Source organism: Paenibacillus helianthi (genome assembly GCF_001909055.1).
In the GTDB taxonomy this organism is placed as follows: domain Bacteria; phylum Bacillota; class Bacilli; order Paenibacillales; family Paenibacillaceae; genus Paenibacillus_AQ; species Paenibacillus_AQ helianthi.
The window spans coordinates 1-57671 of sequence record NZ_LVWI01000050.1; the positions used below are offsets into that span (position 1 = coordinate 1).

Sequence of the window (57671 nt, forward strand, 5' to 3'; positions counted from 1 at the left end):
GTTTGAACGTCTGGATCAATGGACGCGAATGAGGGTGCGAGCCTTTATGCGCAAAAAGAGATCTACGGTGTCAAACCGGCTGATACCAAACAAAGTACTGGAATCAGCCGGAATGGTATTTCTAACAAGCTTACTCACCACACGTTCCTAATTCAGGAGTGAAATAAGCAATCCGGCGACGGATGAAGGAAACTCACTCCTGAAGATGGGGAACTGACGAAGGAAAGCCGTGTGCGGGAAATCCGCATGCACGGTTTGACGGGGAGTCCGAGGGAGTAATCCCTCGTCTTACCCTACTGTGAAAAAAGGTCTTTCCTGCTTGGTATTGCCTTGCCGGTGCCATCATTACCTTCATGTCGGGCTGGAATAACTATCTCTGGCCGCTGATTGTACGGCAGCCCCCGGAGACGAAGACTATGCCACTTCTGATCTCTACCCTGGGCTCCGGTTATGCTCCGGACTTTGGCATGATCATGATTGCAATTGTGATCGGTGAAATAAATAGCTGTGTAGGCTGTAAAGTCGGCTATATGTATTTTTTACATCCCGTATCCCTGCTCTGATGTGATAAACTGGAAACAAATGTGATCTATTTAACAATTGTTTGCCGTTCTCATATCTTTTTATTGGAGGGATTTCATGCAGACGTTTTTCCGCTATAACTGGATGGTTCGGGAGGAGTGGTACAAGTGGTGTGAAGACCTGACGGAGGAGGAACTGCTCAAGCCGCGGGTTGGCGGGGTTGGCGGAATTCTGAAGACATTGTTTCATATTGCCGATGTGGAGTGGAGCTGGACCATGGGAATGGTAGGCAAGCCTGATTTCCAGGAGGATTTTGCCGAGTTCAGCAGTCTGGAGAAGGTGAGAGAGCTTGATGCACGCTTCCGGCTGGAGGTGGAGCCTTTTGTATTGAGCTGGAATGAAGGGATGGAGCGGAATGTCTTTACGGAACAGCAGCCAGACGGATCGATGGCAGCCAATGCCTGGGGGGAGATCATGCGCCATATGATTGCCCACGAAATTCATCATATCGGTCAGCTCTCCGTGTGGGCCAGAGAGGTCGGTAAGAAACCGCCTTCCGCCAATGTAATCGGCAAAGGGCTTGTGGACAATCTCCCGGGCAAGGTATAGAGGCCTTACTCAAGCGGGAAGTTGTCCCGGAAGCTGACCCCAACAGTCACACGAACGAACAGCTCCGGCGGAACCTCCGCCGGGGCTGTTTTACATGCCGCGAGGAAACCAGAGATGGCGAAGGTCTACCCAGCCCTGGCTGTTGAAGGTCACACCGCGTACGGAAGGGAGATATGCAGTCTGCACCGGCTTTTCGTACAGAATGTACAGCTGATGATCCCTTGTCAGCTTGTCCTCAATCCGTGTGAAGCTGCCAGTTCTTGATGCGGGATCGGGCTCCCTTGAGATGAGGTTCAGTGTGCCTTCAATATCCGCCCTTGTCCCGGGATCCACATGCTGAGACAGCGTCGTATACAGATCGAATAGCCGAAGCTGCTCGTCCTGATCCCGGAGCAGGGAGAAGACAATGAGATCGGCCTGCAGGCGCACGGGACCTTTGAATTCCTCCGGCGAGACCGCCAAAACGTTGCAGGCATACCCGTGCCGTAACAGCCGGGAAGCAATATGCTCGGCATCCCCGAGATATTGCGGAATAGTGGCAATTTGCAAAACCCCTGGCTGCGTGACTTGGAAATCGGGGACAGGTGCTGGTGTTGTTTCATTCAGGCAAGACAGAATATCTGCACGGAGCAGGGGATCGCTTAAGGGTCCGTTTTTCTTTGTGTTGCAGGTGACAAACTTGCGCACACAGGATTCGGAATGAATCTGGCTCCACGAAGAGGAGTCCCCTGCCGAAGGATTGTGAATAATATGAAAGGCGGAAACCGTATCCGGCTGTATCTGCCCGTTGCCGATCGGGACATGAAGAATTTCCACACGGTCTATATGTGCCCGGCCTTGATAGTAATAAGGGAATACCTCCAGCACGCAGAGATCCTCATTCAGCTCTACCAGCTTGAAGGGTCCGGTACCGACCGGTCTGCGGCCAAAGGCGCTCCCTGTTGCAGTCACCAACTCACGCGGAACCACCGCCGCCCGGCTGGTGCAGAGGAACGGGAGAAACAGCTCATTTGGATTCCGCAGCACAATGCGCACCGTGGTGGTATTCAATGCTTCGACCCCGGTGATCTCCTTGAAAATAGAACTGTAAAGCGTCCGCTGTGGGGTCTGCATCAGCCGCTGCAGCGAATAGACCACATCTTCGGCGGACAGTACTTTTCCGTGATGGAACAGGACCTCTTTCCGCAGATGAAACGTCCATTCAGTGCGGTTGTCATTCACATCCCAGGCGTGGGCCAGGCCCGGAACAATGCCCCGTTCCCCGCTTCTTCCAACTAATCCGTCAAATACATGGCTGGAGACGAAGGACTCGGCCAGCAGATTCATATACAGCGGGTCCAGGGTGTGAAGCTTCTGGGTGACCGGAAGCCGCAGTGTATCAATGACCTTATTGCTGCGGATTTCCGAATGATGTCCGAAATAGGTTAGCAGCCAGCCCTGCAGCGTATCCTGAAGCGAGGAGGACCTTGCATGTCCGCGTATACCCTCAATCGCACTTCCAATGTCTTTGCTGCTGATGGCCTGCTTCATAGACTGCAGGGCAATGTCCTCTGCTTCCACAAGAAACACCAGCTTTGAACGTTTTCCCCGGCCGCGGCTGGGGGTCCAGGTGATCCAATCCTGCCCCGCCATTTTATGAACAATATGGAGCGCATTGCGGTGAGTGCAGTTAAAGGTTGCGGCCAGCTCATCCAGAGTAATAGAGATTTCAGCGGGTCCTCCATGGTGCGAGTGGAGCATCAGAAATTGGCTGTGCAGCTTCATGAGTCGGGTCTCCTTTTTAAAATAGGAAATAAACCGTATATTCTTTCTCTTTTTCTTCTTATTTTATCAGCTAAAATCAGGATATGAAAGTAAGAAGATGGAGGTATTTACCATGAATGATCCATCCGCAATGAAACAGGAACGGGCTCTCCAGGCTCTGGGGGCGGCTTTTCTGCTGGCGGTCCTGAACCAGTATCTGTTTTACGGTACAGTGCCAGGGGTATCCTATCCGATCTTTGTGTGTTTGTTTTACGGGTTTGTGTTCTATTTTGCCAAAGACAAGCTGCGCAAGCCTTCTGTGGTCAGCTATATCTGGCTCGGAGCAATTGTGCTTCTTTCCTTGACCTATGCGTTATTTGCAAATTGGGTTTTCTTCGGACTGAATCTGCTGGTTATTCCGGCGCTGATTTTATTACATATGACCTATATGCTGAGCTATAAGCAGCCCTCCTGGAGCAGGATCGGGATTATAGGGGCGGCTGCTGAGCATTTTTTTGCCCAAAGTCTGCGGCACTGGGGAACAGCTCCACAGATCATCCGCAGAATCTTCGGCGGGGAGAAAATTAAAGACGAACGGAAGCAAGTGCTGATCAAGGTGTTAATCGGACTGGGAATCTCTTTACCGCTGCTGCTGATTGTAACCTCACTGCTCTCCTCGGCAGACGGGGTATTCCATGAAATGCTGGCGAAATTCCCGCAGATGCTGGCCCGGATTTCTTTTGGCGAAGGGATTGCGCGTCTGCTGTGGGTGATCCTGCTGGGACTGGGCATGTTCGGCCTCCTCTGGGGCTTTGTCGATCACAAGGTGTATATATGGAATCCTAAGCCGGAGCTGAATATGGAAATCTTGCCTGTCCCGGATTCTGCCTTGGAGCTGCTTCCTGAGCCTTTGGCGCTGAAAGTGGACCCGGTGATCCTTACTACCATTCTCACCGTCATCAATACGGTGTATGTGCTGTTCGTCAGCGTACAATTTTCCTACCTCTTCGGTGCCTGGGATGGCATCTTGCCGCAGGGCAGCACGTATGCCGATTATGCGCGGAGCGGTTTTTTGGAGCTGATTCTAGTGACTTCGATCAACTTCGTTCTGCTGCTGCTGTCCCTGCATTCGGATCGCCCGGAGAGAAGCCTGCTGCGTACAACTGTTCATATTCTGCTCTATATCCTCGTACTCTGTTCTGTAATCATGCTGTATTCTGCCTATTCCCGGCTGATGCTGTATGAAGAGGCTTATGGCTACACGTATATCCGGTTTCTGGTGCATGCGTTTATGATCTTCCTCGGACTGTTACTGGTGTTAGCAGCGGTGCGGATCAGCCGGGTGCAGTTCCCGCTCGCGCAGTGCTGTCTCGCCTTAGGTTTGCTATCCTATGTACTGGTGAACTATATCGGCATGGATCATATTATCGCCAAGCAGAATATCCAGCGCTATCAGAAGAGCGGCGTCCTTGACACCAGCTATCTATCCCGGCTGTCACCGGACGTCCTGCCGCTGCTGATCAGCTTCAATAAGCAGGAGAATGGCAAGCTGGATGCGGTCCTCCGCGAAAAGTGGGAAGGTCAGCAGACAACCAAGCGGAAATGGCCAGCCTTCAATGTGGCGAAGTTCCGTGCCGAGCGGGCCCTGGAGCATTACTTTGACAAGTAGAATGATCCGCCAAGATGCAAAGATACCTTCATTATGTTGTGAGCCGGGTGTTGGCTGATTCTCCGCTGCTGTGTTACATTTAGTTCATTCGTGACAGAGGTGGGGAGGAAGCGGCTGATGCAGTGGATTGCAGACCGTGATCAGGTCAGTGCTCTGGCCGGGCAAAATGGTCTGAAAGATATATTCAGCAGCGGGGCGATTTCCGGAATGGAGCTGCGGCGGTACAGTGACGGGGAGGCTATTTGTTCAGTGGGTGACCACCTGGAGCATCTGTATATTCTGGTGCAGGGCAGGCTCAAGATTCATACACTGCTGCCCAACGGAAAATCGCTGCTGGTGCGTTTTGCGAGACCGATGTCGCTGATCGGGGATGTGGAGCTGCTGCGGCAATATCCGGTCAAGAATGAAGTGGTGTCGGTGGACGAAAGCCTGCTGCTGGTTGCCGGACGCGAGCTGGTTCTTAAGGAGTTTGAGCAAAATACCGTACTTCTGCGTTATCTGGTAGGAGAGCTTAGCCACAAAATGTATACGCTTGGCCAGACTACGGCGCTGAATTTGCTATATCCGCTGGAAAACCGCTTTGCCAGCTATCTGCTGTCCCTGTTTGCAGACAGCGGCGGCCAGCGCGTGGAAGAGATCCGTACAGCTACACTTGCTGAAACCGCGGATTTACTCGGAACCAGCTACCGGCATCTGAACCGGATCGTGCGCCGTTTTGTAGAGGAAGGTATCATTGAGCGCAGAAAAGGAAGCCTCAGTGTGCTGGATCAGAACAAGCTGGCTCTGCTGGCGAACGGCAATCTGTATGAATAATCCAAACCGTCAATTCCTGCGCTAGGGCAGGAGGGGCGGTTTTTTGTTGTAAAGGAAACTAAGACAACTCTTAGCCTTACTTCAGTTTCATTTAAGCTTGGAGAAGTAGGATGGACGTATCAGGAAATACTTAACTTCAGCAAAAGGAAGGAGAGCAGAGAGACCGTCATAACGATTAAGCTCTACATAACGGATCACCATTGCAGCCAACCCAAAAGTACATACAGATACGGAGGAATACTTATGTTCACCAAGATACGCGCCAAAATATTATTCGGCTTTGCCGCAGTCATTATTGTGTTTCTTGTCGCTATTGCCGGCAATACCTTCTTTCAAAGCAAGGTCAGCATGCTGACGGATCAGATTAACCGCAATTACAGCAAGCTGTCACTGGTACAGGGGCTGACGGACAAGATCCGCACAGCCGACGGGCTGGCAGCAAGGTATGTGATGAGCAACACGGATGAGGAACGGAAGACATACCTTAGCAGCTATGAAGCTCAGATTCCTGAAATTACAGCGGCGGTTAAGGAACTCCAGGCCACCGGGCTTAGCGAAGCAGAGCAATCCGGAATTACCAATTTGCAGAATGAATGGACTAATTATCTGACGGTGCTGGATAGTGCCTTCGCACAAGCGAAGGAGGGGAATTTCCCTGTAGCCCAAAAAGCGTTCACAACGCTCTCCCTGGATAAAGTTATTGATTCCCAGCTGGTGCTTCAGAATGTGCTGACCGAAGAAATCCAGAAGAAACAGAGTGAAGCCGACAATCACCGCGGCTTCGCGATGGATGTCAGCCTGAGCGTGACAGGATTGTCCGTGCTGCTGGCCGCAGTAATTGCACTGCTCTTGTCGGCGCGGATCCTCAAGCCGCTCCGCAGTGTCAACGTGCAGCTGCAGGAAATTGCTGAAGGCGATGCTGACTTGACCCGTAAGCTCTCGGTGCGGAGTAAGGATGAAATTGGGGAGCTGGCGATGAACTTCAACAAGATGACGGATAATCTGGCAGTAATGATTGGGCAGGTGTCAGAATCGGCAAGCGGATTAGCAGCTTCCTCCATAAAACTTACCTCCGACAGTGGAATGACTGCCGAGACTACAGAGAAGATCGCAGGTATTATGGGTGAGGTAGCCTCCGGCAATGAACGCCAGATGAATGATCTGCAGACCAATATGACCACGATTGTAGAGATGTCCATTGGCATTCAGCAGATCGCCTCCAGTGTGCAGGATATTTCTGAAGCTTCGATCCGTTCAAGCGAATACGCTGTTGCCGGTGATAAATCCCTGCAGGCGGCAGTTCAGCAAATGGCTTCAATTAATCATTCCATCCAGACGTTGTCCGGGCAGGTGCTGAGCTTTGTGGGCCGTTCGCGTGAGATCGCCAGCATTGTCGATGTTATCAAAGGCATTGCCTCGCAGACCAATATGCTGGCACTGAACGCAACGATTGAAGCGGCACGGGCCGGAGAGCAGGGGCGCGGTTTCGCTGTGGTCGCGGATCAGGTCCGCAAGCTGGCTGAGCAGTCCGGTGAATCAGCCAATCTCATTGCCGTGATGGCAGCCGGCATTCAATCCGATGCCGACGATGCGGTGAAGATCATGAAGAACAGCATGAGCGAGGTGCAGGGAGGGACGGCGGTTATTGAAGAAGCCGGCAGATCCTTTGGCGAAATCCGCATTTCTATCGATTCCCTGGCGGGCCAGGTGCAGGAAGTTTCCGGAGCGGTGGAAGAAATTACAGCAGCTACTGAAGAAATTGTGGAGTCTATCCGCACTGTAGTGCAAATTTCTGAGACTACTGCGGCTAGTACCCAGCAGGTGTCTGCCGCTTCGCAGGAACAGATGGCATCGGTAGAGCAAATCGCGTCCTCCGCAAGTGTCCTGAACTCAATGGCTCAAGGGCTGCAAGGATTGGTCGCCCGGTTCAATGTATAACATCTATGTATCACAGTAGGACACCTTTTTCAGCAAAGCTTTATCTCCTGTTCATATAGATTTAAGCTTCAGAGGTTATAGTCATCCTATGACCCCCCTTATAATAGACCTTGGCCCTGTCGGAGACGGCGGGGCTCTTTTTTTGTCTGGAAAGTACCGAATGAACCATTCCCATATAGCCATTGTCAGTACATTTGCAGAACTCCGTGAGCTGCTGGGGCTGTAATAATATCATCAGAATACCCACGAATCGTACTATTGCACATATTATTCATAGAATAAGCCCTCGATCAAAATCTAGCGATATCTTATATTATTACCATAATTAGTTAGTTATTAGGGGGAGTCTCCAGGCTCGGTCAATATGTCTTGTGCTTGCGGTTTGTGGTCTGCAGGGTTCCCAGGGAGCAGGAGAACAGATAACTGGCTAATTAACAGATTATCTACAACAGGGGAGGGACGTGAAATCCAGGAAGAAGGCCAAGCCTAAAAGGAATTTTTGTAAGCGCATACTTTTTTGACGGGTCCTATAATTATGGGAGGTGGTTGTCCATGTTAACAGGAAATAAAGCATCTGCCAGAAAAACATTTCTCGTGTACTGCCTGGTCGCAGTTCTGTTCGTAGGCCAGCTGGCGCTGTTTCCGGCTGTCAGCTCGGCGGCGGGGAATCTGGCAGCAGGCAAGACGGTTACGGCAAGTTCAGTCGGAGATGTGTACATTGCATCAAACGCAAATGACGGCAATCAGGGAACGTATTGGGAGAGCGCCAGTAATGCTTTTCCCGAATGGATCAAAGTGGATCTTGGCGCAAACAGCAGTGTGAATCAGGTGGTACTAAAGCTCCCGGCCTCCTGGGAGGCAAGAACGCAAACGCTTTCGGTTCAGGGCAGCACCGATGACTCCATTTACAGCGATCTTGCGGCCTCAGCCAGCTACACATTCAATCCTTCCAGCAGCTCGAACACGGTAACCATTCATTTCACGACTGCCACAGCCCGCTATCTTAAAGTGAATTTCACCGCGAATACAGGCTGGCCGGCGGCACAAGTATCAGAATTCGAGGTGTACGGCGCGTCGGCTTCCCCTAACGGGACTTATGAAGCGGAAGCAGCAGTATTATCCGGCGGAGCCAAAACCAATACCGACCACAGCGGCTATACCGGATCAGCTTTTGTTGATGGATATCTTACACAGGGAGCATCCACAGCCTTTACGGTTACAGCCGCTTCTGCAGGCAGCTACGACGCCGCCCTGAGATACGCCAATGCCTCGGGCAGCACCAAGTCGCTCAGTGTGTACGTTAACGGCACAAAGGTCAAGCAGACTTCGCTCAATAATCTGGCGAATTGGGATACCTGGTCAACCAAAGTGGAAACACTCAGCTTAGCTGCCGGAACCAATACGATTGCTTACAAATATGATCCTACGGATTCCGGCAACGTAAATCTGGACCAACTGATCCTTACGCCGGGAATCACACCCACCACAACGCCAACAGCGACTCCTACAGCAACGCCAGTGGTGACTCCTACAGCAACGCCAACAGCGACTCCTACGGCAACGCCAGCGGTGACACCAACACCAACGCCAACGCCATCTGCTTCGCCAACAGCCACACCAAGCACAGGCCCGGGGTCCAATCTGGCTGTTGGTAAAAGCATTAATGCGTCTTCCTCCATTTATACGTTCGTGCCAACAAATGCCAATGACGGCGATGTGGCAACTTACTGGGAAGGTGCGGGCGGAAGCTATCCCAATACTCTGAGCGTCAATCTTGGTGCTAATGCCAGTGTGACCTCGGTTATCGTAAAGCTGAATCCCGCTTCCACCTGGTCTACACGTACCCAAACGATTGAGGTGCTCGGGCATAATCAGGCAGCCTCCACCTTCACGAGTCTGGTTCAAGCAGCTATGTATACATTTAATCCGGCTAATGGTAATTCCGTGACCATTCCGGTTACTGCCACGGTGAGTGAGCTTCAGCTGAAAATCACTACCAATTCCGGTTCAAGTGCCGGACAGGTGGCTGAACTACAGATTATCGGTACTCCGGCAGCCAATCCGGATCTGACTGTAACATCAATGTCATGGTCGCCGTCTGCTCCGGTTGAGACAGACTCCATTACATTAACTGCCGCTGTCAAAAACGCCGGAAGCGCTGCTTCCGCCGCGACAAATGTCAGCTTCTACCTGGGCACAACCCTGGTAGGAACCGCGCCGGTCGGTTCTCTGGCCGCCGGCGCTTCAAGCAATGTGTCATTGAACATTGGTGCTAAGGATGCAGGAACGTATGCGCTGAGCGCCAAGGTTGATGAGAGCAATGCGGTCATCGAGCTCAATGAGGGGAATAACAGCTACACGAATCCTTCTTCCCTTACAGTGAATCCGGTATCCAGCTCGGATCTGATCGCTGCTCCGGTAAGCTGGACGCCGGGCAATCCGGCCGGAGGCAATACCGTAACCTTCCAGATCGCTATCAAAAACCAGGGAACAGCCGCTTCCTCCAGTGGGGCGCATAACCTTACGCTAACCGTGACGGATACTGCAACGAATACCGTCGTCAAAACACTGACCGGCTCTTACAGCGGGGCCATTGCCAGCGGAGCTACGACAACACCGGTTACACTTGGCACCTGGACGGCTGCAAACGGTAAATACACAGTGAAGAGTGAAATTGCCGCAGATGCCAATGAGCTTGCAGTAAAAAGAGCGAACAATATCCAGACTCAACCGCTGTACATCGGCCGCGGGGCTAACATGCCTTACGACATGTATGAGGCAGAGGACGGAGTGACTGGTGGTGGAGCTGTCAAGCTTGCACCGAACCGTAATATCGGCGATCTGGCAGGTGAAGCCTCGGGCAGAAGAGCTGTTACGTTGAACTCGACAGGCAGCTATGTGGAATTCACCACCAAAGCCAGCACGAACACGCTCGTCACCCGTTTTTCCATTCCCGATTCGGCCAGTGGCGATGGAACCAATGCTACGCTGAACGTGTATGTCAACGGGGCGTTCACGAAGGCCATCAGTCTGACCTCTAAATACGCCTGGCTGTATGGTTCGGAGACCAGCCCCGGCAATTCGCCAAGCGCCGGCTCGCCGCGCCACATCTATGACGAAGCCAATATGATGTTCGACAGCACGATTCCGGCCGGAAGCACGATCCGCCTGCAAAAGGATGCTGCGAACACCTCACAGTATGCGATTGACTTCATCAGTCTGGAGCAGGTATCGCCGGTTGCCAACCCGGACCCGGCCAGATACACTGTTCCGGCCGGGTTCACGCACCAGGATGTGCAGAATGCGCTCGACAAAGTCCGGATGGACACTACCGGCAGCCTTATAGGGGTATATCTCCCTGCCGGAACATATCAGACAGCGAGCAAATTTCAGGTGTATGGCAAGGCTGTGAAGGTGATTGGCGCAGGACCCTGGTATACCCGTTTCATGGCACCGGCTAACCAGGATAACACAGATGTCGGCTTCCGGGCGGAAGCTTCTGCGAACGGGTCCACTTTTGCCAACTTTGCCTATTTCGGCAACTATACCTCACGGATCGACGGTCCCGGCAAAGTGTTCGACTTCTCCAATGTATCGAACATTACGATCGACAACATCTGGACCGAACATCAGGTATGTATGTATTGGGGCGCGAACACCGACTACATGGTGATCCGAAACTCGCGCATCCGCAACACCTTTGCCGACGGCATCAATATGACTAACGGCAGTACGAACAATCTTGTCTCCAACAATGAAGCCCGGGCTACGGGCGACGACAGCTTTGCGCTATTCTCGGCGATTGATTCCGGCGGTTCTGATATGAGGGATAATGTGTATGAGAATCTGACCTCAATCCTGACCTGGCGTGCAGCCGGGGTGGCGGTCTATGGCGGCTATGCCAACACCTTCCGCAACATTTACATTGCCGACACACTCTGCTATTCCGGGATTACGATCAGCTCGCTAGACTTCGGATATCCGATGAACGGGTTTGGGGCTTCACCGACAACGGATTTCCAGAATATTTCGATTGTCCGGGCAGGCGGACATTTCTGGGGCTCCCAGACCTTCCCGGCCATTTGGGTCTTCTCAGCCTCAAAGATCTTCCAGGGTATAAGGGTAAGCGATGTCGATATTATTGATCCGACCTACCATGGCATCATGTTCCAAACCAACTATGTCGGTTCTTCGCCGCAATTCCCGGTAGCCGATACGATCTTCACGAACATTACCATTTCCGGCGCGCAAAAGAGCGGAGACGCTTTTGACGCCAAGTCGGGTGTAGGCATCTGGGCCAACGAATCGGCTGAGCCCGGCCAAGGCCCGGCTGTGGGCTCGGTAGTCTTCAATAATCTAAAGATCACGAACACCGTGACGCCAATTAAAAATACGACGTCTACCTTTACGATCACCGTTAATCCGTAGTCCGGTTTATAGAGGTGCTTTAGTTCCAGACACAACCGTCTCTTCTTTTATGAAAGAGGCGGTTGTTGCCTGCCAACTAAAAACATCCTATCTCCAGACCCCCAGCTTGAAAGTAAGAGATTGCTATGCTACAATTCGAATGAATATATTTATATTCATTCAAGATCTTGGGGGTTTACATCCATGGAAGACAAAAAAACGGAGATTTTTAATCGCGGAAAAGAGCTGTTCAGCTCCAAAGGCTTCAAGGATACCAATGTGTCCGATATTACGAAGCTGGCCGGGGTGGCAGTAGGCACCTTTTACAATTATTACGCCTCGAAAGAGAAGCTGTTCATAGAGATCTATCTGAAAGAAAATGAGAAGCTGAAGCAGAGCATCATGGAGACGGTGAACCCGGACGATGAGCCTGTGAAATTGCTGAAGGAAGTTATGGCTCTGAATTACAGCGGCATGATTTCGAATCCGATTTTGAAGGAATGGTACAACCGGGAGCTTTTCAGCAAGCTGGAGAAGGAATTTTATGAAAAAGGCGGCATCGAGAGCATTGATGAATTCACGAACAGTGGTACGCTCGAGCTGATTAGGAAGTGGAAGGCAGAAGGCAAAATAAGAGCTGATCTGGACGATGATCTGATACACGCGCTGCTCAGTGCCATTCCTTATATCGATATCCACAAAGAGGAGATTGGCATACAGCATTTTCCGCATATCCTGGATTACTTTGTCGAGTTTGTGATGAAAGGTCTGACAGAGGTACCGGAATAAATGAAATGAACACGGGTGAGAAGATGAACCATGCGGGTGAATGCAGCTTAAGCTTCATGCGCATTATTTTTTTCTATAAATGAATGAATAATTTTAAGTTCATTCATATTATATAATATAGGTTTGAAGAGAGAGGTGCACTTATGAAAACATTGATTATCTACAAGTCGGTCCACAGAAAGAATACGGAAAAGCTGGCCAAGGTGATGGCAGAGGTTATGAACGCAGATGTGGCGAAGGTGGAGGATGTCCGGCCGGAGGTGCTGGAAGGTTATGATCTGATCGGTTTTGGTTCAGGGATTTATGCATCCAAACTTCATAACAAGCTATTCAAATTCATCCGGAAAATGCCTGCCACAGACAAGAAAGTATTTATTTTTTGCACATCCGGGTCCGGAGAATTTAAAAAGAAACAGCTGATCACAGAAAAGCTTGAGTTGAAGGGCTGCACCATTGTAGCAGAGTTCAACTGCTCCGGTGAGTTCAGTCCCCTCGGATTCAATCTGGATAAAAAAGGACATCCCGATGAGAACGATTTGAAACGTGCGCGGCAGTTTGCACAGGGTCTTGTGGACTTGCAGCAATGAAGCGGTGACTTCTAGCGGATGGGTGCAGTCTGACTTCGCAGTGCATACGGGCGGGAAGCCTGATGCAGGCTATAATATATCTATCCGTACCTCACAAGCGGGAGTATACAAATATTCCGTTCCTCTGAAGCCTTGCTCCAGGCAATCGACAAGAGCCGCCTTAGAGCGCTACAATGGGGTGATAAATAGCACAAGTAATGAGGAGGCTTATCCATGTCATCCCGAGTAGTCAACAATATTACGGAACTGATCGGCGATACGCCGGTGGTCCGCTTGAACCGTCTGACCGGGCCTCAGGATGCCGAGCTGTACGTGAAGCTGGAAATGTTCAACCCGAGCGGCAGCGTGAAAGACCGCGCAGCTTATAATCTGATTCTCCAGGCCGAGCTTGCCGGAAGCTTGAAACCGGGCGGTACGATTATCGAGCCGACGAGCGGAAATACCGGCATCGGACTAGCCATGAATGCCGCGGCCAAAGGCTACAAAGCCATACTGGTAATGCCGGATAATATGACGAAGGAACGGATCAATATTCTAAAAGCATATGGAGCGGAAGTTGTTCTGACTCCTGCAGCGGAACGGATGCCGGGAGCCATTGCCAAGGCACTGGAGCTGGGTAAGGAAATCGCGGATAGCTTCATTCCGCAGCAGTTCGAGAACAAAGCGAATCCCGATATTCACCGGACCACAACGGCCCCGGAGATTATGGCCCAAATGGATGGACGGCTCGATGTGTTCGTAGCCACCTCAGGGACGGGAGGCACGATTACGGGCACCGGAGAGGTGCTGCGCCAGCAGCTGCCGGATATCCGCATTGTTGTAGTGGAGCCGCAGGGCTCGCCGGTGCTCTCCGGCGGAACGCCCGGACCGCATAAGCTGGTGGGAACCAGCCCGGGGTTCGTACCTGCGATTCTGAATACCGGGGTATATGATGAAATTGTCCAGGTCTCCGATGAGGATGCACTGGAAATGGTTAGAAGCCTGGCCAGCACAGAGGGAATCCTGATTGGGCCTTCCGGTGGAGCGGCGGTATGGACGGCGCTGCAGGAAGCACGGCGGCTGGGGACCGGCAAACGGGTGTTGTGCATCGCTCCCGACACAGGTGAACGTTACCTGAGCATGGGTATATTTTAAATGATAATGACTGGTCTGGGAGGTACTTCAATGCTGAAGCGGCTTGGGATTGCTGTAATGGTCTTTCTGCTGATCACCGGATGCTCTTTGCAGGAAGCGGACTCTACGGACGGGCGTAACCCGGGGACGTCACCAGCAGCCTCGGCAAAACAGAGCGATCCGCCAGTGCAGCCGTCACCAACGGCAACACTAGATCCCGCGAGTCTGAACGCAGGATTCGGGTTTGCAGACCTTACAGGCAAGCGCATCCTGGCGGCATCGGAAGATGACAGCAAGCTGGCGGAAATGAAATCGCTAAATATGGCTGTTGGTCAAGGCGGTCAGTTACTCACCGTGAGATTTGAGAAGTGGCAGCGTGGCACCGCAAACAGCAACGGCAGAGATCTGGCGAATAATTTTGCCAATCTGTCCGGATATGTTTTTACTGTTGAGGAAGGCAGTGCCTCATCAGATGAAACCTACTACTTGGCAGATTCTGCAGTATTTGCTCCCGGGTCGCTGCTTAAGGTAGAGCCGGCAGCAGACAAGCCGCAGCAGCTGGAAGCCGATCATCCGGTGCGGAAGGAAATCTTGGCGCGTAAGCAGCGGAAGATTCAATCGATCTGGAAATTGGCAGACCTGTCGGCTTCGTCAGACCCGTCCGGAGAGCTGCATTTGTATCTGGTTCAGTTCGCTAGACAGGATAAGAATATGCTCTTTAGTCTGGTTCTGCAAAAGAATGCAGAGCTCAGCTTCGCGGACTATCCTGCTGTCATTCAGGAAGATGATTATTCAGTCTGGCGCGTCGATGACGGAGGCGAAATCCTCCCGGAGATGTTCTCACTGCTTTTTGCGGCAAGGACAGCAACCGGTGTGGCACTGGGTATCAACTGGTGGGGAGCGGAAGGTGTGAATTCGTTTTTCCTTCTTCAGCAGGGCACAGACCTGAAGGAAATGGATGTGCGGTATAGCCGGTACACTTCGCCTTTGTAGACCGCTCAATAGCAGTGAACGGCGGATTGAATGGATAATATACGGAATGAACGGATGTGGCGCGAGCCGCATCTGTTTTTATGGAATTTTAAATACTTATTTTTGTAACATTTACAGCCTAGTCATAGCCCTAAAGAGTCATGCCCGGGTTAGCGGGAGAATGCTAATGTAATCCTTAAGAAAGGGGAGGGGACAGCAACGTATACAAGAATTAAGCTGCTTATTCTGCTGCTGCCAACCGTCATGGTCGGCATTTGGGAGATTGTACGCCATCAGTTCCTGATGCCTTATCTCTCCATGAACATGGGCAATTACTTAACCCCTGTACTGGTGTTCCTGTTCAGTATAGTCCTGCTGTTACCGCTGTTCTCCCTCATGGAAAAGAATGTACAGGAGCTGGAACAGGAACGTATGCTTAAGACGGCAATGGAGGCCCGGGAGGCGCTGGCGAAAGAGCTGCATGACGGGATGGCGCAGTCTTTATTCTTGCTGTCGGTACGGATTGACCGCCTGGAACAGAAGCACGAGCGGGGCGAGATGAACGGGGAAATGATTGGACAGCTGAAAAAAACCGTGCATGAGGTCAACCGCTATGTCCGGCAGGCTATATCCAATCTGAAGGTTCCGGTTACGGGTCCGCAGTCGTCTCTACTTAAGCTGTCGGTACAGGAGCAGCTCGCGCAGATTGCCCGTGAGGTTTCAATTGACGTAGCCTTGGACTGGGATCTGCGGGAGGAAATCTTCAGTCCTTCTGAACAAGCGGAGCTGCTCTCCTGTATCCGTGAGGCGATGATTAACGTACGCAAGCATACCCGGGCGGGCAAGGTTGCGATTTCCGGCCGGGCGGATGAGCAGGGCTGGCGGGTTGCAGTCTCCGATGACGGTGCCGGAATCCGGCATGAGGACCCTTTTGCCGTAAGCGGCAGCTATGGGCTGCAGATCATGAAGGAACGTACGGAAGGCATGGGCTGGACGCTTACGCTGAAATCCGGGGATTCCGGGACCATTGTAGAAATTGCCAAAAGGGGGACCTCCGTATGAACCGCTGCAGGGTGCTTGTAGTGGATGATCACGCCCATGCCCGTGAGGCGATGTGTGAGATTCTGGCGATGGATGAGCGCTTTGAGGTCATCGGTGCCGTGGGGAGCGGTGCTGAGGCGATAGAGTGGACCGGACAGTGGATGCCCGATCTGATTCTGATCGATATTCAGATGCCGGAGATGGATGGCTTGGAGACCACACGGCGGATCAAACAGGAATATCCCTATGTCAAAATCGTAATCGTAACCGTTTCCGACGAAATCTCCTATTTATTCGAAGCGCTGAAGCAGGGGGCACAAGGGTATCTGCTGAAAAATCTGGCCCCGTCCACCTGGATCGAATACCTGCTGGCGATTGTCAGTGAGGAGGTTCCGCTGAGCCGGGAGCTGGCTTTTCAGATTCTGAAGGAATTTGCTGTCACTTCCGTCAAGGAAGAGCGGGAGGCATTAACGGCGCGGGAGAAGGAAATACTGGGCTGTGTCTCCTCCGGCTCCACGAATAAGGAAATTGCGGCAACACTTGGCATTTCGGAGCATACGGTCAAAAACCATCTCAAAAACATCCTCCAGAAGCTGCAGCTGCAGAACCGCACACAGCTGACGCGGTATGCCCTGGAACAGGGGCTGGCTTCCCGGGAAAGGGATTTCCCCAAGAAAAAATAGAACGAACCGGAAGATTCAGTGATTCATGAAAAGGGGGACATGTAATTTGAATAAACTTTTCCGTAAAATCGCAGTTTTAGCCGCACCCTCTGCCGCAGCCCTGATGTTGTTCGCTGCGGCTGCCAGTGCGCATGTGACCGTGGCTCCGGCAGAATCAACCACAGGTGCATGGGAGACATATACTCTGAAAGTGCCTTCAGAAAAAGAGGCTGCCACTGTGCAGATCGACCTGCGCATTCCCAAAGGGGCGGAATTCAAACAGTACGAGGCTGTACCGGGTTGGAAAGTGACGATTGACGGCAATAAAATCAGCTGGACATCGACCGGAGCAGGGATAGAGGCCGGGCAGTTCCAGCGCTTTTACTTCACGGCCAAGAACCCGGATACCGCAGGCGAAATCGCCTGGGATGCCTACCAGCATTATGCCGACGGCAGTCTGGTCCAGTGGTCCGGTGATGAAGGTACGGATACTCCTCATGCCATCACCGAGATTGTGCAAGCAGCCTCAGGGAGCAGCAGCCATTCTCACGGTTCGGCGAATATGGACACGGGTGCCAAGGATTCAATGAGCATGGATGAGCACAATGCGATTATGGAGAATCAGAATTCAACGTCCAGTGTTTCCCCGCTGCTGTACATTGCACTGGGCATTTCTCTGCTGTCTTTTTTGCTGGCGGCAATTGGGCTGCTGCGGGGACGGGCATAGCGCTAAGCGGGTACACACGACAAGAGACCGGGCAACGTTGATCCTAAAGCTATTCCTTTGCTGTAGAGCTATATTGCAGCAAGGAATAGCTTTTTTTAATACATAAGAATGTATATGTTTCACGAATAAAATCATCTTTCTCTTTCTCGCTGAAACGGATGCCTGAAAGCGATACGCAGTATGCTGTTTCGGAAGCATAACGAAACGGGATGACTTGAGGCGCCCAGGGCGGAACTGTTTTATCCTTATATACTTAATATGTAATTATTAGCGAGAAAATGGTACAAAAACAGACGACGATTTTCCCGCAAAATCAACCATTTTCCATATCATATTATAATATTTACCAATTATAATGTAAGCGTTATCAGATGTACATGCTGCTGTTTGCCGGATCAGATCGGGGATCAGGAAGGAGGGCAAGGAAACGGGAAAAGCCCAAGAACCACAAGGAATGGACTGGGAAAAATCAAATCATAGGAGGCGTAAATTGTGACACGTAAACGTATCCGGAAACTGGGCCTGGTTGTGCTTCTGGCCGCTATGACAAGCTCGTTATTCACCGCCTTTCCAGCGATTACCCGTGCAGCGGCAAGTGAAGCCTACAGCTGGAAAAGTGTTGTCACCGGCGCGGGCGGAGGTTTTGTGCCCGGCATTATTTTTAATCAGAGTGAACCGAATTTAATCTATGCACGCACCGATATCGGCGGCGCATACCGCTGGAATCAGGCTACTGGCAGCTGGGTATCCATCAGTGATGCAGTAGGCTGGGTAGACTGGAACAAGAACGGTGTGGATGCGCTCGCCACGGACCCCATCAATCCGGACAAGGTATATATGGCTACAGGCACCTATACCAACAGCTGGGATGATAACGGGCAGATTATGCGCTCCAGCGACCGGGGGAATACCTGGCAGTCTACTCCGCTGCCGTTTAAGGTTGGGGGCAATATGCCCGGCCGGTCCGCAGGGGAGCGACTGGTTATCGACCCCAACAAGAACAGCATTCTCTTTTTTGGAGCACGCAGCGGCAACGGATTATGGAAGAGTATAGACTCGGGGGTAACCTGGTCGAAGGTAAGCTCCTTCCCGAATGTGGGCACCTATATTCAGAATCCGACACTGGATTACGGTAATGATCTGGTCGGATTATCCTGGATTACTTTTGATAAAAGCACCAGCACACTAGGCAGCCCGACTCAAACAATCTATGTCGGTGTTGCCGATACTGCTAGCAGCGTCTACCGCAGTACCGACGGGGGAGCAACGTGGACGGCAGTTCCCGGACAGCCAACCGGCTTCCTGCCCCATCATGGGGTGCTGTCATCCACAGGAGACCTTTACATCACCTACAGTAACGGTGTCGGCCCTTATGATGGAAGCAAGGGCGAAGTGTGGAAGCTGAATACCGCCAGCGGAGCCTGGACCAATATCAGCCCAAGCACCGGAACGGATAACTGGTATGGCTTCGGCGGATTGGCTGTAGACGCCCAGCACCCGAACACCGTTATGGTTTCAAGTCTGAATGCATGGTGGCCGGACGAGGTGATTTTCCGCAGTACGAACGGCGGTGCGACCTGGAGCCGGATCTGGGACTGGGGCAGCTATCCTGAGCGTACGTATAAATTCGCTATGGACATTACCGCAGCACCTTGGCTTGATCATGGCGTCACCAACCCTACTTCCATAGATCCATCACCGAAGCTAGGCTGGATGATGGGGGATCTGGAGATTGACCCTTTCAACTCGAATCGTATGATGTACGGGACCGGAGCCACCATCTACGGAACGAACAATTTGGGCTCCTGGGATACCGGGGGCAAAGTTAATATTTCAGTGATGGCCAAAGGAGTGGAAGAAACGGCAGTCCTTGGCCTGATCAGCCCTCCATCGGGAACCGCCCACCTGATTACGGCGCTTGGCGACGTTTCCGGATTCCGCTATGAAGATGTAACCCTGGCACCCGTCAAGTTCCAGACGAGCCCGTCCTGGGCAACAACAACAGGTATCGATTATGCGGAGCTGAGTCCTGCCTATGTTGTGCGTGTAGGAGGTGCAGATAAGGAGAAGTCTCCGAGCATGAAGTCAATCGGAATCTCCAATGACGGCGGTGTCAACTGGTATATGCCGAATGGCGAGCCTTCGAACGGAACCAAGACGACTGCAGGACAAGGACAGGTTGCGGTATCGGCTAACGGCAATTCCATCCTGTGGAGCACTTCGGATATCGGAGTCTACTATTCCAAAACTACAGGCAACTCCTGGACCGCAAGCACAGGCGTTCCGGCAGGCGCCAAAGTGGCATCTGATCGGGTGAACCCGAACAAATTCTATGCGTTCTATGCCGGAACCTTCTATATCAGTACAGATGGCGGAGCTACCTTCAGCGCTACTGCGGCAACGGGGTTCCCAACAAATAACGTAGCTGGTCTACAGCCAAATCAGGCACAGATCAGTATGAAAGCCGTGCCCGGCATCGAAGGCGATATCTGGTTTGCAGGCGGCAATGCGGTTGAGGGCAAATATGGCATATGGCACTCTACTAATTCAGGTACAAGCTTCACCAAGCTGACGAACGTTGAGGAAGGCGATCTGATCGGCTTTGGCATGGCCGCTCCGGGCCAGAGCTACATGGCCCTCTATACGGTAGCCAAAATCGATGGCGTCAGAGGTGTCTTCCGTTCCGATGATGCCGGTGCATCATGGGTACGGATTAATGATGACGCCCATCAATATGCCAAAATCAACATGGCAATTACCGGTGACCCTAGAGTATACGGCCGTGTCTATCTTGGGACGAACGGTAGAGGCACACTTTATGCGGATCCGGTAAATCCTCCAGTTACCAGCGCGTCGATTACACCAACGAGCGCCAGTTTTGATAAGAAGACTGCAAACCAGGCCGATATCCCAGTCACATTGACACTGAACGGCACTACATTTAGCTCCATTAAGAACGGTGCGGCAACCCTAACAGCTGGAACGGATTACAGTGTAAGCGGGACAACGGTAACGATTAAGAAGGCTTATCTGGCTGCCCAGGCAGTGGGCACTACCCAGCTAACGTTCAATTTCAGTGCGGGTGCTGCAAAAATGCTGACCGTAGCCGTCGTTGATACAACTGGAACGGCCAATTCGGTGATTACACCGGTCACCGCGGGCTTTGACAAGAAGACAGCGAATCAGGCAGATGTTCCAGTCACACTGACATTGAATGGCAACAGCCTTAGCTCGATCAAGAACGGTGCTGCCACCCTGGTGTCCGGAACGGATTATACACTGGGCGGGACAACCGTAACGATCAAGAAGGAGTATCTGGCAGCACAGGCGGTGGGCACGACTACGCTCAGCTTCAATTTCAGTGCCGGAGCTGCGCAATCCCTGGCCGTAAGTGTCGTGGATACAACAGCCCCACCTGCCGGAGCACTTAAAGTACAGATGTATAATGGTGCAACAGCAGCGTCGGTGCAATCCCTCAATCCAAAGTTTAAGCTGGTCAATACAGGGACTAGCAGTATTTCGCTGTCAGATGTGAAATTAAGATACTACTACACCATTGACGGTGAGCAGACACAGAACTTCTTCTGTGACTGGTCCCAGGTCGGCAGTGCGAATGTGACAGGCAGCTTTGTCAAAATGCCGTCTGCCAAGACAGGCGCAGACTACTACCTGGAAATTGGATTTACCAGCGCAGCAGGATCTCTGGCGGCTGGGGCAAGCATTGACATCCAGATGCAGGCTGTAAAATCGAACTGGAGCACCTATACGCAGACAGGGGACTACTCCTTCAATGGGGCGGGGACCAATTATGCAGACTGGACCAAAGCTCCAGCCTATCTTTCCGGCAATCTGGTGTGGGGAAATGAACCTTCGTAACTCACCCGCATACCTGAATTAGAAGGGGTTTATCTGAGGGTTATAGCTAGAAAAATAGCAGAGCAGTGATCATCCCGTTATCGGAGGATCACTGCTCTGCGTTTTTGATCATTGACGGCTTTTGCTCACAGCTTTACTTCACACGAAGTACTCATGCTGACTCTGCTTCGTATTTATAATGTCTGTCCGCTGTCCACCGTAATGATCTGCCCGGTCATGGCTTCCTGCTCCAGAGCGGCGCAGATGAACCGTGCGATATCCTCCGGTTCGGCTATCCGCTGGAGCAGCAGATTCGGCGCGAGCTGGCGCATTTGTTCTTCCCGCCCAGTCCACCATCGGGTAGCGACTGCCCCCGGCGCTACACAGTTGACCTGAATGTACGGAGAAAGCGCGCGGGCCAGGGATCGGGTTAAACCATGAATGGCCGCTTTGGATACAGCATAGGGAAGAGAGGAGCCGGCTCCTGTATTCCCCGCAATGCTGCCGAGGTTGACAATAGCTCCCTGCTTGCGCTTTTTCATATATACCGCCGCTGCTCTAGCGCAGAAAAACATACCCTTGACGTTGACATCGTACAGTTCATCCCACACCTCCTCCGTGGCCGCTTCCAGATCGTCTATAGGGATGTGTCTGGTGATACTCGCGTTATTCACGAGCAAATCGATGGTTCCGAAGGTTCCGGCGATCTGCTGAGCCATATTCCGTACCTCTGCATCCCGGGCTACATTTGCTTGAACCGCAAGGGCCCGTCCGCCTTTTTCAATGATCCGCTGAACCGTTTCCAGCGCTTCCGCTTCCGAGCGGGAGTAATTGACGGCGACTGTGGCTCCGCGTGCAGCCAGTTCGAGGCTTGTCGCTCGGCCAATCCCCGTCCCTCCACCTGTGACCAGCGCGACTTTTCCTGACAATTCCATTCGTATTCACTCCTTGATTGTGTTTTTATCCTAACAACAGTTTATATAACACGTTCGATTTTGTATAATTGAATGAATTGAAGGATGAGTTCAATTTGGTTGAATTAAGTATGCGTAGGCTTGAGTTGAGGGGAGGGAATGAAGCTGGATCTGAAAACTCTAAAAACCTTTCAAGCAATCGTCCAGAGCGGTAGCTTCAACCGGGCAGCGGAAGAGTTGAATTATGCCCAATCTACGGTCACGATGCAAATTCAGAAGCTGGAGTCGGATCTGGGTGTTCAATTGCTGGAACGGGGCAAAGGTATTACACTCACCGAAGCGGGACGGTTGTTTCATGAACAGAGCCTCAGAATTGTAAAGGATATGGAACGGCTCCAGAGCAGCATTACGGATTTAAAATCAGGTGAAGCAGGGAATGTCCGTATCGGCGCTGCTGATCCCACAGCGAGCTACCGTTTGCCTGTCATCCTGAAGAAATTCTTGATACGGTTTCCCAAAATGGAGCTGTCCGTGGATATCTCCGGTTCAGGTGCGCTTTGTGACCGGCTCCTGCGCGGGGAGCTGGATGTTGTGCTCTGTTCCGCTCCGGAGCTGGGGAAGGAGCTGCATTTTGAACCGCTGTTTACAGAGGCATTTGTGCTGTTAATGCCCGAAGGCCATCCGCTGGCTTCCGCGCCCGTCATTACAGCGGATCATCTGCGAGGCAACCGCCTGCTGATTACAGCACCTACTTGCCCCTACCGCAAAAAACTGGAGAGCGTGCTGAGGGAATCTGCCGGACCGCCGCTGAATACGATGGAAATCGGCAGCATGTCTGCACTGAAGTTCTATGTGCAGAGCGGCCTTGGAATTGCGCTTGTACCTGAGGTTACTCTCGACCCCGTCCCTCCCGGAACTGTATTCCGAAGGCTGGAGGGCAAAGCTGTGGACATGACCTGCGGCATCATTTGCCGAATCGGTGATTACCCCTTGAAACCGGCCATCCGCAGCTTGTATGATTTCATCAGGCAGGAACTGGCGGTGCTGCCGGTCATTTAGCCGAGAATAGGAACCAGGAAAGGTGAGCTGAGCGGAGATGAGCAGAAACAAACTGGATTTGGAGCGTATTGTTTTTATTGGCCGCACGTTTGAGGAGTATTTACGGATGTTCGATCTTCAGCGTGAGGAGCTGATGGGACGGAGTATTTTGGACTGCCCGGCGGGAGCCTGCTCTTTTACTGCCGAGGCAAACAAGCTTGGTGCGGCATCAGTTGCCGCAGATATTGCGTATGATTATTCCGCTGAAGTGCTGAGGGACAAAGGGCTGAGAGATATCGATCACACCGTGCAGCAGGTGGGTAAGGTCAAGGACAGCTTTGTGTGGGAAGAGTTCGCTTCAGTGCAGGAATTACAGCAGGCAAGGACGTCAGCCTTAACGATCAGCACCCTGGACCGGCAACAATTTGGTGAACGGTATGTTCCGGTAGAGCTGCCGATGCTTCCGTTTGCCGACCAGACCTTTGATCTCACATTGTCCGCACATTTTCTGTTTATGTACGGGGACCGGCTGGACTATGATTTCCATCTCAGGACCATTGAGGAATTGATGAGAGTTACGAAGTCGGAGATTCGGATCTTTCCGCTGGTGGACTTATCCTGCCAAAGATACAAGGAGCTGGAGAGACTGCTCTGTGCGGTTAAGGACCAAGGCTGGACTGCTGAAGAGAGGTTGGTCCCTTATGAATTTCAGAGGGGAGCGGACTCTATGCTACGGCTGCTGCGTGCTTAAGCGGACCTGCACAGTACCCATGGATTTATTAGGCTGAACCTAAGACTGGAACACACATAAACCCCTATTATTGATTTGCATCAATAATAGGGGTTTATGGTGTAGATACTATACCCATGTTATTCTCAGACTCCTTATCCTATCCTTGTTCTCAGCCGGGTAGAAATCGTCCGAGGCGGCATTCAATTTGCCTATCCTGCTTATGATTCTTCTCTAATTCATCCGCTGGCTAACGATTGGTTTCATGGTTCAATGTTTGAGCTTTAAGAAGCTCATACCCTTTCGTCCCGGGATGGATTGAAAGTTTCAGCAACAGGATCAAAGATATAGTCTCAATCTCAGGGAGTACATCTGCCAAAGATTATTTTCGGAGAGAATGTTTCTGCCCGCCGGCTTCCTTTCAGCAGTGTATGGTTCCTTGAGTTGATACCTGAATTATACCGTCATTTCCCGGATTCGTAAAAAGGCGAAACCCTTAAATTTGGGGCTGTTTTGAAAAACAATCTAATGTAAGCGCTATTATACTCCGGTATCCTTAGTTTCTTGAGGTATAATTACTTATACATAAGCTTGCGGAGATTCAAGGGAAGGATGACCAATGATGAAGCTGTTTCAGGTCAAAACGGAGCCGCTGGGTGTGGAGCGGGTTCAGGAGTTTTTAGAGGACAATTATGTATGCATCGGTTATACCGGTGTGGGGGATCTGGAGTATGCAGGTAAGGAGGAAATGCGTAAGCGTCTGATTCTTGCCGGGACTGGGGAAGGAGCTGAGCTGGATGCCGCGCTGGATCATCTTCAAATCTTCGTTCACGACATGCAGGATGGGGATTATGTGCTGATAGCGGATGAAGAGTGGGCTTATCTGGGCGATCTGGGCGATTATTTTTATGCGGGTACATTCGATTCGGCTGAAGATGGGCGATGCCACAGACGGGGAGTAACCTGGCTAAAAAGCGTACCTCTTGCGATGCTTCATCACACGCTGAGAGAGTGGTTAACAGAGGCGGAGGTTATTTCGCAATACACAGGGACGCTGCCCGGCGCCAGGCTTGATTTATGGATCACAGAGTCAACAACAGAAAGTCTAGTCAGCGCAAAAACAGCAGGAAAAGTTGACGATGAGATGGTTGCCGAGGCTCTCGCTGTATTGAAGGCTGCTTTGCAGAGTGAGGACGCGGAGCGGAGGGAACGGGCGGCAATCGCCATCCTGCAGTATGCAAAATGATTGCTGGCACTAATGAATTTAAAAAGATTTCATAGTATACTAAGATAGCGCTAACAAAATTTAGTCTATGCTTGCAGGACAAGCCAGTTTCATTGAGGATTCATAGGTATTTTGCTAACAAACATGAAATGCATGCTGTTGAATTGAGTTTTTCGCGAAAATAGAATGCTAACAAATTCAGGCCGATGCTTCCGGTGCCAGTTAGAATAATTACTGCGAAGCCTCGCCCGCCAATTTTAGGAGGATCAGATGGGAATTCAATTTCATTCGGGGGAACGTATATTTCATATTCAGAGCCGTGCAACCAGCTATGTTCTCCAGCTCCTGCCCACAGGAGTCCCGGTTCATATCTATTGGGGGAGAGCCATCCGGGCAACCGCGCTATCTTCTATCCTGCAGCGGACGGAGCGCTGCTCCTTCTCGCCAAGTCCCTATCCTGAAGATATGTCAATCTCCTTTGACACGATTTCGCAGGAATATCCATCGTATGGTGTTGGGGATTTCAGGCATCCCGCCTACCAGATTCAGGCACCTGACGGGACGACAGCCTCCGAGGCTGTGTACGATACCCATCGGATTTATCGCGGTAAACCTGCACTTCAAGGCCTCCCAGCGACTTATGCCGAGCATGAGGATGAAGCGGAGACTCTGGAGCTGGAGCTGCTAGATGCGGTAGCCGGGTTGCGGATCATCCTTAGTTACACTGTGTTTAATGAATTGAATGCGATTACGCGTTCAGTGCGTTTCATAAATGAAGGAGCAGGGGATCTGAAGCTGCTGCGCGGACTCAGCATGAGCGTAGACCTGCGCGATTCCAGCTACGATCTGCTGCACTTGTCAGGCTCATGGGCAAGAGAACGCTATGTAGAACGCCGGCCGCTCGCTTCCGGAATGCAAGGAGTGGAGAGCCGCAGAGGGGCAAGCAGCCATGCCCATAACCCGTTTATAGCCCTTCTTTCCAAGGGGGCAGATGAAGATCATGGGGAGGTATATGGAGTCAGTCTGGTCTACAGCGGCAGTTTTACCGCTCAGGCAGAGGTTGAGCCGTATAAGACAACCCGTGTATCCATGGGCATCAATCCCTTTGATTTCAACTGGCTGCTTGAGCCGGGAGAATCCTTCCAGACTCCTGAGGCAGTCCTTGTCTTCTCTGCGGCTGGCCTTGGCGCAATGTCCAGAACCTATCACAAGCTGTATCGTACGCGGCTGGCCCGCGGCACCTTCCGTGACCGTACGCGTCCTGTCCTTGTCAATAACTGGGAGGCTACATATTTCGATTTCACTGCCGATAAGATTGAAGATATCGCCCGGGCGGGCAGTGAGCTGGGCATGGAGCTGTTCGTCCTGGATGACGGCTGGTTCGGCCACCGGGACAATGACCGCAGCTCGCTTGGGGACTGGGTGGTTGATCCGAACAAGCTGCCCGAGGGTTTGGAGGATCTGGCGCGGCGGGTGAATAAGCTCGACATGCAGTTTGGCCTGTGGTTTGAACCGGAGATGATCTCGCCGGACAGTGAGCTGTACCGGCAGCATCCCGACTGGTGTCTGCATGTACAGGAACGCCGCAGAACGCTGGCCCGTACACAGCTGGTGCTGGACTTCTCACGCGAGGATGTCTGCCAGGCGATCGGTGACCGCATTGCTGCTGTGCTGCGGTCAGCGCCAATCACCTATGTCAAATGGGATATGAACCGCAATATGACTGAAATCGGATCTGCACAGCTGCTGCCGGAAAGACAACGCGAAACGGCGCACCGTTATATGCTTGGTCTATATAGTGTGCTTGAACGGATCACTTCGGAATTCCCGGATGTGCTGTTCGAGAGCTGCTCCGGAGGCGGGGGACGTTTCGATCCCGGGATGCTGTTTTATATGCCGCAGACCTGGACGAGTGACAATACCGATGCCGTCAGCCGGCTCAAAATCCAGTATGGCACAAGTATCGTCTATCCGCTGAGCGCTATGGGCAGTCATGTATCTGCGGTTCCGAACCATCAGGTTCAGCGCAATACATCCCTGGAACTCCGTGGCCATGTGGCCATGTCAGGCAATTTTGGCTATGAGCTGGATTTGACGAAGTTCACGGAAGAAGAAAAGGCGGCGGTAAAAGCACAGGTAGCGCTGTACAAAGAACTGCGTCCGCTGGTTCAGTTTGGGGAGCAATACCGGCTCCTTAGCCCCTTTGAAGGAAATGAGACGGCGTGGCTGATTGCGGCAGAAGATCAGTCAGAGGCTGTAGTGGTCTATGTCCGTACACTGGCTGAGCCTAATGATAAGCTGTATTACCTGCGACTTAAGGGTCTTAATCCGGATGCGGATTATGAATGGCTGGAAGGCGGCGGTGTATACGGAGGCGATCATCTGATGTATGCGGGATTGCCGCTGCCTGCATTGCATGGTGATTTTCAAAGTATCCTGTGGCGTTTCCGCAGAGTGTAGAGCGTAGAAATTACTACTGTTTAAGCAAAAAAAAGAGCCATCCGGGCTGCGGGACTGATGGCTCTTTTTGCTGCGTGCATCACTCAAAAGAACTCAACAAACTCATTCACCGGCTTGCGGTAGCCGCGGGGTCTGATCTTGTGCTTGTTGTCCTTGCCGATGGTAATAAGCATGACCGGTACCAAATTCTCAGGCAGGCTCAGGGTCGCCTTGAGGGCTTCAGAATCGAAACCGATCATCGGGCAGGTATCCCAGCCCTTGTCCTTGGCAATCAACATGAACTGCATCGCGGACAGGGAGGCATTGCGGATCGCTTCATCGCGCTGAAAAGCGTCATTTCCAATGTAGGCGCCATTGATGGCATCAATAGTGCCGTCAAATTCTTCCTCACTCATGGCTCCTAGCATTTTCAGGCCGCTATAGATTTCTGATGCCTGCAGATACGCATGCTTGTCTCCAAGCACGACGATAACGGCTGAAGCTGTGTGGATTTTATATTGGCCATAGGCTGCTTCACGGACTTTCTCTTTCAGCTCTTCATTGGCAACCACCTTATAATGCGCATGCTGCAAATTATAGGCTGAAGGGGCAAGACGGGCCAGCGAGAACATTTCCTCCAGCTCGCCCTGGGGAATCTCGATGCCCTCTACGAAGTTATTTGCGGATCTCCGTGCTTGAACCAATTCTGAAAAAGTACTCATGTTCGTTCCTCCATTGTGTATGTAGTGGTTAATAATTATTAATAGCTGACATTAATAAATGAACTTACTATTTGTTACTTGCTAAACATATCACGGCATTTTACCTTCGTCAATGACTAAATGTAACGCTGCACTAAATTTTTTTACAAAAATGAGGGATATATCGAAATCCGAAGAAAAGAAGTGATTTTAATCACAAAATAAGGGTATAGAGGCAAAAAGATTGTGACATTTTTTACATAGAGAATGTTATAATAATCACATTGATTTAGAGATTAATTATTTCGTTCATCTGTAGTCCATCTTCTATATGAAATAAAGCTATTGTAAAGGAGCGCTCATTATGTCAGAAACCATTACTCAAACCAAAGCTTTTACCAAAGAAGATCTCCTGGATCAGCTCTTGAAGCCTGAGGTGCAGGAATCCCTAACAACACTGGTGGAGCAGCTTCCCCAGATTACACAGCTGGTTGGTGCATTAACCAAATCACTTGATTTTGTGCAGGCTGTTGCATCGGATGAAGTGCTGAAAAGTGATACAGTGGGTGCTATCAAGGAGCTTGCGGAGCCTGTAGTAGATTCCGTTAAAACGATGGCGGCTACAGTGATCGAAGCCAAAGATCGTGCCAATGAGAGCAGTGAAACGATCAGCCTGTTCGGCATGATGCGAATGATCAAGGACCCCCAGGTGCAAAAAATGCTCCGTTTCATGAATGCATACCTGCAGGTCAGCGGCGAACGTAATCCACAAAAATAAGGACGGAGGAACATTATCATGTCAAAACATATCGTGATTCTCGGAGCTGGCTATGGCGGCCTTCTGAGTGCTATTAACTTGCGCAAATATATGAGTAAGGCTGAAGCTAAAATCACAGTCATCAATCAGTATCCGACGCATCAGATTATTACCGAGCTTCATCGTCTGGCCGCAGGGAGTGCTTCGGAACAAGCTGTTACTATGCCTCTTACCAAGCTATTTGCCGGAAAAGACATTGATCTGAAAATTGCCAAGGTGAAGTCATTCTCCGTTGACAACAAGCAGGTGCAGCTATCCGACGGTACGGCGCTCACGTATGATGCCCTTGTGGTTGCGCTTGGCAGCACTACGGCATACTTCGGCATCCCGGGGCTGGAAGAGTATAGCATGGTGCTGAAATCCGCTGCGGACGCGAAAAAAATCCATGCCCATATTGAAGAACGCATTCGTGAATATTCCAAGACGCACAATCCTGCCGATGCGGCCATTCTGATTGGCGGCGGCGGGCTGACCGGTGTGGAACTGGTAGGCGAGATTGCTGATGTGCTGCCGAAGCTGACCAAACGGTATGGTGTGAATGCTCAAGATATCAAGCTGATGCTGGTAGAAGCTGGGCCCAAAATTCTTCCAGTGCTGCCGGATCACTTGATTGAACGAGCGGTAACCAGCCTGACTGCCCGCGGGGTAACTTTCCTGACTGGTCTTCCTGTAACCAATGTAGCCGGCAATGTGATCGATCTGAAGGATGGCCAGCAGATTGTGGCTAATACCTTCGTGTGGACCGGTGGGGTTCAAGGCAATCCTCTTGTTGGTGAATCGGGTCTTGAAGTGAACCGCGGCCGTGCCACAGTCAATGATTTTCTGCAGTCGACCTCGCACCCGGATGTTTTTGTGGCAGGTGACAGCGCCGTTGTCTTCGCAGCAGATGGACGTCCATACCCGCCGACCGCACAAATCGCCTGGCAGATGGGCGAGCTGATCGGCTACAATCTGTATGCTTATCTGAATAACTCTGCGTCTGAAGCCTTCAGTCCGATCAACTCCGGTACGCTTGCCAGCCTGGGACGCAAAGACGGAGTGGCGATTATCGGCGCCAGCAATACTCCACTCAAAGGCTTGCCTGCAACCCTTATGAAGGAAGCGAGCAATATCCGTTATTTGTCCCACATCAAAGGCCTGTTCAGCCTGGCGTACTAATTATCATATTTTACAAAGTCCTATATGACCTTCAAGCCTATCCGATCCTTATGCTGTAAGGAGCGTTTAGGCTTGGAGGTTTTTTTGATCTGGAAAGGGTTACGGTATTGTGTTAATTTACATAGTAAATCAATGGATGGAGTGAAACCATGAATAGTGTCAGAATTCAGTTAATGACCGATTTGCAAAGAATAGAAACGGAGCACTACAGGCTTCGTGAAGGCGAAGAGCATCAGCGTTTCATCTCCCTGATGCTGGAGTATATCGGAGATCCTCAGCCGGAGCTAAGGGACGAGCTGATCTATCCGGCATTCTATGAATGGATTCTGGAGCAGCGGCTGTTCTCTTCTGACGAGCTTCGCGGGATAACGGCGGTCCTGCTGGATGAGCAGCATTTGTTCCATGGCATAGGGGGCCAAGGGGAGGATACAGTGTTTACCAGAACCTTTACTACACTGGTTATTGGACTTATTATCCAGCGGCACAGAGAACGGCCTTTTCTGGATGCTGCTGGTTTTCTGAAGGTGAAGACAGCGCTTCTTCGCTATTACATTGAAGAGAAGGACCTGCGCGGCTATGTTGAAGAAGGCGGCTGGGCCCACTCGGCGGCCCATGGGGCGGATGCCTTGGATGAACTGGTGCAATGTCCGGAATGTGATGAGCCGTTACAACTTGAGGTCCTGGAAGTGGTTCGGAGGAAGCTCCACAACGGAGTATACATCTTCAGAGACGAAGAGGATGAACGGATGGCTACGATTGTGGACACCATGATCCGCGGCAATCTGCTTGCGCGCAAACGTATAGCTGAATGGATTGGTAGTCTTGCGGCCTCCGGCAGCCAGCCAGGCAGCCGCAGCCAATACATCAACCGGGTCAACAGCAAGAATTTCGTGAGAGCTCTATATTTCAGAAGAGAAAGGGAGGGGCTCGGTCAGGAGCTACATGAGGCCTTGCTCACCGCTGAACTGAACGTGAACAAATTCACCACCGGAACTATTAATTCTGTTCATTAGGTGCTCACCCGAAATCTATTTGCTATAATAGATTTGTTTATACTATAACTGTTGTTTTATAGGAGGCTTTTCAGTATGGAATTTCAAGAAAACGATATCATTTTGTTCCAGGGCGACAGTATTACCGATTGGGGCCGAAACTATGAAGACCCGTCCTCGCTGGGTGTGGGCTATGCACTGATGATAGCGGCGCGCCTTGGGTTGCTATATCCCGAAAAGAAACTGAGCTTTTTCAACCGCGGAATCAGCGGCAACCGTGCGGCAGACCTGCAGAAGCGCTGGGACAAGGATTGCCTGGAGCTGAAGCCGACTGTGGTTTCGATCTATATCGGCATCAACGACACCTGGCGCCGGTTTGATTCCGGTGAGGAGACTACGGCTGCACAGTTCGAAGCTTCCTATCGCGATCTGATCGAACGCACCCTGGCAGCAACAAGCGCCAAGCTGGTTCTGGTTGAGCCTTTTGTGCTGCCGGTTCCTGAGGACCGCAAAGGCTGGCGCCAGGATCTGGACCCGAAAATCCATGTGGTGCGTGAGCTGGCCCGTGAGTATGGTGCTGTGCTGGTACCGCTCGATGGATTGTTTGCTGCGGCATCTGTGAAGGCGGAGTCTGCGTTCTGGGCACCGGATGGGGTTCATCCTTCACCGGCTGGACATGCTCTCATTACCGATGCCTGGCTGAGAGCGGTAGGGGCCATTAGCTAAATGTAATAGTCAGCCTGCATTGAATACATATTTGTCTGCCATTCCGTAAGGCCGATCCGTTGAGATATAACGGATCGGCCTTTTGTTTAGATGCATCAAAAGGACAAGTTTCACATACGCGAGGGATAACATGACTATCGAAGCCACTATGAGTATAGAAAATACAATTTTTTCAGTTACTCAACTACGTTGTCATATACTTTACGAACGGCTGGATGTTCAAGGAGGTTGAAGCTAATTCACTCTTGACAGTGATTCACTTAAGGAGTAATTTGAATATATAAAAAGATTGTGCAAAATACAATTATAACAAATTTAGTTTTATAAAAAATAGTATATGAGGAGAAATTCATTATGGCTAAAAATGAAAAGACTATCGAGTTATTCCAGATGTTAGTAACCATGCTTTCGCAGCAGTCTGTCGGACACAGAATAGAGTCCAGAATTTTTGCCAGCCAGGGTTTGTCAAAACTTGGGGAGAAATATGCAGAACACGCAGAGGAAGAGATGCAGTTTGTCGGGAAATTCATTGACCGTATTATTGATCTTGGCGGTGTCGTCAAGAACGGTGTAGCGAAGGAAGTTCCGGTATACGAAGATATCGAAGAATGGCTTACATATGATGTGGAGCTTTCAAAAAGCGGCTTAGGCCAAGTTGGCGAGATCCTTGAAACCATGATTGGCGATCCGATTTCCTATGATCTATTTAAGGATTATGTTAAGGACGAGGAAGAGGATATGCTGTGGGGGGAGCAACAGCTTGCGCTTATGAAATTGATAGGCAAACAGAATTGGTTGATGAAACAGATATAAAATGGCGTATCAACCAGAACTTAATGGGAAGGATCTGCAGACATTGCAGGTTCTTTTTTTTGCAAAAGTGATAGAATGTTATTTGGTTCACAAGACTGATATAATTGGAGAATACATAAGAATTTGGAGGTGGAACCCATGAAAAGGCTGCTGCTGATCGTGCCGGTTCCGCTGGCTGTTCTGCTGAGCGGCTGCTAGAATGCTTTCGGATTCATCAATGCGAAATGGATTTCATGCAGAGTGATCTGTTTCCGGTGACAGGATTACCCTGAACTCCGATCACTCTATACAGGAATTAGTATAAGAACAAATTCAGATTTGCCAGTGAAGTGATATGAACCGAGAGGAATGTGGGCAGATGACTAGTGATACAGCACAGGATTTGCAAGGTCTTAAGGCAGCAGGCCAAGTAGTAGGTTACACTATAGCGGAAATGAGAAAAAGTGTAGTTCCAGGTATGACAACCGCTGAGCTGGATAGGGTGGGAGCAGCGATTCTGGAGCGGTTCGGCGCGAAGTCTGCTCCCAAGGTCACCTATAATTTTCCGGGAAGCACCTGCATCAGTATCAATGAAGAGGTAGCTCACGGAATTCCGGGCTCCAGGGTTATTCAGGCGGGTGATCTGATTAACATTGATGTTTCCGCCGAGCTTAACGGGTATTACGGGGACGCTGGGGTGTCTTTTCAACTGCCGCCGTTCAATGAAGAGATTGTCCATCTATGCCGCAGCACCGAAGAGACCATGATGAGTGTTATCAATCACCTGAGAGCGGGGATGAAGGTTAACGAGATCGGCCGCATGATGGAGCTGGAAGCCCGCAAACGCGGGTACAAAGTAGTGCGGAATCTCTGCAGCCACGGCATAGGCAGATCGCTGCATGAGAAGCCTTTTGAGATCCTTCCGTTCTATAACCCGCGTGTAACCACTGTGCTGCAAGAAGGGCAGGTCATCACGGTTGAGCCGTTCCTCTCAACAGGAACGGATTTCGTGGAGCAGCAGTCGGATGGATGGACACTGAGTGTGAAGGACAGCAGCCGGGTAGCCCAGTATGAACATACGATCGTAGTCACCAAGGGTAAGCCGATTATCCTGACAAGTGCCTGAAAGGCTCATTATACGAAATGGAGGCTATCAAATGGACAATACACCGCAAGTAAGTAATGCCTTTGCGACTTTTATGAAGGAAGCTCCACAGCAGCAGCAAGCCTGGATGGAGACGGTTCAGAAATTGGATGCTGCAAGCCATCTGGATCCGAAGACAGAAGAAATTGCCTATATTTCGGTGTTGGCGGCGATGCGTCTTGAAAGCGGTCTGCCTTTTCATGTGAAGCATGCCAAGGCGCTTGGAGCCACGAGAGAAGAGGTTATCAGTGCAGTCCTGCTGGGCTTGCCGGCTGCTGGTAACGGGGTTATTCAAGCCTTACCTGTGGCTTTGCAGGCGTATGACAGCGAATAATTCGTGGAATTGCCGGAAGGAGAAGGATAAGATGCGTATAGCTTTTGTACTTTTTGATGGTATCACTTTTCTGGATTTTGCCGGCTTTTATGATGTGATTCGCCGTTTGGGGGCCTATGAAGCAGGCCAAGGGCTGGAGATGGACATCTGCGGTTTCACCGGACAGGTGGAGGATGAGCAGGGACTGGTTGTTCAGATCGGCAAGGTTCAGCCGGATCTGGGGCAATATGACCTGGTCTTTGTACCGGGCGGAATGGGGACGAGAAAGCTGCTGGACGATGAACCCTTCATCTCCTGGCTTCGGGGAGCCGAAGAGGTCCCCTATAAGGTGTCCGTGTGCACGGGTTCATTGCTGCTGGGAGCGGCCGGATTTTTGCAGGACCGCTGGGCTACGACTCACCCTTCCGCTTATGAACTGCTGGAGCCGTATTGCGAACAGACAGTGAAGACGCGGATTGTACAGGACGGCAAGGTCATTACAGGAGGCGGAGTTTCTGCCTCCATTGATCTGGGACTATATATAATGTCGCTTCTGGCAGGAGAAGCTGCCATGCTTGCTGTCAAGAAGCAAATAGATTACCCCTATGATGTGCAGGGAATCATTTGCAGACAGTAGAAGCGCAGGGAAACGGGGCAATGAGATGAAAGAAAGTCCAAACCTACCGGCAACACTACAGCAGCAGATGAACAACCGTGATCAATGGCCGGTGCTTACCCATGATATGCTTCAGAAGAGCGGCCTGCCCGGACCGAGGGCCAACCTCGCACTGGCGGGCAGCTTTGCCAGCCTTTGTGCCAAACCTGATGTGACGGAGGATGCCTGGGAGCTAATCACTGCCTGGGCGCAGATCCCTGAGTCTGAAGCTGCTGCAGGTGATCCGCAGGAATTCCTGGTGTTCTGTGCAGTCTGGGCCTGCGGAGCCCATTATGCCCATGGGGCTGCCGGACGGCGGAGCCAGGCGGAAGGATTCCTGCGAGCGGCGATGAATGACGCCAGATGGAGGATTCGTGAGGCCGCAGCAATGGGGCTGCAATCCATTGGCGAGTATGATTTTGTGCTGCTTAAGCAGTTGCTAGAAGGATGGCGTGCGGGGTCTACACTGCTTGAGCAGCGCGCTTTTGTTGCAGCACTGGCACATCCGCCGCTGCTGAAGCCTGAGCCCAATGTTCTGTATTGTCTGGAGGTGGCAGACGGGATTATGGAGGGAATCGGCAGAGAGACTTCAAGGTCCGCCGACCCGGAGCATTTTCGCGTGTTGTCCAAGGGTCTGGAATATAGTCTGAGTGTATTTGCCGCCAGACTGCCGGAGCCTGGATTTGCCATGCTGCGTAAATATGCGGAGAGCAGAGATGCCCGGCTGATGAAGATTGTGAAGAGCAACCTGGGCAAATCAAGGCTGACCAAGAAGTACCCTGTTGAGGTTGCCGAGCTACTGCAGGTATTGACAACCGGATAGAATGTAACTATTATAGTTGCATCTATGGGGTAACGCACTAAGGAGAGATTTCCATGAACATCAGCACCCGGTTTGCGGTGGCTATTCATATTTTGACGCTGATCGATAGCAACAAGGAAGGCAAAAGCACCTCGGAATGGATCGCAGTCAGTGTCAACACCAACCCGGTGGTGATCCGGCGGATTACAGGCATGCTGCATAAGGCAGGGCTGGTTGAGGTCCGTCCCGGTGTAGCGGGAGCGAAGCTTACGCGAAGCCCGGCCGAAATAACATTACTGCAAATTTATAGAGCTGTGAATGCGGTAGAGGCGGATTCGTTGTTCTCTATTCACGAGCATCCGAATCCCAGCTGCCCGGTTGGCCAGAATATTGCCGGAGCCATAATCCCTGTCTTTTCTCTCGCTCAGCAAGCGATGGAAAATGTGCTGCAGGAGGTTACACTGGGTCAGATTGTGAATCAGATTCCGGTGTCTTGAAGTGTAATGGGTTTAGCGTCTCAGTAAAGGTATCCCCATCATCATATTGATGACTGCGGGATACCTTATTTTGTGCTTAGACGTGCGAGCCTAAAGCCATTATGGTAAAATCAGCCTGATCACAAGCACAGGAGGAACTCCACCGCCCGGAGCTTGCTGTCAGAAAAAGCCTGCTCCTCAAGCATCCGGTACTTGCTTTTACTGGAGAAGTATCTGAAGGCCGAATTCAAAACAATCCGCGCTACGGGAATTTATATGTTGTACCAAAGGCAGATTTGCCGTATGTATATGTGAAAAAGAACAGGCTTGGGTGGACAGCCGCTTCGGGTGGAAGCGGGCCATAAGAGTATCCGGCTGCTAAATTTAACGCGAATGGGTAAATAAAATTTAAGAAAACATTTAGCGGGAATTTATGTAATTTTAAGGTTCGGGGAGTATAGTTGAGTTCTCCACCCCCCAGTGGATAGATTTTTGCTTAGATCCTGCTGTGCCTCGGCAGGATCTTTTTATTGTGCGTAGCACCGGATTCGACAATTTCAGCAAACCTTTATTTGTTCTTCATACGCTTTTAAGCTTCAGGGCTTATAGTAATCCCATGACCCCCTTATAAATAGACCTTGGCCCTGCCGGACGTTGGCGGGGTCACTTTTTTTGTATCGGGGACATGTACGGCAAGCTGTCTAAGGCTGTCTATTGCTTTACACAATATTCCAAGTGCAGTAGACTAACACCATGCATTCGCCGAAGGGAGAGGATTGATGTTGATTTTTGCACTAGGTTTATGGTTCATGGGTCTGGTGGTGCTTTTGATCGTAATCAGAAAGGCTGTAGACGGATCCCGGACTTCAGACAAACTGGATATACTGATTGACGAAATCCGGCTGCTGCGCAAAGAGATCAGAGAGAACAAGCATATTATTGATAAGCGGATGTAACGCGGATTGCAAACATATATGGAAAGGAGTGTTATGCCCTGATCCTTTATCATAAGAAAGACCTCAGTGTTAGAAATCTGGAACCGGAGGACGCGAAGCTGCTGGTGAAATGGCTGTCGGATCCGGTTGTCCTGGAGTATTATGAAGGCCGTGACCGTCCGCATGATCTGGCAATGGTGCAGGAGCATTTTTACGAAGATACCCCGGAGGGGATGATCCGCGCTATTGTCCGTTACGGGTCGGAGGATATAGGCTACGTTCAGTTCTATCCCATTGATGACGATGAGCGGGCAGAGTATGGATATACGGATTCTGCAGGTTCGATTTACGGAATGGACCAGTTTATCGGTGAACCAAGACTCTGGAATAAGGGCATTGGCTCGCTGCTGGTGCGGGAGACGGTTATCTTCCTGCTGGAAAAGCGGGTGGATAAAATTGTCATGGACCCGCAATGCTGGAACCACCGGGCGCTGCGGGTGTATGAGAAAAACGGGTTTGTGCGTAAAAAGCTGCTTCCGGAGCATGAATGGCATGAAGGGGAATATAAGGACTGCTGGCTTATAGAATACTGCGGTACCTGAACCAAGGAGATGCTTATGAAAAATCAATTATCGCTTCTAGCGGCTAGCCTGATTCTGGGATTATCTATTATTATCGGCTGTGTGGTTATCAGCAATGATCGGCAGGCAAGCAGCGGGCAGGCAGCCGAAGCACAAGCTTTGGAGAATAAGCCCATGCTCACACTTCAAGAGACTGCTATCTTACTGGGAATCAGCGAAGATCAGGTGATGAACCTTATGAAGGCGGAAAATTCCCCTTTAAGAAATGAGGGTTCCTTTGGGGGCACAAGGATTCCATTCATCAAGGTCGATGACCAGTTTCTATTCAGTAAGGTAGATTTAATGGAATGGATTCAAGCCGCAACGTCTGAAAGAAGAGTCTATAGCGGTGATAAAAGGCTTAATTGAACGAAGAGATACTACATATCAGTACAGCATCGGAGGGTACATACGTGGAGAAAATCGCTATTATTTCTGATATTCATGGCAATGTAACCGCTCTGGAGGCCGTTTTGGCGGATATCCGGCAGCGCAAGATCAACAGGATCTTCTGTCTGGGGGACCTTGTAGGCAAGGGACCCAATTCGGATCTGGCGGTTGACCTGATTCGGCAGCATTGTGAGAAAGTGGTCAGGGGCAATTGGGATGAATACATCGCAAATGAAAGTGAGTTTGAGGCGATACAATGGCACCAGGCCCTCCTCGGACCCGGGCGAATAGCGTATTTGAGCAAGCTGCCATTCTCCATCGAGTTCTGGATGAGCGGAAAATACATCCGCCTGTTCCATGCTTCACCGCGGAGCGTAAATGAGCGTATCCAGCCCTGGGACGATCTGGCGCTGCGTTTATCGCTGTTTGAACCTTCAGAGCTGTGTGGTGAACAGCTGCCGGCGGATGTGGCCGGATACGGGGACATCCACGGGGCATATCTTCAGCATCCGGGAGGAAAAACTTTATTTAATGCAGGGAGTGTCGGCAATCCGCTGGATATCACACAGGCCTCGTATACCGTTCTGGAGGGAGATTACGGCAGCCGTGATCAGGCATCGCTGAATCTGCAGTTCGTAAGGGTTCCATATGATATTGAGCGGGCTGTGCAACAGGCCATAGACTCACAAATGCCCCAATTGGAGCCGTATATTCGGGAGCTTAGAACAGCAGAATACCGGGGCAAGGACGCATGAATACAAGCTGTAGCTGGCTGGAATGGCATCCAGTTCAATTCGGATCAAGCCTGACCGCGATGGGGTCGGCTTTTTTTTATGAGAAGGTAATTGACAAACTTATGGAATGCTACTAAACTAAAGTTAGTTAATATGTAACTGAAACTGTTACAATCATGAATGGTAATATTGGAACTTGTTAAGACTAACCGCAATCGCAGGAATTGGATATCTTAGTTAAATCCAGGAGGGGTTTATATGACAACAGCAGCAACACTGCCGCAAACTTTGGAAATTGGACTTGTGCAGATTCGGGTAAGCGATTTGGAGCGTTCGCTTGATTTTTATCAGAATGTAGTTGGACTGAAGGTGCTCCGCCAGACTGGGCGTGAAGTGGAAATGACGGCGGACGGCCAGCATGTACTCCTGGTCCTGCGGGAGATTGAGAATGCGCGGGTGCTCCGACGCAATTCTGCCGCAGGACTGTATCACTTCGCCATTCTTGTACCGGACCGTCCGAGCCTTGGACTGGTGCTGCGCAATCTGATTGATTCGGGAATTCATGTCGGCCAGGGCGATCATCTCGTCAGTGAGGCATTGTATATTCAGGACCCGGATAATAACGGAATTGAGATCTATCGCGACCGTCCGCGGGATACCTGGAAGTATGAGGCCAACGGGAACGTTGTGATGACAACAGATCCGGTGGATGTGGATGGTCTGCTGGCCGCTTCAGAAGGTCTGGCATGGACCGGACTGTCTGCAGGTACCGTGATCGGGCACGTTCATTTCCATGTGGGCGATCTTGGCGAGGCCAAGAGATTCTACGTCGATACGCTGGGCTTCGAGCAGACGGCTGCGTACGGTGATGCGGCGATGTTCATCTCGGCCGGCGGGTATCACCATCATATGGGACTGAACGTTTGGGCAGGACAAGGTGCTCCGGCAGCACCGGCCGATGCGGCGGGCATTGACTATTTTACCCTGCTGCTGCCAAGTGTTCCGGAACGTGATGCCGTAGCTGAACGGGTGCGTTCCGCCGGATACAGAGTGGATGTGGCGGATGGCATAGTAACGGTTATCGACCCATGGAATATAGGTGTTAAGCTGCTGGTGAAGCCGTAAAGAACAGCAAAACTTGTTCATCTTCGCGGATTCCCCTATAATATGTGGAAATAAATGAGCGAAAGGATGGATGTTTTGAATCATTTCAAAATGGCATATGTTGTCCTTTGTCATAAGAACCCGGAGCAGATCAACCTGCTGCTGGAATCGTTAACGGATGAGCATGTGGAATTCTTTCTCCATGTGGACCGCAAAAGCGGGATCGAGGCGCAGATTATCCACCGGGAAGACATTCATTTTGTGAAGCAGCCTGTGGATGTACAGTGGGGCCATTACGGTCAAATTGAGTGCATCCTCAAATCCTTTGAGCTGATAAGTGAGCAGGGGCACTTCGATTATATTCATATTATAAGCGGGCAGGATCTGCCGCTGGTTCCGAACCGGACGATCGTTGACTTTTTCAAGGACAATCAGGGTAAAGAGTTCGTCAAACATCTACAGCTGCCGAATGATGCGGAAATGTGGGGGTGTATGTACAGAGTGTCTGTGTATTATCCGAGATTCCTCGTCTCGCGGGCCAAAACGGTCTCGGAGATCCGCAACCGGTACATTAACCTGGTGATGTCGGTGCCGGTGCTGAAGCGCAGCCTGAAGAATCTGCCGGATGCCCTGTACAAGGGTTCGAACTGGATGTCGGTTACCGGAGAGTGTATGGAGTACATTTTAGAGTATATCCGTAGTAATCCCGGTTACGTCCGTTTGTTTAAAAACTCTTTTTGCGGAGACGAAATCTTTTTTCATTCGATTATCTTGAACAGCAGCTTTAAACATAGGGTTGTTAATGAAATCAAACGCTATACCGATTGGGACACCGGACCGGAATTCCCGAGAACACTCCGGGCTGAGGATTACGAACGAATCCGGCAAAAGGGAACGGAATGCTTTTGGGGCCGCAAGTTTGATCTGGATGTGGACCGGGAGATTGTTCAGGATATCCTGCAGCTGGCCTGATGCACTACTATACTAAGGAGGTACTTATCATGAAAATTGCAGTTATTGGAGCAAGCGGCAAGGCAGGAAACGAAATCACCAAGGAAGCGCTGGACAGGGGGCATGAAGTTACGGCATTCGTCCGGGATGCGTCCAAAGTAGCGGGCAGCAAGGCCGCAGTCGTGGAGAAAGATGTTTTTGCTTTGACAGGAGAGGATTTGAAGGGTTTTGATGCTGTGGTTAATGCCTTTGGCGCCCCATTTGGGGAAGAGCATCTGCATGTGGATGCCGGAAATGTGCTGATTGAAGCGCTGAAGGCTGCGCCGGATACACGCCTGATCGTTGTGGGCGGAGCGGGAAGCCTGTATGTGGATGAAGCCAAAACCGTGAGAGTGGTGGATACCCCGGGATTCCCTGATTTTGTGAAGCCAACGGCCTTGAACCAGGGCAAGAATCTAGAGATTCTCAAAGGCACTAAGGACTTGAAGTGGACCTTTGTCAGTCCATCTGCGAACTTTGCCGTAGGGTCCAGAACGGGTGCCTATGAGAAAGGCAAGGATCATTTGCTCTCCAATTCCAAAGGCGAAAGCTATGTCAGCTATGCGGATTATGCTATTGCCATTGTGGATGAGCTCGAACAGCCGCAGCATATCGGTGAGCGGTTTACGGTAGTTTCGGAGTCCTGAGTAAATGACCGCAAACCTTAAGCTGGATCGTTATTAAAATAACAAGCAGGAGTCAGACCGGTGTACACGGTCCCGCTCCTGCTTATTATGTTTACCGGGGCATCCCTCCCGTAGTACGGAATTAATGGTCTCCCTGGGCCAGTTCGGCAATCCGCCGGTTCACATCACCACGGAAGAGGCCGCCGTGATAGCAAATCACCTGATCGATTTCAAACTCAGCAAATTTGTGCAGAGACTGGAGCGCTGTAGCCATGTCGGGTGTAGCTGCCGCATCGGGACCGCTGAGCTGGCCGCCGCGCACGGTCAGTGCATCGGCTGCGATCAGCGTACGGCTGGCGTGATGATATAAGCTCAGATGACCAGGGCTGTGGCCCGGAGTATGAATGATGGTAATTCCCCCTCCGATGGGCAGATACTCCCCTCCGGTGAGTGTCTGATCTACTCTTCCTTTGGGCGGATGGGCCAGTACATGGAGAAAAGCACGCTTCCACTCCTCTGGTACTGACGGCGGAATCATGGCTTCGGCGGCAGCCACTGCGTCAGGAGTAAGCTTCAGCAGCATCTTGTCGCCTTCGATATAAGGCCGCTCGATTTCATGTGCGAATACGGTGATCTTGGATTGGCTCTGTTCCAGGAGAGCCTGGAGGCTGCCGATATGATCGATATCCTGGTGTGTGATCAGGATGGTCCGCACAAGGTCCCAAGGTACAGAAGCTTCGGCGGCCGCTTCCTTGAACTTCTGTGCAGCCCCCGGTACTCCGGTATCGATTAGTACAGCTCCTGCTTCGTCCCAGATCAAGGCAGGGCAGAACGTGTCTGTTCCGCCCATCACCGGCACGGTAATCTCCAGCATTTCAATTCCTTTGGCGATATGCATAATATCCCTCCATTACAATAGATAAGAATGTGCCGTCAGGCTAATGCATATCATACATAAACTTTGAAGTGGTTTCAAATCCAAAATATTATATTATAACACAAATAAATATTTTTGTCAACTATCTAAACGATGAACAATTTCGTTTTTTTGTAAAGCATGCTTTACATTTAGCGGTGAAAATGATATTGTTCTATGTAAAGCTAGCTTTACATGACCTGGAGGAACAGCGATGAAGAACAAGCTTGAGGCAATCCGAAAGCAGCAGGGCATTAAGCAGGAAGAGCTAGCGGAGGCCTTGGAGGTGTCGAGACAGACGATCTGCTCATTGGAGAATGGGAGATACAACCCGTCGATCATTCTGGCTTTTAAGCTGGCAAGATACTTCAAGCTCAGCATTGAGGATATTTTTGAATATGAAGAGGAGGGAAGCAACGGTCATCCCGAGAAAGGTGGGTTAACCCATTAGCAATGGTAAAGCCGATTACATGATTTTACATCAGGGGAGTTGAGGGTTTGGAGACGTTTCTTGCTGTACTGTTAATGCTGGGACTGATCGCGGTCTCCAATATTGTGAACCGGTTCATCCCGTTTGTGCCGATTCCCCTGATTCAGATTGGACTGGGTGTTATTGCGGCTGCATTCCCGACGGGAATCCATATGTCGTTTGAGCCAGAGCTATTTTTTGTGCTGTTTATTGCTCCGCTGCTGTTCAATGACGGGCGGCGGACGCCCCGCGACGAGCTCTGGAATCTCAGGGCACCTATCCTGCTGCTGTCGCTTGGGCTGGTCTTTGCGACGGTATTTGTCGCCGGATATGCCATCCACTGGATGATTCCGTCCATACCGCTCGCTGCTTCCTTTGCGCTGGCTGCCATTCTCTCACCTACCGATGCTGTTGCAGTCAGTGCGCTGGCCGGGAAGGTGCATCTGCCAAAGAGTATCCACCGCATCCTTGAAGGAGAGTCGCTGATGAATGACGCATCGGGGCTGGTCGCTTTCAAGTTTGCCATTGCTGCGGCGGTTACGGGGATGTTCTCGCTTCCCAAGGCGACGATAAGCTTTGTGTGTATCGCGGCTGGAGGATTGCTGCTTGGAGCGCTGCTGTCATTTGTGCTGATCCGGCTCAGTGTGTTTATCCGCCGCTTCGGTATGGAGGATGTTACCATTCACGTGCTTCTGCAGATCCTTACGCCCTTTATTATTTATCTGGTCAGTGAAGAGATTGGCGTGTCGGGCATCCTTGCTGTAGTGGCAGGGGGCGTAATGTATGCCATCGAGAAGGATAGGGCTGTATCGCCGCAATACAAGCTTCAGCTTGTCTCTGCAAGCACATGGTCGGTGCTGCTGCTGGTTCTGAATGGTCTGGTCTTCCTGATGCTGGGGGTATCGGTTCCGGACGTCGTTCAAGTGATTTACAACGATAGTTCCTTGAACAACTTCATGGTGGCCGGTTATGTGCTGGCGATCTCAGCGCTGCTGATTGTGCTGCGGTTTCTGTGGGTGTATGCATACTCTTTGTTTGAGAGCCGGAGGCTCAAGACACCGCGATCTCCGCTAAAGTCGCAGCTCATTACATCGATTTCGGGTGTACGGGGAGCGGTTACACTGGCAGGGGCCTTCTCGATTCCGCTGGTTTTGGGTGATGGTTCACCTTTCCCGCAGCGGGACCTGATTATCGCTCTTGCGGCAGGTGTCATTCTAGTGTCACTGTTGATTGCAAGCATATTTTTGCCGCTCCTTGCGGAAGAGGAAGACACGGTTGTGGTGGAGAGTGTTACGGTCAATTCGGAGCTGTCGGCAAGATCGGTAGTGATTGACGCTGGAATGAGTATGCTGCGAAGCTTGGTCTCGGAGAATCCGCTGCCCGGGAATCAGCCGGTATTGCTGGAATTCACAGACAAAATTGACAAGCTGTGCGCTCCGAAAATGGGTGACGATCCGGAAGCGGAACACTTCCGGCAGCTGGGGGTCCAGGCGAAGCGGAATGCGATTGCTGCTGAGCGTACGGAGCTGCGCCGGATGCTCGAGAACGGCTCCGTCGCGGCTCCCGTAGCATCGAAGATGGAAGAACTGCTGGATCACAAGGAAGCTTTGATGTGCAAACGGCTCGACACCCAGATCAAATTTTCGCTCACTGAAATTCAGCGCTTGTTCTCGGGGTTATTCTCCGGCAGACTGAACGGCGATGAAGGGCGGCTGGCAGCGCAGAATGCCGAGAGTGCCCGTATGGCCAAGATTTCAATGTGCCAGGCTGCCATCTCTGCCGTTAGCGCCGGAATGAGTGAAGAGAACCGTCTGGTTTCACAGAAGGTTATTGACAAATATGAGCAGATGGAGTCCCGGCTTATCGAGGGGGATGGCTGGATTAAGGATGGCGTTGTCGATGACCAGAAGCTTGAGCTGAAGCTGCAGGCGATTCAGGAACAGCGGAATACGGTGCAGCAAATGTATCAGAACGGGGCCATTAACCTGAAAATTGCCGGAAAGCTCCGCAAATTTGTCGATCAATTGGAAACAGCGATCTGGGAGGATTAATCATGGGGGGAATAGCAGCGAACGGTTTGTCTTTTATGGAAATTGGGGAAGAGCACCTGGCTGAAGTAGTAGATATTTATAATTATTACGTATTGAATACTACGGTTTCTTTTCACACCGTGCCGCTGGATTCGGCTTCTATGCGCGAGTCGGTGTTAAGCGGTGACCCGCGTTTCAAGTCCTACGCCATTCTGCAGGACGGTGAAATGCAGGGCTATGTTCTGATTGCCAGACATAAGAACAAGCAGGCCTACGATACCTCCGGTGAGATCAGCATCTACCTGAGACCCGGCAGCGGTGGACAAGGACTCGGCGGCAAAGCGCTGAGCTTCATTGAGGAACGGGCATCCGAGCTCGATTTTCATGTTCTGGTGGCAACGGTATGCTCAGACAATGAACCAAGCCGCCGGCTCTTCACCAGACACGGATATGAGCAAAGCGCGCTGTTCAAAGAGATCGGTAACAAATTTGGCAGATGGCTGGACATTGCAAGCTATCAAAAAATAATCTGATGGGGGTACCGGGGGAGTTAAGGCTCGCCTTATCGCCTTGCATAAAAAAACGCTGCTCCAACTAGTCATCTTCATGACGTTGTGAGCAGCTTCTTTATGTTTCGGGCAGCGAACTATAGTAATGGGTTTGCCAAGTGCGGCGGGCTTAAGTGCTTCGGACATGCTTTCGCCGGAACATCTGTCCAAGCACTTCGCTGAGCACAAGTCCGGTTGCGATGGCTCCAGAGAGGAGCAGAGCCTGAACAGCAAATTGGATGGCCAGATTGTTGTCGTTCTCGACGAACTTGCGCATGGCATCATAAGCCAGACCTCCCGGGACCAACGGGATAATGCCGCCGACGCTGAAGATAATGACCGGCATTTTGTAGATACGGGCAAAGACCTGGCTGATCACCCCGACTACTACCGTAGCCGCGAAGGTAGCGACCACAGTATCCCATCTTTCATCAAGCTGCAGATACAGCATCCAGCCCACCATCCCGGCAAAACCGCATTGTATCAATGCTCGGACCGGCGCATTAAACAGAATGCAGAAGGTGGCAGCAGCAATAAAGCTGGTTATCAGTTGCAAAATCATGAACAGTTAACCTCTTTCACATAGGGGATCAAAAAAGTGACAGCACAAGCCCGATGCCTGTTCCGATCGCAAACGCCGTCAGGAATGCATCGGCTCCCTTGGAGAGGCCGGAGACCAAGTGTCCAGCCATCAGATCACGGACTGCATTCGTAATGAGTAGTCCCGGTACCAGCGGCATGACCGAACCGATAATAATCTTGTCCATTTCCTGACCTATACCGAGCCTCACGGAGAGGAATGCGAGTAGTCCAATCAGGAAGGAAGCAGTGAATTCCGCGAAAAAACGGATCTGTACCAGCCGGTGAAGGTATGTTGCTGCGGCAAATCCCAGTCCGGACACCAGGATGGCCGGCAGCGCATCCCACAGACTGCCTTTGAACATCACGGTGAAGCAGGCTCCTGTCAAGGCAGCGGCTACAATCTGCAGCCACGCCGGATAAGCATGAGCTGCATCGTCCACTACACCCAGCCGCTCACGGGCTTCATTGGCGGTAAGCTGGCGTTCACTCAGGCGCCGCGAGATGTCGTTGACCTCGGATACCTTTTGCAGATCTGTGGTCCGCTCCGCGATACGAAACAGCTTCACCGGTTCCGTCCGGCTGGTGGTGAACATAATGACGGTTGGCGTCACATAGCTGTGTGCTCCCGGAAAACCGAGCGATGCCGCCATACGGCTCATGGTGTCCTCCACGCGGTAGGTTTCCGCACCGCTTTGCAGCATAATTTTGCCCGCAAGCAGGCACAGGTCGATAATATCATGCGCAGAAGTATTGCTGTTGTTGCTTGTGCTATCCAACTTCGTTCGATCCTCCCCTGGAGTGTTATATATTCGATTGTCGCTGCAATTTCTCAAAAGATCAACCTATATTCATAATGTTCACTTAAATAATAAAAATTTATTAAAATATTGAAATAGATATTCACTTTTTATTTCCATTTTTCGATATAAAAATGGAGAAATCTCACAGAATATGATAACACTTCCCACTTGATGGGCCGAAAGGAGAATACAATGTCAGGCTCTTTTCCGGAGGATTCACTGCTTGATTTGTTTATATTTGAGACCCTGCAATCGCTGCAGCAGCACGAAACCCTTCAACCTGAGGATATTAACCTTATCTTCCGGATTATGCATACAATCAAAGGCTCGGCTGCTGTGATGGGTTATACGAATATTTCTTCTTTGGCCCATATTATGGAAGATTTGTTTTTTTATCTGCGTGGCCACCCCGATGCTCCATATAATGCATCTGAGTTGTCGGACCTCATTCTGCAAGGTGTTAATTTTACCAAGCTGGAGACGATCAAGATCAAGAATGGAGATCACGCAGACGGAGACTGTGCGTTGCTGGCTGAAGAACTGAAAGCCTATTTACAGTTTCTGAAAACCGGGTCTGCCGGTACATCAGAGGTGAGGACACCGGAGGAAATAGCACTGAGAACGGACATTGTACACTCTGAAGCTGATCTGTCCAAAGGGGCATCCGCGCGTTTCAGAGCGGTTCTGCGTTGAAGAGAACTGTCAGCTGGAGAATATCCGCGCATTCACGGTAATTCATCAACTAGGTGAGACCATGGACTGCAGTTTTACCTACTTGCCTGAAGATATTATAGAGAACCCTGACAGCGCAGAGGTGATCCGCCGGGATGGTTTTGTAATTGTGCTGGAGACACAGGAATGCGGGGAAGCGGTTGCGGCATTTTTGCGAAATGCTCCTTATGTAAGTGAAATGGCTATGGAACAGCTCGAAACGGAGAATACAGCTGCAGAAGAAGCCCAAAGAGGGTGGCCCACCCGAAGGCGGGAGATCCGTTTGAAGCGAGGGATGAACTTCTGCGTGTGCGGCCGGATGTGATGATCTGCGATGTGCAGATAGAAGCAGGCTGCACTCGCTGCGATTCCCCGGCTGCTGTTGTCCATGCTGCAATAGCGCTTTTCCTCGCTGCAGCCGCCGATTTTGCCGGCCCAATGCCGCTGCGCCGTGTGGGATCTTCCGCATCGACCAGCGGCTGGTTGCTGTACAGCGGGCGCAGGGTCTTGCTTTTATTATAATGGGAACGTATGATCGTGTATATGTGTATTTAGTTCTGCTTTCCGTCTTCAAGGGTACATAGACCGGTTGCCACTCCGCCGGAGAGGATGGTCAGGATGGAATGAAAAAAAGTTTCCTTGGAGATCAGCAGGCCGCCTGCACCAATAATCAGCATATCCGTCAGAAAAATGATGACCCCCACATTAAGCGGAATGTAGCGCTTCATGAACTTGGCCAGCAGATCGGTACCGCCTGTGCTCGCATTGAAGCGCAGCATGAGCCCAAGACCGCTGCCCATCAGGAACCCGCCGATGATCGCGCTGGAGATCGAACCAAGCTCCACATAATACAGAAAGTAGTATTGAAGCGGTCCCAGAAGCTCGATCAGAAAGGAGGAAACCATAAGCCCCATCACACTGCTGTAAAAGATATCCCGCTCTTTGATCCAGGCAAGCAAAAAGACCGGGAGACTGCAAAAGACGATGGCAAGTCCGATTTTTGCTCCGGAAATATAATTAATAATGAGGGCGATGCCGATAATTCCCCCATCAAGTATTTTGTAGGGAACCAGAAAGAAGTTCGTGCCTGCGGCAATCAGCAAGCTGGACAGCAGGATGATGGCATACTTTGGTAAAAATCGCATATTCAACATCTCCAGATTTTAAGGCATGTCTTCAGGGAGAACATGTCTTAATGAATATGCGCATCCATGGAAAAAAATAGCTGAAAAGCAAAAAATCCTGCTTGCGCAGGATAAACAGTCTGAAATCTTAGGCGTGAACGGGTTCCCGCTTCTTGAGTTCGAGCGGGGGAGGGACCAGCCAGCCTTTCTCCTTGTTGAGCTTCAGCAGAGCCAAGCCGAGTGCAGCCATTTGTGCATGAATCTTCATGAACATCATACCGATATCTTCGCGGATGGACATGCCCATGATTTGGCTGCATACGACGAGACTCAGTGAGACACCGCTTGAAAGGGCTGCGGCAATTTCCTGATCGGAGAACCGGGCTCCTGCCGGAATATCCTCCATCTTGACAGAGGGGCGGTCCGGCAGAGATGGCGGAGGTGTAAACCCATTGTTCTTCAGCAGCTTATCACAGTCTTTGATTTCATGCTGGGCCTGATCCATGAGGTCATCAATGATTTTTTTGAGATCCTTGTCCCCGGCATGGTAATGATAAGCCTGATAAGTGGATATGGCCATTTTGGCTGCAGCCGAGAACGTCCAGAGATTGAAAATTTCGCCGTAGTGCAAAGGTTCGTCTTTAGGATTGCCGTTAAGAACTCCCATGATTACATACCCCTCTACAATAAGATTATGAACGTAATTTAGCATGTCCGGCGGAAGAGGTTTTATTCGGGTGACGAAGCCTTATGACAAGCATACTTGAAATTTACACGCAAGGCAGGAGTGATACGAATGAGCTTTATCTATAAAGTGCTGGTGAGTGATATGGAGCTGCTGGCTGCCGCGCTGTCGGAGATCAATGTAACCGTAGCCGTAAAAAGCGGAGCAGGGATTGTGGAGCCCGGGGGGCCCATTAGAGCCTATACACCCCACTCCGTCCGAATCCGGGGATTGTCCTATAACCGGGACCTGCATGAATTCCGGGTTAGCGGGGAGGCGCGCTAGTCCTGCTTCCTAATCTTTGGCGCATTCTTCGGCTCTTCTAGCTGAACCGGAATATTCCATGACGCGGAGTTTAGCGGGAATAACGTTTGCGGAAGCGCAGCGGTGAAATGCCAACTTTGTGGGCGAAACGCCGCGAGAAATAGGCCGTACTCTCAAACCCGGTGCGTTCGGCAATGCCGGCGATGGGAATCTCCGTCTTGAGCAGCAGCAGTTTGGCCTGCTCCAGCCGGTAATCTGTTAAATATTCCATGGGAGTCAGCCCGTAAACCCGCTTCATGCAGCGGGCCAGGTAGTTATAGTGGAAATGCAGCGCATCCGCCAGGCTGATATTGGTCAGCGGCTCTGAATAGTGATTACGCAGATAGGTTTCGGTCAGCTCGGCAATCTCTGCGGCAGGACTTCCTCCCGTATCCTGCTGCGCGAGATCCAGCATCCGCAGCATATCCTCGAAGATGCGCTGCTGCTGCCATACCGCGCTGGAACGTCTTCCACGGTTCAGCTGAAGCAGCAGCTCGGCCTGGCCGCTCCGCTCCAAGGGATCAGGCAGCGGACCGAACTGCGGCACACGGATGGTATAGGGGTGGGTGAGGAACTGCTGGAAGTGATGTTCCCGGCTGGCATATACCGGTTCACCTTCGGCCTCAATCCATTCACCTACGGTGTGAAAATGCAGCCATACAAAGGAAGTTGTCTCTTCACAGGGCTTGACCGAATAATGGTAGCGGTCGGGCAGCAGGAGAAGAGTATGCCCAGCCGGCACCGCCCACTGTTTATCTTCTTCCCCAATGAACAGACAGCCCTGTTCAACGAGCAGCAGATCGAATTTTCCCATGCGGCTGCGGCTGGGATGCTGATCCCCCGGCTGATACAAGGTACGGTCGCCTTCCAGGAAATATGGAAAGGGCGGTGCCGCCAGATGAATATAGGATGGATTATGTGCCATTTTCTGCTCCTTAATAATCGTTTATTTGTTGGACACACTGCAAATATATCAGTGTGAAATAGTACAAAAACAGGGTTGCTTCTGATCCTGTTTTTTATTTATTTTACCGTCTATAATTGCAATTAGCGAGAAGAAAATAAACATGGAGGAGTAGTGGAACATGAACAAAATATCGGAGATTCATCAAGCAGCGGGCCAACCGTCCGTAACCATTCAGGATGAATTCTGGGGTCGTTATATCCGTCTGGTGCAGGATGTGGTCATTCCATATCAATATGAAGCGCTTCATGACCGTGTACCGGATGCGGAGCCGAGCCATGCGATTGCCAACTTCGAAATTGCCGCGGGGAGAAAAAAAGGGCAGTTTCACGGCTGGGTGTTCCAGGACAGCGATGTCGCCAAGTGGCTGGAGGCGGTAGGCTACTCGCTCCGTCTGAAGCGTGACCCGGAACTGGAATCCCGGGCTGACGTGGTCATTGACCTGATCGCCGAAGCGCAGCAGCCGGATGGCTATCTGAACACTTATTTTACTGTTAAGGAACCCGGCAAACGCTGGACGAACCTGCAGGATTGTCATGAGCTGTACTGTGCAGGCCATTTTATTGAAGCTGCGGTTGCTTATTATGAAGCGACGGGCAAGGACAAGCTGCTGAATATCATGCGCCGGATGGTCGATCATATCGATTCCATATTTGGACCGGAGGAAGGCAAGCTGAAGGGCTATGACGGACATCAGGAAATCGAGCTTGCCCTGGTGAAGCTATACCGGTTGACAGGTGAGGAGAAATATCTGAAGCTAAGCAGCTTTTTTATTGATCAGAGAGGCCAGGAGCCGAATTTCCTGCGGCAGGAATGGGAAGCCCGTAACCGGGTTGCGCATTGGAGCGGAACACCGACAGACAGCATGGATCCAGCCTATAATCAGGCCCATCTCCCGGTGAGGGAGCAGAGTAAGGCGGTGGGGCACGCCGTCCGTGCGGTCTATATGTATACGGCGATGGCAGATCTGGCGGCGATCACCGGAGATGAAGCCTTGCGCGATGCCTGTGTGAGATTATGGGACAACATGACGGGCAAGCAGATGTATATTACCGGAGGTATTGGTTCCACACATCAGGGTGAGGCCTTCACCTTCGACTACGACCTGCCCAATGACACGATTTATGCAGAGACCTGCGCTTCAATCGGGCTGATCTTTTTTGCCCGGCGGATGCTCGAAGTGGACCCGGATGCGCGCTACGCGGATGTGATGGAGCGGGCGCTCTATAATAACGTTCTTGGCTCTATGGCGCAGGACGGCAAACACTATTTCTATGTGAATCCGCTTGAGGTATGGCCTAAGGCCTGTACCTGCAATCCGGATAAGCATCATGTGAAATCCGAGCGTCAGGGCTGGTTCGGCTGCGCCTGCTGCCCTCCGAATGTGGCCCGGCTGCTGACCTCGCTGAATCAGTATATCTATACGGTTCATGGCGACACGCTGTATACCAACCTGTACATTGGCAGTGAATTGAAGACAACACTGGGCGGGACAGAAGTAAGGGTCAGTCAGCAGAGCAGCTACCCGTGGGAAGGAATAGTCACGCTGGAGGTGAATCCGGCTCAGCCGGGAGAGTTCGGCCTCGCTCTGCGCATTCCTTCCTGGAGCAACGGCGCGGAGATCCGGGTGGGCGGCGAAAAGCTTGATATGGATGAGGGCCTAACGAAGGGGTACTGCGTGATCCGCAGAGTCTGGAACGCCGGGGATATCGTCGAGCTGAAGCTGCCTATGGAAGCGCACCGGGTCTACGCCCATCCTGAGCTGCGTGCAGATGCCGGGAAGACAGCCATCCAGCGGGGCCCGCTGGTCTATTGCCTGGAGGAGACCGACAACGGTGCGCCGCTGAGCTCAATTACATTAAATGAATCCGCTTCGTTCACGGAACGCTTTGAGGGTTCGCTGTTGGGCGGAGCGGTAGTGGTAAAAAGCAAAGGCAGCCGGATAGAGCAGGCAGGCTGGAGCGGAGGCTTATACAGCAAAGCGAAGGCACCTGTGGCAGCCGCAGAGATCACAGCCATTCCCTATTACCTGTGGGGCAACCGCGGCAGCGGCGAGATGAAGGTGTGGATCCCGGAAAGCAAGGCGTAGACTGCTAGGGCATGTTCTGAACTGTGTGCATCAGACAATTTCCAAATAACCTCAACCACCCGGCGTACCGCTGAGCAGCGGACGAACGGGTGGTTTTTGTACTTGTATTTGTTAGGTCCAGAAGCTTATGATAACGATACTTTATTATTTAATTAAAACTTTCCCTATACCCTTGGCAAGGCAGCATGTTACCATTACGGTTGTACGAAAATATACCAGTAGTGGGGGTATTTAGATATATGCGCATCAACTTACAAGCTTGGATACTGGAAGCCGATATGGTGAGCATGCAAAGTGCAATGTCTTCGGGTGAGTGTACATCCGAAGCCCTCGTACTTGCATATATAGAACGCATACATAGTTATAATTCTTTGATCAATGCCGTATTAGAGATCAATCCGGATGCGCTTGAAATAGCCAGGAATCTTGACCTTGAGCGAAATTCAACAGGTAGTAGAGGGCCGCTGCACGGAATTCCACTCCTGCTTAAGGATAACATCGATACGCATGACCGGATGCATACGAGCGCTGGTTCAATCGCATTAGCTGAGTCGTTTGCTCCTGAAGATTCGTTCATTGCCACAAAGCTCCGCGCTGCCGGCGCAGTTCTTCTAGGTAAGGCCAATATGACTGAGTGGTCGAATTTTATGTCTAACCGTATGCCGGCTGGATACAGTTCCAGAGGCGGGTATGTATTGAATCCGTATGGACCCGGCAAGCTCTTCGTCAGCGGGTCAAGTTCAGGATCGGCTGCAGCGGTAGCAGCAAACCTGGCGGCAGCAGCGATCGGAACAGAAACCGCGGGTTCGATTATTGGGCCGGCCAGCCAACATTTTCTCGTCGGAATAAAGCCTACGGTAGGGCTTGCGAGCCGCAGCGGTATTATCCCGATCTCCATAAGTCAGGATACACCAGGACCTATTTCCAGGACAGTCACTGATGCAGCGACTTTACTCGGGACAATCGCCGGGGTTGACGAAAACGATAAGGCAACATGGAATAGTCCGCATCGTACTTTTCATGATTACACAGCTTATCTCGACCGGGACTTTCTGCGTAAAGCCCGTATTGGGATTCCCAGACATTACTATCGGTCATTGGATGAAGAAAGACTTTCTATCATGGAAGCCACCATTGAAGTTCTGCGTGAGCAAGGTGCTACAGTTATCGATCCTGTGGACCTCCATTTGGAGGAGCATTCATGGAACAATGAGGTAATCTGCTACGAATTCAAAACAGGACTGAATCGCTATTTATCGAAATTGAACCCGGATATCCCCGTGCATTCTCTTCAAGAACTGATTGAATATAATCAGAAACACGCTGCGTCCGCATTGAAATTTGGCCAAGATAATCTCATTCGCTCGGAACAAAATGCGTTAATCGAGACAACCTATCAGCTTAAGCGTCAAGAATATAATCATCTGGCTGTAGCGCAAGGGATTGACAATGCACTCGATCAACACGGTTTAGACGCATTAATGTTACCCGGTGACATTGATGGTATGTATATAGCTGCCCGGTTAGGGTATCCACTTATTACCGTGCCCGCCGGTTATTCAGCAAAAGGAACAATAGATGCGGATGGAGATTCAACGCAGGGGCCATTTGGTGTTGTCTTTTCCGGGAGGGCTTTCAGTGAGCCCACGCTAATCAGCATCGCCTATAGTTTTGAGCAGGCAACACTTTTTCGTCGTCCACCAGAGTTGGGCGGATTGGTATGAAGGCAGCTTGGAAACGAAATGAAACAGATACTTCAGGTTATGTTGATGCGGACGTGATTCTTGATGATTTAGGAGAATTATCCCGATATGTACTAAACTCTAATGGTGTACCCAGTGTTGAAGAAAGGTGATGAGCGGGTTATTTATGATGGCATCTGAAAATGAAATAGAGCAGGCAATCTCGCAGTCGAAGCTATCAGCTTTGAAGGTGCTGCAACATTACAACTTGGACTGGGAGCACATACGTTTTATCCAATTCTCCGATACATGTACATTTCAAATTGATACAAGTAAGGAAGGATCCTTTTTACTCCGTATTCATTCGGGAATGAGTGAAGAAGAAATAATATCTGAGATCGATTGGCTTGAGTATTTGAATAAGAAGATTGATATTGCCATCCCCCAAGGAATATTAGACCGCAACGGTTTCAAAACTCTAAGAATCGATCTGGAGGATGGTTACTATAGTTACGCTTCGTTGATGCGTTGGGTAGAGGGAACGAACGCGAGTGGAGGACTTGCTGATGAGCAAATCTTTAAAGAGGGGATTCTCTTAGCACAACTCCATAAAACATCACAGGAATTTGAGTTGACACCTAATTTCGTGCGGCCCAATTGGGGAGAGCAGAGCTTTAGGCGAGCTATGAACCGTTTGAATAAATATTATGATCGGTTCCTGACAGATGTAGAGTTCCAATTGTATCAATTGGCCGCTGAGAGGATACTCTCTTGGATTACCCGGCATCAAAGAGATAGCAGAAATTATGGATTAATTCATGGGGACCTGCACCAAGGCAATATTGTTTTTCATAATGGTGAACCCCGTCCAATCGATTTTGGAAGATGTGGATTTGGTTATTATCTTTATGATATAGCTCATACAATTCTAGGGCTGCATCCATTGCAAAGGGAATTAGTAATTAACGGTTACGAGACCATTATGAGATTAGAAGCTGACTGGCTCCCAGCGTTGGAGAGTTTTACTGTGATGGTCATGATCGAAAATTATTGTCACCATGCCCCTGACCCGAGGGAAACAGAGGGGCTTAAGGAAGAACAGCCTTATGCCCAAGCCATAATAAGAAATTACCTAAAAGGTAAACCATTTCTCTTTAAAACTTTAGAATTGTAATATGATATCATCGAACAGTTCATTCGGTTAACGGGGACATTGGCTCAAATAAAACAGCGGCGGTCTAGGACTATATTCGTCCTGGCTTGCCGCTGTTTTCATTGTTGGGCTAGCGCCATGAAGTATGATTCGCACAAAAACGGGCCCCTCCTTTTACAAGGAAAAGACCCGCAGTGAAACTCTTAAATGGATAGGCTGTACCCGCGGAGCAGGAAGCGGATTAGCCCAGTTCTACAACCACGTGATGCACGGCACCATCCCCGACAGGAGCGATAATGTTGCCTTCAACAGCAGCGCCGTCGAGGGTGAGGCTGGCTACGCCTTTGGAGACATGGTTCGGGTTCTTGATCTGAATTACATAAGTATCTCCACGGAAGACGCGGGTGATTTCGAAGCCGCCCCACTCAGCAGGGATACAAGGATCTACTTTCAGACCGGCGAAATCAGCCTGGATACCGAGAATGGACTGTGTGATCGCTACATAGTTCCATGCAGCGGTACCTGTCAGCCAGGAGTTCTTAGCTTCCCCGTGGCGTACGGCATCTTTACCAGCGATCATCTGCGAGTACACGTAAGGTTCCATACGGTGAACTTCGCTGATATCTTCCAGGTAAGCCGGAGCGATTTTCTTATAGATATCGAACGCTCTGTCGCCATGGCCCAGCACGGTTTCAGCAATCATAATCCAAGGGTTGTTGTGGCAGAAGATACCGGCATTTTCCTTGTAGCCCGGAGGGTACGTAGAAATTTCACCCAGGTTCAGATAGTACTTGGAGTACGGAGGCTGCTGCAATACGATACCGTAATCCGTATCCAGACGTTCCTGAACGGAAGTCAGCGCTTTGGCAGCTTGACCGTTCTCAACACCGATACCCGCCATTACGCACATACCCTGCGGTTCGATGAAGATTTGGCCTTCTTCGTTCTCCTTGCTGCCGATCTTGTCGCCGTAGTGGTCATATGCACGCAGGAACCAGTCGCCGTCGAAGCCGTGTGACAGAGTGATGGCACTCATATTCTCGATCTTCGCAACCGCGTCTGCAGCTACATCGTCCAGTCCGCGCATGCGGCAGATTTCAGCATAGTCCGGTCCGACGAAGACGAACAGACCTGCGATGAACACGGATTCCGCTACGCCGCCTGCGATATTCTCAGTCGTCTGGAACGATTCGCCCGGCTCGGTGGAGAAGCAGTTCAGGTTCAGACAGTCATTCCAGTCCGCGCGTCCGATCAGCGGCAGGCCGTGAGGTCCGAGGTTGTTCGTTACATGCTCGAAGGACAGCTTCAAGTGTTCGAACAGGGTAGCTGTGTGATCCGGATTGCTGTCAAAAGGAACCTGCTCATCAAGGATCGAGTAGTCGCCGGTTTCCTTAATATAGGCAGCCGTTCCCGAGATCAGCCATAGCGGATCATCGTTGAAGCCGGAGCCGACTTCATTGTTGCCCTTTTTGGTGAGCGGCTGGTACTGGTGGTACGCGCTGCCGTCAGGGAACTGGGTAGCAGCGATATCAAGAATACGTTCTCTGGCGCGCTCTGGAATCTGGTGAACAAAGCCGAGCAAGTCCTGATTGGAGTCGCGGAAGCCCATACCACGGCCAATCCCGGATTCGAAATAGGAAGCGGAACGGGACATGTTGAAGGTAACCATACACTGGTACGGGTTCCAGATATTAACCATGCGGTTTAGCTTGTCGTCGCTGCTCTGAATCTGATATTTGGACAGCAGGTTATCCCAGTGTGCAGCCAGAACAGCCAGGGCGGCATCCACTTGAGCATCTGTAGCGAAT

At 50.9% G+C, this 57671-nt stretch carries 54 protein-coding genes and 1 pseudogene (1 of these 55 running past the window's edge); 45 read left to right on the forward strand and 10 right to left on the reverse strand.

Annotated features, from left to right (window positions below):
• Positions 1-332: 332 nt before the first annotated feature.
• Positions 333-563 (forward strand): annotated as a pseudogene (locus A3844_RS33510) (hypothetical protein); the annotation flags it as partial.
• A 76-nt stretch (positions 564-639) separates the two neighbouring features.
• Positions 640-1131, forward strand: coding sequence for a DinB family protein (locus A3844_RS18970; protein ID WP_074088471.1), 492 nt, complete (start codon positions 640-642; stop codon positions 1129-1131).
• 90 nt (positions 1132-1221) lie between these two features.
• Here the strand turns inward: A3844_RS18970 and A3844_RS18975 are convergent, their stop codons facing one another.
• Complete coding sequence (locus A3844_RS18975) at positions 1222-2895, reverse strand: ABC transporter substrate-binding protein (RefSeq protein WP_074108204.1); 1674 nt, start codon at positions 2893-2895, stop codon at positions 1222-1224.
• A gap of 112 nt (positions 2896-3007) precedes the next feature.
• Here A3844_RS18975 and A3844_RS18980 point away from each other — a divergent pair, with 112 nt between their 5' ends.
• The 12 genes from A3844_RS18980 (at position 3008) to A3844_RS19035 (ending at position 21468) form a co-directional block, all read left to right on the forward strand.
• Positions 3008-4543: a DUF4153 domain-containing protein gene (locus tag A3844_RS18980; RefSeq protein ID WP_074108205.1), complete on the forward strand. Its 1536-nt coding sequence runs from the start codon at positions 3008-3010 to the stop codon at positions 4541-4543.
• Between the two features lie 117 nt (positions 4544-4660).
• Positions 4661-5356, forward strand: a complete 696-nt coding sequence (locus A3844_RS18985) for a Crp/Fnr family transcriptional regulator (RefSeq protein WP_074088474.1) — start codon at positions 4661-4663, stop codon at positions 5354-5356.
• Between the two features lie 243 nt (positions 5357-5599).
• The gene (locus tag A3844_RS18990) at positions 5600-7294 is read left to right on the forward strand and encodes a methyl-accepting chemotaxis protein (RefSeq protein WP_074108206.1); all 1695 of its coding nucleotides are present in this window, start codon (positions 5600-5602) and stop codon (positions 7292-7294) included.
• A gap of 552 nt (positions 7295-7846) precedes the next feature.
• Positions 7847-11722 carry a galactose-binding domain-containing protein gene (locus tag A3844_RS18995; protein ID WP_074108207.1) on the forward strand — a complete coding sequence of 1292 codons (3876 nt, stop codon included), beginning with the start codon at positions 7847-7849 and terminating at the stop codon, positions 11720-11722.
• Between the two features lie 183 nt (positions 11723-11905).
• On the forward strand, positions 11906-12490 hold the full coding sequence (locus tag A3844_RS19000; protein ID WP_074108208.1) for a TetR/AcrR family transcriptional regulator: 585 nt from the start codon (positions 11906-11908) through the stop codon (positions 12488-12490).
• 143 nt (positions 12491-12633) lie between these two features.
• On the forward strand, positions 12634-13077 hold the full coding sequence (locus tag A3844_RS19005) for a flavodoxin domain-containing protein (RefSeq protein WP_074108209.1): 444 nt from the start codon (positions 12634-12636) through the stop codon (positions 13075-13077).
• A 213-nt stretch (positions 13078-13290) separates the two neighbouring features.
• Positions 13291-14211, forward strand: coding sequence for a cysteine synthase A (gene cysK / locus A3844_RS19010; protein ID WP_074100526.1), 921 nt, complete (start codon positions 13291-13293; stop codon positions 14209-14211).
• A 30-nt stretch (positions 14212-14241) separates the two neighbouring features.
• Positions 14242-15183 carry a hypothetical protein gene (locus A3844_RS19015; protein WP_074108210.1) on the forward strand — a complete coding sequence of 314 codons (942 nt, stop codon included), beginning with the start codon at positions 14242-14244 and terminating at the stop codon, positions 15181-15183.
• A 243-nt stretch (positions 15184-15426) separates the two neighbouring features.
• Positions 15427-16224, forward strand: coding sequence for a sensor histidine kinase (locus A3844_RS19020; protein ID WP_074108211.1), 798 nt, complete (start codon positions 15427-15429; stop codon positions 16222-16224).
• Positions 16221-16886 (forward strand): response regulator, encoded by a 666-nt coding sequence (locus A3844_RS19025; protein ID WP_074108212.1) that lies wholly within the window; start codon positions 16221-16223, stop codon positions 16884-16886. The genes A3844_RS19020 and A3844_RS19025 overlap by 4 nt, the downstream gene beginning before the upstream one ends.
• 46 nt (positions 16887-16932) lie before the next feature.
• Positions 16933-17592, forward strand: a complete 660-nt coding sequence (locus tag A3844_RS19030) for a YcnI family protein (RefSeq protein ID WP_244169805.1) — start codon at positions 16933-16935, stop codon at positions 17590-17592.
• 543 nt (positions 17593-18135) lie between these two features.
• Entirely contained in the window at positions 18136-21468 is a 3333-nt protein-coding gene (locus A3844_RS19035; protein WP_425270615.1) for a X2-like carbohydrate binding domain-containing protein, read from the forward strand.
• Between the two features lie 173 nt (positions 21469-21641).
• On the opposite strand, the gene A3844_RS19040 is transcribed toward A3844_RS19035, so the two are convergent.
• Positions 21642-22382, reverse strand: a complete 741-nt coding sequence (locus tag A3844_RS19040) for an SDR family NAD(P)-dependent oxidoreductase (protein WP_074108215.1) — start codon at positions 22380-22382, stop codon at positions 21642-21644.
• Positions 22383-22526: 144 nt separating this feature from the next.
• Here A3844_RS19040 and A3844_RS19045 point away from each other — a divergent pair, with 144 nt between their 5' ends.
• From A3844_RS19045 to A3844_RS19060, 4 genes are all read left to right on the forward strand, one after another.
• On the forward strand, positions 22527-23420 hold the full coding sequence (locus A3844_RS19045) for a LysR family transcriptional regulator (protein ID WP_074108250.1): 894 nt from the start codon (positions 22527-22529) through the stop codon (positions 23418-23420).
• Between the two features lie 37 nt (positions 23421-23457).
• Entirely contained in the window at positions 23458-24150 is a 693-nt protein-coding gene (locus tag A3844_RS19050) for a class I SAM-dependent methyltransferase (protein WP_074100545.1), read from the forward strand.
• A gap of 598 nt (positions 24151-24748) precedes the next feature.
• On the forward strand, positions 24749-25375 hold the full coding sequence (locus tag A3844_RS19055) for a hypothetical protein (protein ID WP_167374706.1): 627 nt from the start codon (positions 24749-24751) through the stop codon (positions 25373-25375).
• 249 nt (positions 25376-25624) lie between these two features.
• Positions 25625-27814, forward strand: coding sequence for an alpha-galactosidase (locus tag A3844_RS19060; protein WP_074108217.1), 2190 nt, complete (start codon positions 25625-25627; stop codon positions 27812-27814).
• Between the two features lie 83 nt (positions 27815-27897).
• Here the strand turns inward: A3844_RS19060 and A3844_RS19065 are convergent, their stop codons facing one another.
• Complete coding sequence (locus tag A3844_RS19065) at positions 27898-28515, reverse strand: nitroreductase family protein (protein ID WP_074088491.1); 618 nt, start codon at positions 28513-28515, stop codon at positions 27898-27900.
• A 343-nt stretch (positions 28516-28858) separates the two neighbouring features.
• On the opposite strand from A3844_RS19065, the gene A3844_RS19070 reads away from it, so the two are divergent.
• From A3844_RS19070 to A3844_RS19145, 17 genes are all read left to right on the forward strand, one after another.
• Complete coding sequence (locus tag A3844_RS19070) at positions 28859-29272, forward strand: helical membrane plugin domain-containing protein (RefSeq protein ID WP_074108218.1); 414 nt, start codon at positions 28859-28861, stop codon at positions 29270-29272.
• 18 nt (positions 29273-29290) lie between these two features.
• Positions 29291-30469 carry an NAD(P)/FAD-dependent oxidoreductase gene (locus A3844_RS19075; RefSeq protein WP_074108219.1) on the forward strand — a complete coding sequence of 393 codons (1179 nt, stop codon included), beginning with the start codon at positions 29291-29293 and terminating at the stop codon, positions 30467-30469.
• Between the two features lie 149 nt (positions 30470-30618).
• A complete protein-coding gene (locus tag A3844_RS19080; RefSeq protein WP_074088494.1) occupies positions 30619-31482 on the forward strand; it encodes a DUF2785 domain-containing protein in 864 nt (287 codons plus the stop codon).
• A gap of 75 nt (positions 31483-31557) precedes the next feature.
• Positions 31558-32187, forward strand: a complete 630-nt coding sequence (locus A3844_RS19085; RefSeq protein WP_074100538.1) for an SGNH/GDSL hydrolase family protein — start codon at positions 31558-31560, stop codon at positions 32185-32187.
• A gap of 354 nt (positions 32188-32541) precedes the next feature.
• Positions 32542-33000, forward strand: coding sequence for a ferritin-like domain-containing protein (locus tag A3844_RS19090; RefSeq protein ID WP_074108220.1), 459 nt, complete (start codon positions 32542-32544; stop codon positions 32998-33000).
• Positions 33001-33358: 358 nt separating this feature from the next.
• Positions 33359-34105 carry a type I methionyl aminopeptidase gene (gene map, locus A3844_RS19095; protein WP_074088497.1) on the forward strand — a complete coding sequence of 249 codons (747 nt, stop codon included), beginning with the start codon at positions 33359-33361 and terminating at the stop codon, positions 34103-34105.
• 31 nt (positions 34106-34136) lie between these two features.
• Positions 34137-34457 carry a carboxymuconolactone decarboxylase family protein gene (locus tag A3844_RS19100; protein WP_074088498.1) on the forward strand — a complete coding sequence of 107 codons (321 nt, stop codon included), beginning with the start codon at positions 34137-34139 and terminating at the stop codon, positions 34455-34457.
• A gap of 31 nt (positions 34458-34488) precedes the next feature.
• On the forward strand, positions 34489-35073 hold the full coding sequence (locus tag A3844_RS19105) for a DJ-1/PfpI family protein (RefSeq protein WP_074088499.1): 585 nt from the start codon (positions 34489-34491) through the stop codon (positions 35071-35073).
• A gap of 25 nt (positions 35074-35098) precedes the next feature.
• Entirely contained in the window at positions 35099-35914 is an 816-nt protein-coding gene (locus A3844_RS19110) for a hypothetical protein (RefSeq protein WP_074088500.1), read from the forward strand.
• Positions 35915-35967: 53 nt separating this feature from the next.
• On the forward strand, positions 35968-36390 hold the full coding sequence (locus tag A3844_RS19115) for an Rrf2 family transcriptional regulator (protein ID WP_074108221.1): 423 nt from the start codon (positions 35968-35970) through the stop codon (positions 36388-36390).
• 758 nt (positions 36391-37148) lie between these two features.
• Complete coding sequence (locus tag A3844_RS32825; RefSeq protein ID WP_167374707.1) at positions 37149-37325, forward strand: hypothetical protein; 177 nt, start codon at positions 37149-37151, stop codon at positions 37323-37325.
• Positions 37326-37366: 41 nt separating this feature from the next.
• Entirely contained in the window at positions 37367-37906 is a 540-nt protein-coding gene (locus A3844_RS19120) for a GNAT family N-acetyltransferase (RefSeq protein ID WP_074108222.1), read from the forward strand.
• 15 nt (positions 37907-37921) lie between these two features.
• Entirely contained in the window at positions 37922-38293 is a 372-nt protein-coding gene (locus tag A3844_RS19125) for a helix-turn-helix domain-containing protein (protein WP_074108223.1), read from the forward strand.
• Positions 38294-38337: 44 nt separating this feature from the next.
• On the forward strand, positions 38338-39069 hold the full coding sequence (locus A3844_RS19130; RefSeq protein ID WP_074088504.1) for a metallophosphoesterase family protein: 732 nt from the start codon (positions 38338-38340) through the stop codon (positions 39067-39069).
• Positions 39070-39306: 237 nt separating this feature from the next.
• Positions 39307-40173, forward strand: coding sequence for a VOC family protein (locus tag A3844_RS19135; protein ID WP_074088505.1), 867 nt, complete (start codon positions 39307-39309; stop codon positions 40171-40173).
• A gap of 75 nt (positions 40174-40248) precedes the next feature.
• On the forward strand, positions 40249-41124 hold the full coding sequence (locus A3844_RS19140; RefSeq protein WP_167374708.1) for a beta-1,6-N-acetylglucosaminyltransferase: 876 nt from the start codon (positions 40249-40251) through the stop codon (positions 41122-41124).
• A gap of 29 nt (positions 41125-41153) precedes the next feature.
• The gene (locus A3844_RS19145; protein ID WP_074108224.1) at positions 41154-41789 is read left to right on the forward strand and encodes an NAD(P)-dependent oxidoreductase; all 636 of its coding nucleotides are present in this window, start codon (positions 41154-41156) and stop codon (positions 41787-41789) included.
• Between the two features lie 121 nt (positions 41790-41910).
• Here the strand turns inward: A3844_RS19145 and A3844_RS19150 are convergent, their stop codons facing one another.
• Entirely contained in the window at positions 41911-42666 is a 756-nt protein-coding gene (locus A3844_RS19150) for an MBL fold metallo-hydrolase (RefSeq protein ID WP_074108225.1), read from the reverse strand.
• 232 nt (positions 42667-42898) lie between these two features.
• On the opposite strand from A3844_RS19150, the gene A3844_RS19155 reads away from it, so the two are divergent.
• From A3844_RS19155 to A3844_RS19165, 3 genes are read left to right on the forward strand one after another with little or no spacing between them, the layout of a single operon-like run.
• On the forward strand, positions 42899-43135 hold the full coding sequence (locus A3844_RS19155; RefSeq protein WP_074108226.1) for a helix-turn-helix transcriptional regulator: 237 nt from the start codon (positions 42899-42901) through the stop codon (positions 43133-43135).
• A gap of 47 nt (positions 43136-43182) precedes the next feature.
• Entirely contained in the window at positions 43183-45204 is a 2022-nt protein-coding gene (locus tag A3844_RS19160) for a Na+/H+ antiporter (RefSeq protein ID WP_074108227.1), read from the forward strand.
• 2 nt (positions 45205-45206) lie between these two features.
• A complete protein-coding gene (locus A3844_RS19165) occupies positions 45207-45716 on the forward strand; it encodes a GNAT family N-acetyltransferase (RefSeq protein ID WP_074102894.1) in 510 nt (169 codons plus the stop codon).
• Positions 45717-45861: 145 nt separating this feature from the next.
• Here the strand turns inward: A3844_RS19165 and A3844_RS19170 are convergent, their stop codons facing one another.
• On the reverse strand, positions 45862-46293 hold the full coding sequence (locus A3844_RS19170) for a threonine/serine exporter family protein (protein ID WP_074088512.1): 432 nt from the start codon (positions 46291-46293) through the stop codon (positions 45862-45864).
• Between the two features lie 28 nt (positions 46294-46321).
• Entirely contained in the window at positions 46322-47089 is a 768-nt protein-coding gene (locus tag A3844_RS19175) for a threonine/serine exporter family protein (RefSeq protein WP_074088513.1), read from the reverse strand.
• Positions 47090-47305: 216 nt separating this feature from the next.
• On the opposite strand from A3844_RS19175, the gene A3844_RS19180 reads away from it, so the two are divergent.
• Genes A3844_RS19180 through A3844_RS19190 form a run of 3 tightly spaced genes read left to right on the forward strand, consistent with a single transcriptional unit; the run spans position 47306 to position 48346 of the window.
• On the forward strand, positions 47306-47806 hold the full coding sequence (locus A3844_RS19180; RefSeq protein ID WP_074108228.1) for an Hpt domain-containing protein: 501 nt from the start codon (positions 47306-47308) through the stop codon (positions 47804-47806).
• A complete protein-coding gene (locus A3844_RS19185; RefSeq protein ID WP_074108229.1) occupies positions 47742-48149 on the forward strand; it encodes a hypothetical protein in 408 nt (135 codons plus the stop codon). The genes A3844_RS19180 and A3844_RS19185 overlap by 65 nt, the downstream gene beginning before the upstream one ends.
• Positions 48134-48346 (forward strand): hypothetical protein, encoded by a 213-nt coding sequence (locus A3844_RS19190; protein ID WP_074108230.1) that lies wholly within the window; start codon positions 48134-48136, stop codon positions 48344-48346. Before A3844_RS19185 ends, A3844_RS19190 begins: the two co-directional genes overlap by 16 nt.
• Before the next feature lie 29 nt (positions 48347-48375).
• Here A3844_RS19190 and A3844_RS19195 read toward each other — a convergent pair whose 3' ends face one another.
• Together A3844_RS19195 and A3844_RS19200 are read right to left on the reverse strand one after the other, a co-directional pair.
• Positions 48376-48969, reverse strand: coding sequence for a YitT family protein (locus tag A3844_RS19195; protein WP_178382101.1), 594 nt, complete (start codon positions 48967-48969; stop codon positions 48376-48378).
• A 127-nt stretch (positions 48970-49096) separates the two neighbouring features.
• Complete coding sequence (locus A3844_RS19200; protein ID WP_074088516.1) at positions 49097-49615, reverse strand: DUF3231 family protein; 519 nt, start codon at positions 49613-49615, stop codon at positions 49097-49099.
• Between the two features lie 129 nt (positions 49616-49744).
• Between A3844_RS19200 and A3844_RS19205 the strand changes: the two genes are divergently transcribed.
• Positions 49745-49957 carry a hypothetical protein gene (locus tag A3844_RS19205; protein WP_074102888.1) on the forward strand — a complete coding sequence of 71 codons (213 nt, stop codon included), beginning with the start codon at positions 49745-49747 and terminating at the stop codon, positions 49955-49957.
• 70 nt (positions 49958-50027) lie between these two features.
• Here A3844_RS19205 and A3844_RS19210 read toward each other — a convergent pair whose 3' ends face one another.
• Positions 50028-50900 (reverse strand): helix-turn-helix transcriptional regulator, encoded by an 873-nt coding sequence (locus A3844_RS19210; protein WP_074102887.1) that lies wholly within the window; start codon positions 50898-50900, stop codon positions 50028-50030.
• 160 nt (positions 50901-51060) lie between these two features.
• On the opposite strand from A3844_RS19210, the gene A3844_RS19215 reads away from it, so the two are divergent.
• The 3 genes from A3844_RS19215 to A3844_RS19225 all read left to right on the forward strand — a co-directional run bounded on the left by A3844_RS19215 (position 51061) and on the right by A3844_RS19225 (position 55884).
• The gene (locus tag A3844_RS19215) at positions 51061-53028 is read left to right on the forward strand and encodes a glycoside hydrolase family 127 protein (protein WP_074108231.1); all 1968 of its coding nucleotides are present in this window, start codon (positions 51061-51063) and stop codon (positions 53026-53028) included.
• 239 nt (positions 53029-53267) lie between these two features.
• The gene (locus A3844_RS19220; protein ID WP_074108232.1) at positions 53268-54752 is read left to right on the forward strand and encodes an amidase family protein; all 1485 of its coding nucleotides are present in this window, start codon (positions 53268-53270) and stop codon (positions 54750-54752) included.
• A gap of 145 nt (positions 54753-54897) precedes the next feature.
• On the forward strand, positions 54898-55884 hold the full coding sequence (locus A3844_RS19225; RefSeq protein WP_244169806.1) for a phosphotransferase enzyme family protein: 987 nt from the start codon (positions 54898-54900) through the stop codon (positions 55882-55884).
• A gap of 220 nt (positions 55885-56104) precedes the next feature.
• Here the strand turns inward: A3844_RS19225 and A3844_RS19230 are convergent, their stop codons facing one another.
• Positions 56105-57671, reverse strand: partial view of a glycoside hydrolase family 94 protein gene (locus A3844_RS19230; protein WP_074088522.1) — the 3' portion only. The gene runs 869 nt beyond the window's last position; 1567 of the gene's 2436 nt are visible here — the last part of the coding sequence; its start codon lies beyond the right edge, outside the window — the gene reads right to left on this strand; its stop codon occupies positions 56105-56107.

Coding starts and splice junctions, on each gene's coding strand:
- A3844_RS18970 (WP_074088471.1), top strand. CDS start 640: ATGCAGACGTTTTTCCGCTATAACTGGATGGTTCGGGAGGAGTGGTAC.
- A3844_RS18975 (WP_074108204.1), bottom strand. CDS start 2,895: ATGAAGCTGCACAGCCAATTTCTGATGCTCCACTCGCACCATGGAGGA.
- A3844_RS18980 (WP_074108205.1), top strand. CDS start 3,008: ATGAATGATCCATCCGCAATGAAACAGGAACGGGCTCTCCAGGCTCTG.
- A3844_RS18985 (WP_074088474.1), top strand. CDS start 4,661: ATGCAGTGGATTGCAGACCGTGATCAGGTCAGTGCTCTGGCCGGGCAA.
- A3844_RS18990 (WP_074108206.1), top strand. CDS start 5,600: ATGTTCACCAAGATACGCGCCAAAATATTATTCGGCTTTGCCGCAGTC.
- A3844_RS18995 (WP_074108207.1), top strand. CDS start 7,847: ATGTTAACAGGAAATAAAGCATCTGCCAGAAAAACATTTCTCGTGTAC.
- A3844_RS19000 (WP_074108208.1), top strand. CDS start 11,906: ATGGAAGACAAAAAAACGGAGATTTTTAATCGCGGAAAAGAGCTGTTC.
- A3844_RS19005 (WP_074108209.1), top strand. CDS start 12,634: ATGAAAACATTGATTATCTACAAGTCGGTCCACAGAAAGAATACGGAA.
- cysK (WP_074100526.1), top strand. CDS start 13,291: ATGTCATCCCGAGTAGTCAACAATATTACGGAACTGATCGGCGATACG.
- A3844_RS19015 (WP_074108210.1), top strand. CDS start 14,242: ATGCTGAAGCGGCTTGGGATTGCTGTAATGGTCTTTCTGCTGATCACC.
- A3844_RS19020 (WP_074108211.1), top strand. CDS start 15,427: ATGGTCGGCATTTGGGAGATTGTACGCCATCAGTTCCTGATGCCTTAT.
- A3844_RS19025 (WP_074108212.1), top strand. CDS start 16,221: ATGAACCGCTGCAGGGTGCTTGTAGTGGATGATCACGCCCATGCCCGT.
- A3844_RS19035 (WP_425270615.1), top strand. CDS start 18,136: ATGACAAGCTCGTTATTCACCGCCTTTCCAGCGATTACCCGTGCAGCG.
- A3844_RS19040 (WP_074108215.1), bottom strand. CDS start 22,382: ATGGAATTGTCAGGAAAAGTCGCGCTGGTCACAGGTGGAGGGACGGGG.
- A3844_RS19050 (WP_074100545.1), top strand. CDS start 23,458: ATGAGCAGAAACAAACTGGATTTGGAGCGTATTGTTTTTATTGGCCGC.
- A3844_RS19055 (WP_167374706.1), top strand. CDS start 24,749: ATGATGAAGCTGTTTCAGGTCAAAACGGAGCCGCTGGGTGTGGAGCGG.
- A3844_RS19060 (WP_074108217.1), top strand. CDS start 25,625: ATGGGAATTCAATTTCATTCGGGGGAACGTATATTTCATATTCAGAGC.
- A3844_RS19065 (WP_074088491.1), bottom strand. CDS start 28,515: ATGAGTACTTTTTCAGAATTGGTTCAAGCACGGAGATCCGCAAATAAC.
- A3844_RS19070 (WP_074108218.1), top strand. CDS start 28,859: ATGTCAGAAACCATTACTCAAACCAAAGCTTTTACCAAAGAAGATCTC.
- A3844_RS19075 (WP_074108219.1), top strand. CDS start 29,291: ATGTCAAAACATATCGTGATTCTCGGAGCTGGCTATGGCGGCCTTCTG.
- A3844_RS19080 (WP_074088494.1), top strand. CDS start 30,619: ATGAATAGTGTCAGAATTCAGTTAATGACCGATTTGCAAAGAATAGAA.
- A3844_RS19085 (WP_074100538.1), top strand. CDS start 31,558: ATGGAATTTCAAGAAAACGATATCATTTTGTTCCAGGGCGACAGTATT.
- A3844_RS19090 (WP_074108220.1), top strand. CDS start 32,542: ATGGCTAAAAATGAAAAGACTATCGAGTTATTCCAGATGTTAGTAACC.
- map (WP_074088497.1), top strand. CDS start 33,359: ATGACTAGTGATACAGCACAGGATTTGCAAGGTCTTAAGGCAGCAGGC.
- A3844_RS19100 (WP_074088498.1), top strand. CDS start 34,137: ATGGACAATACACCGCAAGTAAGTAATGCCTTTGCGACTTTTATGAAG.
- A3844_RS19105 (WP_074088499.1), top strand. CDS start 34,489: ATGCGTATAGCTTTTGTACTTTTTGATGGTATCACTTTTCTGGATTTT.
- A3844_RS19110 (WP_074088500.1), top strand. CDS start 35,099: ATGAAAGAAAGTCCAAACCTACCGGCAACACTACAGCAGCAGATGAAC.
- A3844_RS19115 (WP_074108221.1), top strand. CDS start 35,968: ATGAACATCAGCACCCGGTTTGCGGTGGCTATTCATATTTTGACGCTG.
- A3844_RS32825 (WP_167374707.1), top strand. CDS start 37,149: ATGTTGATTTTTGCACTAGGTTTATGGTTCATGGGTCTGGTGGTGCTT.
- A3844_RS19125 (WP_074108223.1), top strand. CDS start 37,922: ATGAAAAATCAATTATCGCTTCTAGCGGCTAGCCTGATTCTGGGATTA.
- A3844_RS19135 (WP_074088505.1), top strand. CDS start 39,307: ATGACAACAGCAGCAACACTGCCGCAAACTTTGGAAATTGGACTTGTG.
- A3844_RS19145 (WP_074108224.1), top strand. CDS start 41,154: ATGAAAATTGCAGTTATTGGAGCAAGCGGCAAGGCAGGAAACGAAATC.
- A3844_RS19150 (WP_074108225.1), bottom strand. CDS start 42,666: ATGCATATCGCCAAAGGAATTGAAATGCTGGAGATTACCGTGCCGGTG.
- A3844_RS19155 (WP_074108226.1), top strand. CDS start 42,899: ATGAAGAACAAGCTTGAGGCAATCCGAAAGCAGCAGGGCATTAAGCAG.
- A3844_RS19165 (WP_074102894.1), top strand. CDS start 45,207: ATGGGGGGAATAGCAGCGAACGGTTTGTCTTTTATGGAAATTGGGGAA.
- A3844_RS19170 (WP_074088512.1), bottom strand. CDS start 46,293: ATGATTTTGCAACTGATAACCAGCTTTATTGCTGCTGCCACCTTCTGC.
- A3844_RS19180 (WP_074108228.1), top strand. CDS start 47,306: ATGTCAGGCTCTTTTCCGGAGGATTCACTGCTTGATTTGTTTATATTT.
- A3844_RS19195 (WP_178382101.1), bottom strand. CDS start 48,969: ATGCGATTTTTACCAAAGTATGCCATCATCCTGCTGTCCAGCTTGCTG.
- A3844_RS19200 (WP_074088516.1), bottom strand. CDS start 49,615: ATGGGAGTTCTTAACGGCAATCCTAAAGACGAACCTTTGCACTACGGC.
- A3844_RS19205 (WP_074102888.1), top strand. CDS start 49,745: ATGAGCTTTATCTATAAAGTGCTGGTGAGTGATATGGAGCTGCTGGCT.
- A3844_RS19210 (WP_074102887.1), bottom strand. CDS start 50,900: ATGGCACATAATCCATCCTATATTCATCTGGCGGCACCGCCCTTTCCA.
- A3844_RS19215 (WP_074108231.1), top strand. CDS start 51,061: ATGAACAAAATATCGGAGATTCATCAAGCAGCGGGCCAACCGTCCGTA.
- A3844_RS19220 (WP_074108232.1), top strand. CDS start 53,268: ATGCGCATCAACTTACAAGCTTGGATACTGGAAGCCGATATGGTGAGC.
- A3844_RS19225 (WP_244169806.1), top strand. CDS start 54,898: ATGATGGCATCTGAAAATGAAATAGAGCAGGCAATCTCGCAGTCGAAG.